This window comes from Bradyrhizobium sp. WSM1743 (assembly GCF_000473065.1).
Lineage (GTDB): Bacteria > Pseudomonadota > Alphaproteobacteria > Rhizobiales > Xanthobacteraceae > Bradyrhizobium.
In genome coordinates, this window is the sequence record NZ_AXAZ01000047.1 from 1 (window position 1) to 56424 (window position 56424).

The following is a 56424-nucleotide window of genomic DNA, read 5'->3' on the forward strand; positions in this document are numbered from 1 at the left end:
CACCTCTTGATCATCCTGCTGCTCGAGCCGCTTGCCCGCGACTTCGAGGACTCTCCCCGCTGGATGCAGGCCGCCTGACGGCACCTGGCGCTTGGCGTGTTTTGCAACAACTCGTTGCATCCTTGCTACAAGCGATCATTCCACAACCAACCATCCGTTGCTTCCGCCGCAGAAAGCGAGCGCTTGGGCGGCACCTGCGCGAGCCTCCTCGAAAACGTCCGTATCAATCGATGCTCGCGCTACCTTAACGCCTATGGGGAAGACCGGGCGCCAGCTGGCACCCATAAGACCCCTGCGCTGAACGAATGCACACGCAATGCACAGGGGAGACACAGGGCAGCCGAAACCAGGCCTTCCCTGCGCGATGGTTTGACGGCCTATGCCGCGCTCTCCCCGGAGCCGAATTCCTTCTGGCCTCCGTCACCTCAGCGAAATGCACGGCACCGCGCCGGTTGACGCGAGTGACGCCTTCGCCAAGGCTTGACCGTAGCAACGACGGCCAGGACCACACGGTTTCGCCGTACGCGGACTGACCCTGCTTCGCCAAGAGGCTTCGCAGGGCACGGCCCTGCTCCGTCGAAGGCTCCGCAAGGATTGAGCGCCGTCCGTCTTCGCGGTCCGCACCATGCTCACGAGGTTCATCTCGCCCTGCACGCGCAAGGACCGCCTTTAACGCCGCCCGCGTCCATCGCAAACCAGCCCGCGTTCGTGACGACGTACGACCGCCCCTTTGGTGGGCTGGGATGGACGACACATACGATAAATCCGAATTTCGGTAAAGTGGAATATTTTTGCGGGATGGGGTTGACAGCGACTTGAGCTGTTTTGCCCAAACGGCATGACCTTACCGCACCAAAAGAAACTCGGGCAAGAGGCGCTGAGGCTTGGCGATCTCCGTGCCCGAACCGCTGATGCCAGCTCATCATCTCGACGAGTTCTCCTGCGGCAAGCCATCGCTCGACCGATGGCTGAAAACACGAGCGCTGTCCAACCAGGAGAAGGGCTTTACCGCTGTCATGGTGGTCCACGAGATGAATCGGGTGGTCGGCTATTACGGCCTCGCGCCGACGGCAATCATCCCCTCGTCTCTGCCGCAGTCGATACGGAAGGGGCAGCCGCCCGACCCCGTGCCCTGCCTGGTGCTGGGACAGCTCGCGACCGATGAGAATTGGATCGGCCAAGGAATCGGCACCGGCCTGGTCAAGCATGCGCTCCAGCGCTGCGTCACGGCCGCAGGCCTGATTGGAGGACGCGCGCTGGTCGTCAACGCGGTCGATGCCGAAGCTGCTGCGTTCTGGGCGCGGCGGGGATTTCTTGCCTCAAAGGACGATCCGTTCGTACTCTTCAGATCGATTGCCGACATTGCCGCATCGCTTTGCTAAACCAAGCTGTTTTGGTGTATTGTGACCCCGATCAAATTCAGTCGCTCGCAATGGTAAATTCGCACAAGGTGGGACGAAACGACCCCTGCCCTTGCGGCAGTGGCAAGAAGTTCAAGAGGTGTTGCCTCGACTCGCAAAGGCTGGTCGAGCCGTCGTCCGGTTTGTCCCAAATCGTGCAGATACCGGACATTGCCCGGTCGGCGCTCGAGGACGAAGAAGCGACCCTGGCGTATGATCCATTGATCGAGCCAGACCCGGATCTGTGGGTTGCGCGCTGGACGAGGAGAGACGGATCGATCTCGTGATGGCGTACCATCGGCGCGCCGGAATCCGCCTTCCGCGGGACAAAGCGCACGCTATCTTTCATGTGATCGTCGAGAACCAAATTGCCGATCCCGAGCTGCCGGTGCGAAGCACGGCGCAGCGGCTGATGTCCGAAGGACTCGATCGTCACGAAGCCATCCATGCGATCGGCTTGGTGCTTGCAGGACACATGAACGAGCTCGTGCGCAAGACCAAATTCGGGCGATGGCAACGTCAACACGAAGCCCAATCAGGACCCGAATGAGGCTTATTTCGCCGAGCTGGAACTATTGACGGCGGATGAATGGCGTTGCTGACCGGCGTGCCCAAGCTCGATATCGACCTTCTCGATGCCTCCGGGCAACCGCTTTGCCTTTGCGGCCAGGGCCGCTGAGAATGCATTGCGCGATTGGTGCAGATTCCATTCGATCGAAATCATCGACTGATGTGGGCACTCGTTCGGACGCCATCGACTTTGAACCCACCGCGAAGCGGCTCCGCCGTCTTCTCGCCTCCATTGTCATTCAGGGAGCTAGGCGGGGCGGCGTTACGGTGGGCAAAGTTCCCGAAGGTTCCGTGTGATCGACCGACGTCCTCTGCAAAACGCCTCCCGTCACTCTGTTTCGCGCCGCGCTCTCCTCGGCGGACTTGTATCGGCAGGGAGTGCGCTCGCGCTCGGCGGATGCGCCGGCCTGGGTGCGACTGGCGCACGCTTCGACGCGTCAACCCTTTCCGTTGACCCCACATTGCTTGTCGTCACCACGCGCAAGCCGGTGAACGGCGGCCGCACCAAACCCTGGTTCGGGCCGGAGCGCGCGACGAGCATGGCGGTCGCGCGGGCCAAGCTGGTGGCCCCGGACGAGAGCCGTCTTTCCCTCGCCTCGGTTGGACTTGATGATTGGCGTCTTGATCGGATCGAACCGGTGTCAGCCGACGCCGGCGATCTTGCTGCGCAGGCCGGCGCAGGGGACGTGCTGATCTATGTGCACGGCTTCAAGCAAACGTTCGAGACGGCGGTGCTGGATGCCGCCCATCTCTCCGATGGGATCAAGTTCCGCGGCCGGACCATGGCGTTCTCCTGGCCGTCCAAGGCCGGACTGTTCGACTATGCCTATGACCGCGACAGCGCGATGTGGTCCCGCGACAATTTCGAGCGCGTGCTGTCTGCGCTCGTGTCGGCACCAAGCGGCGGCCGCGTGCACATCGTTGCGCACAGCATGGGAACCATGCTGACGCTTGAAAGCCTGCGTCAGCTCTATGCGCGATACGGCGACACAGTGACGAGCAAGATCGGCGCCGTGGTGTTTGCCGCACCCGACATCGACATGGACGTGTTCTCGTCGGCGATCCAGCGCATCGGTCCGCTCGCCGGCAAGATCACCGTGATCGCCGCGACGAACGATCGTGCACTGGCGCTGTCGGGCCAAATCGCAGGTGGGATGACCAGGGTCGGTGCCGCCGAGAAGGCCGTCATCGCGCGGCTCGGCGTGCGCGTGGTCGATGCCTCCCAGGAAGGCTGGGGCATCATCAACCACGATCTGTTTCTGTCGAATGCGGAAGTGCAGCGGGTGATCCGCCGCGCGATCGACGGCACGACGGCGTGAGAAAGCGCCTGTGCGGCGTCACGCGATCAAACGCTGCACCAGTGCCGACTCACTTGAATACGTCAGGAGCGCCTCGTGAGTCGCCCGGGTCACCCCTACATACGTCAGCCGGACACATTCCTCGACGGTCTCGCCGTGGCGGCCGAGCGAGCCCAGTCCGGCAATGGCGACGCAGGGAAACTCCAGGCCTTTCGCGGTGTGCATGCTCAGGAACCGCACGGCGACCCGCTTGACCGAAATCCTGTTGCGATTGTCCTTGGCCATATCGATCGGCACGTCATGCCCGGCGAGGATCTGCGCGACCCGCCCGCCGATCCAGTGCTCCGGGTAGAGACACGCCATCTGCGACCACTCGTACCCGGCTTTTTTCCGGTCGAGAAACCACTCGGCGACGCAGTGCGCTTCTGCATCGATGCTCACGCACCGCCGCACGGCCGGCTCCAGCCCCTGCCGGCCCGCATCTTCGGGCAGCAGGATGGCGTGCTCATCGTCGGCCGTGATGCCGGGAGCGCCAATGACGTCTGCGGCGAAGCGTCTCGCGAAGGCAACGATTTGCGCGGTGTTGCGGTAATTGACTTTCAAAACGGTCGTTCTGCCCTTCGCCTCGATCCCGAGCTGACTCCACACCGGGCGTTCACGCCCCTTATAGATGGCCTGGATATCGTCGTAGACGACCATCAGCGCCTTGGTGCGCGGGTTCACCATCTTGGCTGCGAGCGCGAGCCATTGCGGCTCGAAATCGTGCGCCTCGTCGATCAGGACAGCGTCGTACTGCTGCGCTGGGATGTGGCCTTGATCGACCGCCTTCACGACCTCTGAAACGCTCGCGGCCAGTCGCTCTGCATAGTCCGGATAGTCTCGCTCGGATGGGGCGGGAATCCCGTAAGTCCGCAGCATCCGGTAACACCACGAATGAAAGGTGAGAACCTGAACGCGGTCCTCCACGCCCCTGTTCTGCATGGCATCCTCGAGTCGCCCGGCGATGCCGTTGGCGTAACACAGGATGAGCACCGGCTTCGCCGCCGCACGTGCCAGATACTCGGCGCGAAAGGCCAGGATCAGGGTCTTGCCCGATCCGGCGACGCCGCGAATGATTCGATGCCCCTCGCCCAGACTGCGCGCGAACTGCTCCTGATGCAGGTCCATGACCGCAAGCGTCCGGTCCGAAGGATCGGCCCGAGGCGCCTCCTCCAGAGGCAGGGCAATCTGTCGTATGCGGATTTCCGGAAAGAGCAGCGCCCGCAGGCGGTCGAACTGCGGCATGGACAGCGGCTCTCCGAGACGCGGATGAACCATGCGCCACAATCCGGACCGGAATTCTTCGGGATCCGCGCCCTCTGTCATCTCGTCCTTGAACAGACATAGATGCTCGGCCAGCACCTCCTTGAGATTTGTCTGGTCGAACTGCCTGCGCGTGATGTTGGTGAACACGGCTCCGAAGCCGAACGGAACCATGGCCCGGCCCGCGAAGCGATGACCGGGCGGAAACAACAATTGCCCGTCGCGCTCCAGCGTGCGCACGACCTCGAACGTATACCTGCGCGCCTGCTCGAGGGGATTGCTCTCCCGTACGACACCACGATTTGTCAGCAGCTCGACGTTCGTCTTGTCCGCCGAAACGATCGTCTCCAGTCGCCAGTCTTTCACCTCGAGCACGAGCAGGCCGTTCGCGGGATGAACGATAATGAAATCCGGATGCCGGTTGAGAGGGCCAACAGGGAGGTTGTGCCAAACGACAGCGTTGTCTTCGAGGAAGTCCTTGAGTCGTTCCGCGAGGCGCAACTCCCCACGGCTGTCGAAGCGCGCGAAGCCGAGACTGGGGATCAGGATTGCCATGTTGCGACTGCGAGCGCCATTGCGGACCACCTTGTGAGGCTACGTGTGTAGCAGGCGGTCTCTTCAGGCGCACATGGTTGCCTAGAGTGTACAGGATTTCAATGGCTTAGGATTTGTCTGGCGCGCCATTCAGAATAAGACCGAGAACCCTATGTAATCGAAGCTGCAATGCTATTTGACAATGCGCGCCGATCAAGGTTCGATCACCGTGCCTCTGCGAGGGCCCGCGGCTCGACCAGCAGGCCCTGTCTTTCGTAACGGCGGCGAGTTCTGCTGAAGCGTACGACGACGGCATATCGGGCACTGTTCGCCTTCACGCGCCGCGTGAGCAGGGCATCGCCTGCCGACAGAAATTCGAGATCATCGAGGCCGACGCAGCGCAGACACGCCGGGCCGGCAGGCTCCATCATCAGGAGATTACCGGTGCCGCCACAGCGATGGCATGTCCACTCCGTGTTCAATGGCTGGACCACCACCAGTTCCGGGCCGCGGCTTGCCTTCTCCGTCAGGCGTTCGCGCTTCGCCTCGGAGAGTTCCGGCGACACCCAATGTGTCCGGTAAGACGCCTCCATCTTGGCATCCTCGCTTCGACTGAAGCGCAGCTCCCGGCGTTGCGGCGTCCGATCGACATAGGCTGTGGGGCTTGCGATCAGTCCTCTCACGGTTGCCCAGGACTGGAATAGCTGCATGGCTTCCAGGATGCGAGACGGATGGATTTGGACAACCTCCTCCACTCAGAATAAAACTGCGAACTCCTACACGATTGAAATTACTTGTGATTTTTGTCGGCGCCGACTTTGGCCTCACGCGCTGTCGTAGGGGATTTCCGCACGCCTCACGACAGCGTGCGCCTTTCGCTCCGGGATCGTAGTATTGTCGTCGGAAGCCGTCGAAGCTTCGAGACCGAAGATTTCGCGTAGCAATCGATCGCGGCGCTCGAAGAGATGCACTCCAGAATCAAGCTGATGATCGCGGCTGCGGTCAGACGGCGCGGCAAGTGGAGGACGCTATGGCGTGGCGTGACGACAACGCCCGGGCAACCCTGATCCGCGACGCAGCGGGCAACGTGCAACCGGGCAAGAGCCCCCGGGCCTTCGCCGAGCCTCTGTTCGGCTACACCAATGCCGAGGACCTCGCCAATTACGATGCAGCCTCGCTTGCCCTCCTGGCGGAGCAAGCCTGGGAACACGTGCAGCGGCGCACAGCCGGCCGCGCCGATATCCGCGTCTTCAATCCGGTGCTGCCCGACGGGCGTGAGATTTCCGTGCTCGAAATTCTCAACGACAACATGCCCTTCCTGTTCGACTCCACCATGGCGGAGCTCATCGAGCAGGGCATCGAAGTCACCCTTGTCGCTCATCCGATCATCGCGGCGGAGCGTGATGACCAGGGCAAGCTGCTGCGCTTCTACGGCGAATCACTGCCGGAAGGAGCAAAGGGCACGCGCGAAAGCCTGATTCATCTCCACATCACTCGCCTGGACGCCGATGCCGATCGCCAGAAGCTGATCGACGGCCTTATCAGGACGTTGAACGACGTCCGCGCCTGTGTCACCGACTGGCGCGCCATGCGCGACCGCGTCCAGGAAGCGATCAAGACTTACTCTTCTAATCCGCCGCCGCTGCCGATCGACGAGGTCGCCGAAGCAAACCAGTTCCTGCAATGGCTCTGCGCGGACAATTTCACCTTCCTCGGTGTGCGCGAATATCGCTTCTCGCCCGATAGCGATGCGTCCGACGACATTACAACCGGCGAAGGCCTCGGTATCCTGCGCGATCCCGACGTGAAGGTGCTGCGCCGCGGCAGCGAAATGGTTGTGATGACGACCGAAATTCGCGAGTTCATGCGCGAGCCGACCCTGCTGATTGTCATCAAGGCCAATGTCTCCAGCCGCGTCCATCGCCGCATCCGGATGGACTATGTGGGCATCAAGCTCTATACGCCCGACGGCCGGCTTGAGGGCGAACTGCGCGTCGTCGGCCTCTTCACCTCAGGCGCCTATACCCGCTCGGTACGACAGATCCCTTATGTCCGCCACAAGGTTTCGCGGGTGCTCCAGCGCGCCGGCTTCGACCCGAACAGCCATTCCGGCAAGGCGCTCATGCATATTCTCGAGGAATATCCGCGTGACGAACTGTTCCAGGTCGATGTCGACACTCTCTACAATTTCGTCATGGAAATCCTGATCCTCTACGAGCGTCCGCGCGTCCGGGCGCTGGCGCGGGTTGACAAGTTCGATCGCTTCGTCTCCATCCTCACCTTTATTCCACGCGAGAAATTCGACACCGACGTCCGCATGCGTGTCGCTGCCTTCCTGGCGCAGACTTACAACGGGACCTTGGCCGCCTCCTACGTATCATTCCCTGAAGGGGCGCTTGCGCGCGTCCACTACATCATCGGGCGCTATGAAGGCAAAACTCCCGTCGTCGAGCGCACCGCGCTCGAAGCGGGGATCGGCGCCATTGCCGCGACCTGGGCCGACAAGCTGAAGGCCGCACTCACTGCGTCAACCGATGGGATGCGGGCGCGCATGCTCACCAACCGATATGCCCGGGCCTTTAGCGGCGGCTATACCGAGGTGTTCGGCGCGGAACAGGCGATCGCCGATATCACAACCGTCGAAAAGCTCACGCCAGCCCGCCCGGTGACGATTTCGGTTCACCGCGTCGAAGACGAGGACGATCCCAGGCGCTTCGGCCTGAAAGTATTTTCGGACGCCGCACCGCTGTCGCTGTCTTACCGCGTGCCGGTGATCGAAAATCACGGCCTGCGCGTGGTCAACGAACGCACCTATCAGATCGTGCCCGGTAACAGGCCGGAGCCGGTTTGGCTGCACGACATGACGATCGAGACCAGTGACAGCCAGCCCATCGAGATCAACCCGGAATTCAGCCATCGCCTTGAGGCCTCGATCATGGCGGTGGTCACCGATCGCGCCGAATCCGACGGATACAATGCCCTGATCCTGCGCACCGCCCTGGGCTGGCGGGAAGTCTCGACCATCCGGGCACTGTCGCGCTATTTGCACCAGATCCGCGCGCCGTTCACCCAGGATTACATGTGGGAGACCTTGCGCAACAACGCCGCGATCACGGCCACCTTGGTCGCGCTGTTCCAGGCCCGCCTTGATCCGCGCCTCGCCTTGACCGATGCCGAGCGCTCGGCGCGCGAGGCAACTCTCCTTGCCGAGATCGAGGAGCAGCTCAAATCCGTCGCTTCGCTCGACGAAGACCGCATCCTGCGCCGCTTCACCAATCTGGTGCAGGCAACCGTTCGCACCAATCTGTGGCAGATCGGCGAGGATGGACATCCGCGTCCGGTGATCTCCTTCAAGTTCGACGCGCGCAAGATCGAGGACCTGCCCCCTCCACGACCTCTCTACGAGATCTTCGTCTATTCACCTCGTGTCGAAGGTATTCACCTGCGCTTCGGCAAGGTTGCGCGCGGTGGCTTGCGCTGGTCCGATCGGCCGCAGGATTTCCGCACCGAAATCCTCGGTCTGGTGAAAGCGCAGCAGGTCAAGAACGCCGTGATCGTGCCGGTCGGGGCCAAAGGCGGCTTCGTACCCAAGCGCCTGCCACCGCCCTCCGATCGCGAGGCGTGGCTAGCGGAGGGCACAGAAGCCTATCGCATCTTCGTTCGTTCGCTGCTCGAACTCACCGACAATCTCGGCGGCGACATCGTGGTGCCACCCGAACTGACCGTGCGGCATGACGGTGACGACCCCTATCTCGTCGTAGCCGCCGACAAGGGCACCGCCACCTTCTCCGACGTCGCCAACGCGATCTCGGCCGAGAAGAACCATTGGCTCGGCGATGCATTCGCGTCCGGCGGCAGCCAGGGCTACGACCACAAGAAGATGGGGATCACGGCGCGCGGCGCCTGGGAGGCGGTCAAGCGCCACTTCCGCGAGCTCGGCACCGACATTCAGACCACGCCGTTCACCGTTGCCGGCGTCGGCGACATGTCCGGCGACGTCTTCGGCAATGGCATGCTGCTCTCGCCGGCGACGAAGCTCGTCGCCGCTTTCGATCACCGCGACATCTTCATCGATCCCTCGCCCGATCCGGCGATCAGCTTCGCCGAGCGCAAGCGTCTGTTCGACCTGCCGCGATCGAGCTGGCAGGACTACAACAAGTCGCTGATCTCGCAAGGCGGCGGCGTGTTCTCGCGCTTGCTCAAGGCGATTCCGCTCGCACCCGAGGTGCGTGCCCTGCTCGATCTCGACAAGCCGCAGGCGACGCCGTTCGAGGTGATGACGGCGATCCTGAAAGCGCGCGCGGACCTGCTGTGGTTTGGCGGCATCGGCACCTATGTTCGCGCGTCGGCGGAAAGCGACGATCAGGTCGGGGACCGCGCCAATGATCCGATTCGGATCACCGGCGCCGACGTCCGCGCCCGGGTGATCGGCGAAGGCGCCAATCTCGGCGTCACCCAGCGCGGCCGCATTGAAGCGGCGCAGAAGGGTGTCAAGCTCAACACCGACGCGATCGACAATTCGGCCGGCGTGAATACGTCCGACGTCGAGGTCAATATCAAGATCGCGCTGGCGCGCCCCGAGCGCGAGGGACGCCTCAGCCCCACTGACCGCAACAGCCTGCTTGCCGCCATGACCGACGAGGTCGGCGCGCTGGTGCTGCGCAACAACTATCTGCAGTCCCTGGCGCTCTCGCTCGCCGAGCGCAAGGCCGTGGCCGAGGCCGGCTTCCTCGCCCGCCTGATGCAGTCGCTCGAGCAGCGCGGCTTGCTCAGCCGCGCGGTCGAGTACTTGCCCGACGACGCAGCGCTGACCGAGCGCACACGGCGCGGCCAGTCCATGACGCGGCCCGAGCTTGCGGTGCTCCTCGCCTACGCCAAGCTGACCCTCTACGATGACCTGCTCGTCACCAGCGTGCCCGATGACCCCTATCTTGCCCGCGAACTATCTCAGTATTTTCCGCGCGAGGTTCAGCACAAATTCCCGACAGCGGCCGAATTGCATCGCCTGCGGCGGGAGATCATCGCGACCAGCCTCGCCAATGCGGTGATCAACCGCGGCGGCCCGGCCTGTGTCGTGCGCTTGATCGATGAGACGGACGCCGATATCCCGACCATCGTCATGGCCTACGTGGCGGTCGATGAATGCTACGGTCTGAAGGGGCTCAATGACGCGATCGATGCTCTCGACGCCTGCATCGACGGGCAGGTGCAGCTGTCTCTCTACGCTTCCGTGCAGGACCTCCTGCTCTCCCGTATGGTCTGGTACGTGCGCAATGTCGATTTCAAGGATGGATTGGAGGCCGTCATCGCGCGCTTCGGCCCGGCTATCCGCCAGATCGTCGCCGGGCTCGACACCGCCCTGCCGCCGGACTTGCAGGCCGGGCGCGGCAAGCGGCGGCAGGAACTCACTGAGGCTGGTGTCCCGGCCAGCCTCGCCGGCGAACTCGCCGACCTCGACGCTTTGGTCTCGGCACCCGACATCGTGACGGTCGCCGAGCGCACCACGCGCTCCATCGGCGACGCCGCCGCGACCTTCTTCGACGCCGAGGCGAATTTCCGTCTCGACCGCATCATCGCCGCCGCGCGCAGCGTGCCGGCAAACGATTATTTCGAGCGTCTGGCCATCGATCGCGCCGTTGAGCAGATCGCTGGCGCCGAAAGAAGGCTGGCCGCGGACATGCTGGCAACCGGCCAGTCCGGCCACCCGGCCGTCGAGACATGGCTCGCGGCTCACCCCGAAGCGACGCGCATCCGCCGCTCGGTCGAGGAAATTGCCGCCAGCGGCCTGACGCTCGCCAAGCTGACGGTGGCGGCGAATCTGCTGGGGGACCTGGTCAAAGCCTGAGGGCGTGCGGGGCCGCGATGCGAGACGCTAGATGCGCAAGGTGTAGCCGGCAAACGGAGGAATCCCATGATCCACGCCACTTGCCATACCGCTGACAATGTCCGCTGCATCGAGTTCGATGCCACACCGTGGTTCAGCGAAGCTGATGCTCCGAGCATTATCGATTTGGCCCAACGAGGATGGACCAGCACCACGATTGCAGATTCCCTCCAGCACCGACGAGGATACGAAGGCTTGCACGACCTCCTTGAGTATGCAGCCAAGCGACTGCAATCGGAATCCCTGGAGGACCCAACCTGGGAAACCTTCGAGTGTGTCGTCGATGGACCCGAGGCCGTCGCCTGGCTCGAGAAGAACCGGCCCAATGTCGTGGCAAGGATCCCGTAAGCCACGGAAAGCGCAGCAAAGGCCACATCGATTGGCGCGATCTTGAGTTGAGCATCCTCACAAGCGCAAAACTTCACTCATCCAATTTCTTGCTCAGTTCAGGATCGAGCTTGTTCCGGTCGACAGACTGATAGAACGTGATAGGTCTGCATTTTCCGTCGAAATCCGCGAGGACGACGGCCGTCCACGGACTCGTGGTCTCGCCCGAACCGTCGCGGGGGTCCGGCATGACCTTGCGAGCAGCGACCACATACCAAGCGCGACCAGCCGTTGCCGCTTTCGCAGCCGCAGCGAACTCATCCAATATTCCGCGCAGATTTTTGCGCATTTCTTCTTCAGTGTCCCCGCGGAGGTATTTTCGAGAAGACTTTCCTGCCTCCCCGTACTCATGATGAATGTTCAACTGCAATCGGGCATCGTCCACTTCGATCTTCGTCACCCGTGTCACCGCTCCGCCTTCGCGAAGATAATCTCGCACCCGGACATCGCAGGCCAAAAATCTGTCCGTGGGCGGCTGAGCAACGGTAGCTGCAGGGGAGACTGCGGCAAGTTTCTTTTTTCGAGGAGCAGCATCCGCAGGCATCGTGGCGATGGCGGCGCTGAGGAGCGCCACGGCAAGCACGACTGGAAGAGGGGCATTCATGAGTGCGCTGCCAATTCGGTCTTTCTAAAACGCACGGGCCTCGGCATTGGTTCCGCGCCGCGGCCAGGTCGGAGCAATCATGAAGGCTGGAGAAGCGGGTGGCGGCGGCTCAGGAACTTTTTCCTCAACACAGTCTTGTTTGTTATTGTTCGACGACCTTTACGGAGGCGGCTTTTTCGACCGTCGGCCGGTCATGGACTCGATACTCATCAAGATCTTCGCCACGGCGCTTGCCTTCAGCCAGGTCACTACCCGGCCGGATGGAGTCAAGACGGAGTTCGATGCGGTGCGCGACCGCTTCGAGGTGGCGCAGCTTTTGAGTGCCGGCTGCGCCCACATGCGCAAGGCTTTCGACATCGAGGACATCAACCTGGACGATCTGATTGCCACTGCCATGGATGACAAGGAGGCGTTGAACAGCGAGATCAAGGCGCTCAAAGGACTGAATTTGGCCAACCTCCAGGTGGCCTATAGGCAGTTCTGCAACGTCGAAAGCGTGGAAGAATCTCCGGTCGATCTTGGTCAGGTCATCGCCTTCTACAACAGTGCGGTCAAAGATCTGCCCGACGCGGCGGAGCTTAAGCACCTCAGGCTTCCTGGCACCAGCATAGTCCTCGACAACAAGAGCGAGCGCTTTGCCGAGATTTATGTGCCGAACAACCGCCGCATCTGGGTCAAGCTTGCGGATGTCCCGGAAGCGGTGCGCAACGCATTTGTCGCCGCCGAGGACAAGCGCTTCTTCCAACACACCGGCATCGACGAGCGCGGACTGGTCCGCGCCTTCATCGGCAACTTCACGCACCCGGGCCGGCCGCAGGGCGGCTCGACCATTACGCAGCAGGTCGCCAAGAACCTGCTGGTAGGCAACGACATCACTTACGAAAGAAAACTGCGCGAAATGATCGTTGCCTCGCGGATGGAGCGCGCCCTGACCAAGGCGGAAATCCTCGAGCTCTATCTCAACTCGATTTATCTCGGTCGCGGAGCCTGGGGCATCGAGATGGCGGCGCGCAGCTATTTCGGCAAACCGGCCAAGGCGCTCTCCGCTGTCGAGGGCGCCCTCCTCGCCGGGCTCGCCAAGGGACCGAACTACTTCAATCCCGACCACCACCCCGAGCGCGCGCGCGAGCGCCTTGCCTACGTGCTCGGCCGCATGCGGGACGACGCCATGATCGACGCCGCCGCGGCGCAAGCAGTATTGCCGCAGCTGGTCGAGTACCGGCCGACGCGACGGGACTTCGGCTTTCACTTCGTCGATCACATCGCCCGCGAGGCAAAATTGGCCGCGGGCCTTGATACTCTCACCAACTCCTCCTACACGGTGCGCTCGACCGTCAACTCGGCCTTGCAGCGCGTAGTCGAAGCGACATTGCAGGAGGGCCTCGCGCGGTACGAGCTGAACACCGGTCGTTACAAGTTTGAGGGACCCGAGGCGAACATTTCCGATGACGTCCGTCGTATTGCGGCAGACCTGAAGACCACGGAACCGGCTTGGCTCGCGGCGTTGAAGGCGACGCGGCTACCTCTCTACGACGTTCACTGGGAATCGGCGATCGTCCTGGAGAATGCGCGTGGCAAGCGTGGCCACGCGATCAACGTCGGCCTGACCGACGGAAGAATCCTGCCGCTGAACACCTGGAGCGCCGCGATCCAGCGCAGCCTCAAGCCGTACGATGTGGTCTACGTGCAACTGCGTGAAGCCAAGGGCAAGGAAGCGGCGCGTGCCGATCTGCGTATTCGACCGACCGTGCAGGGAGCGGCGCTCGTACTCGGTAACGAAACCGGCCGCATTCTCGCGATGGCGGGCGGCTTTTCGTATCCGGCAAGTCAGCTCAACCGCGTCGTCCAGAGCTTGCGCCAACCCGGCTCCACCTTGAAGCCGCTGACCTATCTCGCCGCCCTTCGCAAGGGATTGCAGCCCAACACGCTGGTGATGGACGAACCCATTACGCTGACACCGATCGGCGCGACGGTCCACGCGCGCCGGGGCGATTTCTGGTCGCCGAAGAACTATGACGGCGGCGCTTTGGGCGCCATTACACTGCGGCGTGCGCTGGAAAACTCCCGCAATCTCGCCACCGTGCAACTGCTCGCGTCCGGCCTCGACGACAGTGCCGAGCGAGGCCTCGACCGGGTCTGCGAGCTCGCGATGGAAGCGCAGCTCTACAAGGACTGCATGCGCTACTACCCATTCGTGCTCGGTGCCCAAACCGTGCGGCTCATCGACCTTGCCGCGTTCTATGCAGCGATCGCCAATGAGGGCGCCCGGCCTCGGCCCCATGCGATCGAAACGATCGAACAGGACGGCCGACCAATCTACCAGCACGATCCGCGTGCCCTGGACTGGATCGGCTCGGCCGACCGCGCATCATTTTACCAGTTGAAATCAATGCTGCAGGGCGTGCTCGCGCGCGGAACCGCGCGCGTGGTGAAGCATCTTTCGCCCTTTGTCGGCGGCAAGACTGGTACCACTGATAATGCGGTCGACGCCTGGTTCGTCGGTTTCACAAATGACGTTACCATCGCCATCTGGGTCGGCTACGACAACAGCGATGGCGGGCGCCGCTCCCTTGGCCCCGGCCAGACCGGATCAAAAGTGGCGCTGCCGATGTTCGAGCCGATCCTGCAGGCAGCCTGGGAGCTGCACGCCCCCAAGACGGCATTGAACGGCCCTTCGCGCGAAGCAATGCATCAGCTCGCTACTCTGTCGATCGATCCCTATACCGGCGATCCTTCACCGGCCGGCTCGGGCCGCGTTTTCACCGAATATCTCAAGAGGGATCCGTCGGGCAGAATCGATGATACGCAATTTCGGATCGTCTCGCGTGCAGAAAGCTACGCCTATCGTGGTGGTCGTGACGAAGACGGGCCATTCCAGCAGTGGTCCTATGAGAACCGCCATTACAGCGATAACCGGTCGCCCTTTCCATTCCCGAACTGGCGTCTTGGTCCGCGCGAATATCCCTCCTGGCGCGGATATCCCGACGACGAGGATCGCCTCCCGCAACCGCCGCGCCGAGTCGATCCCGATTACTTCTGGCGGCGGCTGAACTGAGCATTGATGCCATGAGACCCATCCGTGCCGCTGCCCTCATCGCCGCCTGGGTGGCCACTTGCACGGGCGCGGCCGCGCAGGAATTCCAGCTGGAGGACGTGCCCGCAGTCGCCAGCATTCCGATCGCACAAATCAAACCGCGCACCGTCATCTTCGCCGACCAACGCAACGACAAGCTTGCCGATTCCTCGACCGGGCTCATTCCTTTCGAAGATTGGGCCCGCTCACGTCCCGTTCAGCGGCGCTTCCTCTCGCTCTTCCCGAGCTTCGTTGAGCCCACGCTCAACCAACAAACGAAGCTGAAGCTCTCGATCTACCAGGCGGAGGCGCGGTTTCGACTTCCAAGACCGGCAGCGGCATTGGATCTGTCGCGGTATGCGAATGTCGCGTTCCTCGAGCAGATCGATCCGGCAGTCAAACACCGGCCAATCACGGCGGGCGATGCTGTTCCCGACAAGGACGCGGGCGCCGCGCAAAACCGTCCGCCAAATCGCCACTGGTGCGAGGACGCGAAGGCGATCTGCGTGCAGTCCCGCTACATGTTCGAAGGGAAAATTCCGACGGGCATTCAGCTTGCCAACAAGCTGCGCGAGGAGAGCAAAAAGCCGATTCCGGATTTCATCGAGTTCCAAAGTGAGATCATGTTGGTCACGCAGCCGCACCTTGCCGAGCTGCCGAGCCTGACAGGGCTCGACTCCACAGTCACCAGCGGGCTCGAGCAGAACATCTTTTGGGTCAACCAGGTCATCCAATTCGGCAAGCTGCTTGCGGTTCTGCAACAGCATCCGACTGAGCGGGAAGTCGCGATCGCGACGGTCTACATCCTGATTGCGGTCAGGAACGACGTGCTGAACAAGCAAAGGGAATACATCAATACTCCCATTCTGCGAAACCTCGTGCCCGCGCAACTGCTCATGGGCAACAGCTCCTTCAACAGCGGCGATTCGCTGAGCGCCGGCCTGCCGAAATACGCCAGAAGCCGCATCAAGGCGATCGCCGACATGATGGAGCGGGAATGAGCAGATCGGGTGCAGCGACGAACGAAAGCCGGTAGATGGACAAATCGCGTTTGCAGTCGGAAGGCGCCTAAGGAACCCCGCGAACTGGCAAACAGTCATCGAGCCAGGGGCAACACTTCTGCCCACCACCGCTTGCAAGATCAGTCGATCGAGGGGCTGGCACTCCCGATCGGGAATCCATCGCAAAATATCGCGGAATATCGTGCATTTTGGCGCGCCACCCAGAATAAAACTGCGAACTCTTATGTCATTGAAATCGCGATATGATCTTGAGCAGAGCCCAATCGTGGCGCCGCGTTCGTGATGGGGGTGGGCACTAATGGCCGACGGGACGTCGGTTCATTTCCTCCAAGAGCTCGCGCATTGCGTCGAATTGCGTGCCAAAGCCTTTCCAATCGCCGGAGCGCAATCGTTCAACGGCCTGATTGTAGCGATCGAGCGCCTCCCTTGCCTGACTTGTCGACTGGCCTGTAACGGGTATTTCCTCATTTGTGCTCGAGACCGGCCGCGTCCCGCCAGGCTCGATGAACAACGCGGACAGGGCCTCGCCGAGCGTCTCCTTCATCACCACATGTTCACCATAGGCTGCGATCACACGCTTTAGTTCTGGCAGGTGTCCGTGCTCCGCTCGCAAATAGAGCGGCGATACATATAGGATCGAGTTCTCGATCGGGATCACAAGCAAGTTCGCGCCGCGTATCACCCGCGAACCCATCTGATTCCACAGCGTGATTTGTTGCGATATCTCGGTACTCTGGTTGATCCGCGCCTCGATCTGGAACGGCCCGTAGACGAGCTTCTCCTTGGGAAATTCGTAGACGATCAGCTTGCCGTAGTCGGGCGCGTCACAGCGCGCGGCGAGCCACGCGATCATATTGTCGCGGCGGCTGGGCACCATGGGAAGCATGAGGAAGAACTCGGCCTGCGGCTCTCCGGGCAGCCGCATGACGATGTAGTACGGCGCCATCGTTGCAATGCCGCCGCCGCCTGGCTGGCGCGGGAATTGCCACAGATCCTCGCGGTTATAGAAAACGTCGGCGGCCTCCATATGGTAGGTCTGATAGAGCCGCGCCTGGATCAGGAACAGGTCCTCCGGATATCGAATGTGCTTCTGCAAGTCCGGAGGCATCGCCTCGAACGACTTGAACAAGCTCGGAAAGATACGCTGATAGGTCGCCGCGACCGGGTCGCCGGTGTCAATGAGGTAAAAATCGACGGTCCCATTATAGGCATCGATGATGACCTTCACTGAATTGCGAATGTAGTTGAGATCGAAATCCTGCGCTGGCTGCGAAGAGGGGAAATAGGAACTCACCGTGTAGGCGTCCTGCATCCAGAACATCCGCCCATTGCTGATGACCAGATAAGGATCGTGATCGAGCCTGAGGAACGGAGCGATCGTTTGTACCCTTTCCCCGATATTGCGGCGGATCATGATCCGACTGTCGGTGGTGATGTAGCTTGAGAGCAGCAGGTTCGGGTCATTGAAATAGTAGGCAAACAGGCCTCTCCACACCGCCGCTCCTATCGGAATGCCACCCGTGCCGTCATAAGCCGCGTAGACATTGTCTTTTCCCTTCGGATAGTCGAACTCAGCTGTGCTTCCCTTGACGATGACGTAGTTGTTGCTCTGTTCGCTGTAGTAGATGCGCGGCTCGTGGATTTTGGGGCCTCCATCCGCAACGGGAGGGATATCCCGCAAATAGAGGAGCGGCAGTCCTTCAGTGCTCTTGCGCGTGACCGGGCTCATCACCGCACCATTGCCATGAGTAAACAGCACGTGGCGGTTGACCCATGTCCGGGCGTTCGGCGGCAGCAGGGAGGGCCGCAGTTCGCGTGCCGAGAGCATCACACTTTGGTAGGAGCCGTCGAGCCAGTAGCGATCGACGTCAAGATCATGGAATTTGTAGTAAGTGCGGATCTCTTGCAGCTGCGCGTAGGTGTCCGACAGAGGCAGCCAGTCCCACAGCCTGATATTATCGATTGTCGCCTTGTTGGCGTCGAGCGTCTTGGACGTAAGCTTCTGTTCGGCAGCGAAGGGCCTGGCTGTGATCTTGTCCAGATTGTAGGCCTGCCGGGTGAACGCAATGTTGCGCTCGATGTAGGGCTTCTCCAGATCCAACTCGCTTGGTTTGACGAAGAATTGCCAGACCAGAACGGGGACTCCGCCGGACAGCACGAAAGTGCCGATGGCGACGAGCAGGAACGCGGCGACAGGAAGCCGGTAACTGCGCGTCCGCAAGTTCGCCCACGTGGCGAGAGCCGCGACGATCGAAAGTCCGATCATCAGCCACAGGGCCGGCAGCCCGACATGGACATCGGTGTAACTTGCGCCGACGACCACGCCGTTGTCGCCGTAGAGCAGCAGATAGCGATCGAGACTATAGGACCAGGCCTTCACCGCGAAGAAAAGACCGAGCAGCGCCGAGCCGTGGCCAATCGCTGTCGGCGACATTGAACGGTGTTGAGAATCGTATTCGACATCGCCATGAGCCCAGTAGATCGTTCCGGCGACAAGCGCACTCAGAGCGAGCGTGAGCATCATCCAGTTCTTGAGCAGGATATAGGCGGGCAACGAGAACAGATAGAAGCCGATATCCTTGCCGTAGAGCGGCTCGTCTGCGCCATATGGCACCTGATAGAGAAACCGCAGGAAGGTGCCCCAGTTGCCCACTTCGGTCGCTGCGACGAGAAGGGCGAGCAGGACAGCCCCGCCTGCGATAATCGAGCGCCACGGCAAGCGATCGCGCCACTGTGCAAGCGGATCCGGTGGCGCGCTGCCCGCGGCCTGCCACACCGCAGCCGCCGCAAGCTGTGTTGACCGCTTGCCGGCGACACGCAGCGCGAGCCACCCGTTCACCCAAAGTACGAGAGCAGTTGCTGTCCAGATCGCGACAAAGACGGCGGCTTTGGCGCCGATCGTCATCCAGAAGACCTGCAGATAGCCAACCGACGAAAACCACAGCCAGTCGACCAGGAAATCGCTCGCGAGCCCGAGCAGGATCAGGCAAATCGTAGTGACGACAGCCGCAACGGTCAGCCCGACCACGCCACTTAGCCGTGGTGCCTTGCGTTGGGGTCCGGCAATCCGGATCGTCATGCGCCTGATCATAGCGGAAATGACGGGCGTCCGCCGCTTGATTCGGGTCGGAATTGCACCCGCGGCGAAGGACGCACGTGGGCGAAGCCCCGGCGCGCGCGGAACCGCGCAAAGCGGAAAGCTCGGCGATGCTGCCGACGCAATCAGTCAGTCATCGTCCGAGATAGTGCTGCGGCTGCGGAGCCGTATCCTGCAACGTGGTGGTAATAGCGCAGATTTGCCGCGCCACTCAGAACAAAAATGCGAACTCCTATTCAATTGAAATTGCTGTATAATCCAGACGTAACCGACGGACGGTCAAGGGCGCCGGCTCCTGATTGAAGGCGACCTGAGACCGCTTGCTCAGCTTAAGGGGAGGAGTGAAGGGAGGTTCACATCATGGTTGCCAAGGATCTGAAATTCGCGACGGAAGCGCGCGAACGGATGCTGCGGGGCATTGATGCGCTGGCGAATGCCGTCAAGGTCACGCTCGGTCCCAAGGGGCGCAATGTGGTGATCGAAAGATCGTTCGGCGCGCCGCGTATCACCAAGGACGGTATCACCGTCGCCAAGGAGATCGAGCTTGAGGACAGGTTCGAGAACATGGGCGCCCAGATGGTGCGCGAGGTGGCGTCCAGGACCAGCGATATCGCGGGCGACGGCACCACGACCGCAACCGTGCTCGCAGAAGCCATTGTCAAGGAAGGCGCCAAGTCGGTCGCCGCAGGCATGAATCCGATGGACCTCAAGCGCGGCATCGATCTTGCGGTGGACGCGATCGTGCATGACCTGAAGTCTCATGCCAGGAAGGTGACGGCTAACGAGGAGATCGCTCAGGTCGCCACCATCTCGGCGAATGGCGACGCCGAGATAGGCAAGTTCCTCGCCGACGCCATGAAGAAGGTCGGCAATGAGGGCGTCATTACGGTGGAAGAGGCAAAGAGCCTCAGCACCGAGCTCGAAATCGTCGAAGGCATGCAGTTCGACCGCGGCTACATCTCGCCCTATTTCGCCACCAATGCCGAAAAGATGCGCGTCGAGCTTGAGGACGTCTATCTGCTGATCCACGAGAAGAAGCTGTCTGTGCTGCAAACCCTGCTTCCGCTCCTGGAGGCGGTGGCGCAATCGGGCAAGCCGCTTCTGATCGTCGCGGAGGATGTCGAAGGCGAAGCGCTCGCAACGCTCCTTGTCAACAAGCTGCGTGGCGGCTTGAAGGTCGCCGCGGTGAAGGCGCCGGGTTTTGGCGATCGCCGCAAGGCGATGCTGGAAGACATTGCGATCCTGACCGGCGGCACCGCGATCTCCGAAGATATCGGCATCAAGCTCGAGAATGTCACGCTCGACATGCTGGGGCGCGCCAAGAAGGTCGTGGTCGATAAGGAGAGCACGACCATCGTCGACGGCGCCGGCGCGAAAAAGGACATTGAAGCGCGCACGACGCAGATCAAGATGCAGATCGAGGAGACCACCTCTGACTACGACCGCGAGAAACTCCAGGAGCGTTTGGCGAAGCTTGCCGGCGGGGTCGCGGTGATCCGCGTCGGCGGCGCAACCGAGGTCGAGGTCAAGGAGCGCAAGGACCGCGTCGATGACGCGCATCATGCAACGCGCGCAGCGGTCGAGGAAGGCATCCTTCCCGGCGGCGGCGTCGCCCTGCTGCGAGCGCAGAAGGCGCTCAAGGGCATGAGGACGGCCAATGACGATCAGAAGGCAGGCGTCGAGATCGTGCGTCGCGCGCTGCGGATGCCAGCATGCCAGATCGCGGAGAACGCGGGTGAAGAGGGCTCGCTGGTCGTCAACAAGGTGCTTGAGAACGACAACTACAATTGGGGGTTCAATGCTGCGACCGGCGAATATCAGGACATGGTGAAGGCCGGCGTGATCGACCCCGCCAAGGTCGTGCGTACCGCGTTGCAGGATGCCTCCTCCATCGCCGCGCTCCTTATCACGACGGAAGCGCTGGTCGCCGAAAAGCCGAAGAAGGCCGAGACGCATGCGCCGGGCATGCCGCCAATGGATTTCTGATGGCAACCAGCCGCTCCCTTCCGGGCGCGATCAGGCGTGCATCAGGCTTGCTCTTGCAATACTGCGGCACCGAGTTCGTCGAAACGAAACAGCTGAAAGATCCGCTGCCCATTGAAATCGAGGACCCTCAAGTCGTCTGTTTCGTGCAAATCGCTTTCGACCGCGTGGAAATGCCCGCCATAGCGCTCCTTCGCGAGATCAAGCGGCACATCGAAGGCGACAAACTTGCCGATTCCCTTGGCTTTGAGCCTGCCCAGGAACTTCGGATCGTGCAGCGTTCCGTGGGACGTGAGGACCAGCAGCGGACCACTGGCCGTCAGCAGCAGAAAGGACCTCATCGATCAACTCCCTGGTCGTTGGTTTCACCAGCACCTATGCCGCGATCAAGGCCGCGGCAACCGTCGTGCTGGTGCGTATCGATAGATACATAAGAGCGAGCTGGCTCGACTGCACGGTTGCGATTGTTCAGAGAAAGGGGGCGGCATCGTCTTCGGCACGCTCAATCTGCGACACGACCGCACCTGCGGCGATGACGGCTAGGCCTTTACCGGGCCATTCGCGCTATCGGCCAGTCGAAGTTATTGCGGGGGGCATCAGGCTGGTTGCGGTACCGCAACCTGGTCTTGCCAGCAGAGCAAAGGCAATGGCGCTCCCTAGGGGAATCGAACCCCTGTTTCAGCCTTGAGAGGGCCGCGTCCTAACCGCTAGACGAAGGGAGCGTGAGGGGTACGACATAGCCGCGAATTTGGACGGCGGCAAGGTGAGATTCACGGGTTTCAAACGGCCTCGGCGACGTCGTCCTGGTGAAGCCAAAGCCAGGGACCATTACACCCCGGTTGGTCGTGGCTAAGACAAATCGGAGCTGCCGGCTGGATTTTGTTAACTGAACCCTGTGGTTATGGCGACGAGCGCAAGCGCTCACGCGGGGGTCCCGGATCGGCGCTTCGCTTGTCCGGGACGACGGCGGAGTATGCCTCGCGACTGCGGCCCACCTTACGGCTCATTGGCGAATTTCAACTTGCCGGCCGGCTTCAAGGTGTGGGCATCGAAGGTGCGGATCTCGATGACCCCGCCGACCTCCAGCGTGACTACGAGGCGGTCGCCGGCGACTCCGGTCGAAACGATCCTGGCGCCCTTGGGCAGGGTGGCGGTGACGTCGCCCGCCGGCTCGGGCGCCCTTCCCTCGGACTTGAAAAGGCGGTAGCCCACCGCGATCAGGACGGCGCAGATCGCCAGCGCCGTGGTCAACCCCGCGATCAGCATCATCCGCCGCACCCGCGCGAACAGCGCGGCCTGCTCGGGGGTCGGTTCGGGAACAGCGGTATCAGACGTCGTCATGGAAAGCTCTGGGTCAGCGCAAAGGTTGGAGGTTATCGTCGCCGGCGACGAGGGCTCGGCGCGGCTCGACCGCGTGCTGGCAGCGCGCCTGCCGGAGCTGTCGCGATCGAGGCTGAAAGCCCTGATCCTGGCGGGCGCAGTGCAGCTGAAGGCCGCCGCGGTCCGCGACCCCGCTTATCACGTCGCATCCGGCGATACGATCATAATCGACGTGCCGGAGGCGGCGCCTGCCGAGCCCAAGGGGGAGGAGATCGCCCTCGATATCGTGTTCGAGGACGACGACATCGTCGTCCTCAACAAGCCCAAGGGGCTGGTGGTGCACCCCGCGGCCGGCCACGAGACCGGCACCTTGGTGAACGCGCTGATCGCCCATTGCGGCACCTCGCTGTCGGGCATCGGCGGGGTGCGCCGGCCCGGCATCGTGCACCGGCTCGACAAGGACACGACCGGGCTGATGGTGGTCGCCAAGAACGACCTCGCCCATGCCTCACTGACCGCCCAATTCGCCGACCACGGCCGCACCGGCGCGATGCGGCGCGGTTACATGGCCTTCGCCTGGGGCGTGCCGAACCGGCATCGCGGCACCGTCGATGCGCCGATCGACCGCCATCCGCATGCACGCGAGAAGATGGCGGTGCGCCAGAGCGGACGCGAGGCGGTGACTCATTGGGAGATTCTGGAGAGCTTCAATGGACGCGACGACAAGGGCGTCGCCGCTTTGCTCGCCTGCGAGCTCGAGACCGGCCGCACCCATCAGATCCGCGTCCACCTCGCCCATATCGGCCATCCTCTGATGGGCGATGCCGTCTATGGCCCGCATTTCAAGACCAAGGCCAACCAGCTCGGCCCTGAGTCGCAAGCCGCGTTGGCGGCGCTTGGGCGGCAGGCCTTACATGCTTACCTGCTGGTATTGGAGCACCCGAGGACGGGAGAACTTCTGCACTGGGAGGCGCCTCTGCCGGAGGATTTGCTTCTCCTTCAAAGCGCCCTCAAAGCGGCGCTATGACGCAGGCCGCTTAAGAAAGTCGTTACATTACAAAAAGTTATAGCTGCCACACGGGGACGTGACGTCAGCAATCCTTCCCTTTTTGACCCCCGATGGGGTATATTGCGCCTGCGTTGGAAATGACCAGCGCGGAACATCGCAGCCCGGCCGGCTTTGACACAGCGGTCGTCTGCCTGGCCCGCCGCTATCGGGGGCCTGAACCTTTGGAGGGCGCACTATGGCCCGTACCGCTGCTTTGCCGGTCCTCAATGGAGAATCCGGCCTTTCTCGCTACCTCGCCGAGATCCGCAAATTCCCGATGCTGGAACCCCAGCAGGAATACATGCTCGCCAAGCGTTGGCGCGAGCATGACGATCGCGACGCGGCACACCAACTCGTCACCAGCCACCTCCGCCTCGTGGCCAAGATCGCCATGGGCTATCGCGGCTACGGCCTGCCGATCTCCGAGGTCGTCTCGGAAGGCAATGTCGGCCTGATGCAGGCGGTGAAGCGTTTCGAACCCGAGAAGGGGTTCCGTCTCGCCACCTACGCCATGTGGTGGATCAAGGCGTCGATTCAAGAGTACATCCTGCGTTCCTGGTCGCTCGTGAAGATGGGCACCACCGCGAACCAGAAGAAGCTGTTCTTCAACCTGCGCAAGGCGAAGAGCAAGATCAACGCACTGGACGAAGGCGATCTCCGCCCCGACCAGGTGCAGATGATCGCCAAGCGCCTCGGCGTCACCGATCAGGACGTGATCGACATGAACCGCCGCCTCGGTGGCGACGCGTCGCTCAACGCGCCGATCCGCGACGATGGCGAAGCCGGCGAATGGCAGGACTGGCTGGTCGACAACACGCCCAACCAGGAAGCCATGATGGCGGAGCACGAGGAGTATGATCACCGCCGTGACGCGCTGAACGGCGCCATGGGCGTGCTCAACCCGCGCGAACGCCGCATCTTCGAGGCGCGCCGCCTCGCCGATGAGCCGATGACGTTGGAAGACCTTGCCGCCGAGTTCGGCGTGTCGCGCGAGCGCGTCCGGCAGATCGAGGTCCGCGCCTTCGAGAAGGTGCAGTCCGCGGTCAAGGGCACGATCGCAAGGCAGGAACAGGCTGCACTGGAAGCCGCGCACTAAGCGGGGCGGTTCAGCACAAGAGATTGGCGGATCGAAAGTAGAGAAAAAGCCGGCGGCAACGCCGGCTTTTTTGTTTGCGTGATGCGAAGCGAAGCTCCGCACTCGGTGTCATGCCCCGGCTTGACCGGGGCATCCAGTACGCCGCAGCACCACTGGCAATAGCGAGATCTTCAATGCACGTCTCTGGAATACTGGATCGCCCGGTTAAACCGGCGATGACAGCGGTGAGTGGGACAGCCATCGCATTCCCTCTCGACGATTCTTCGGCTCGGTGGCGCAGGCGGTTTGGCTTGTTCGAGCCGCTGCTCCTCCACCTCTCCCGGCAAGCGGGGCGAGGAAGCAAACCGTCTACTCCCCCCATTCCCTTGCCATCGTCGCAAGCGTGCAGCCTTCGCAATAGCGCGCGTCCTTGTAGTCGATCCAGTTGTGCGCATAGACGCGGTCAGCCGGGATGTCGTAGCGCGCGCGCAGCACCTTGACGAGAATCTTCCACGCCGCGACCTGTGCCTCGGTCGGGCCCGTCGTCACGTCGGGATAGTTGCCGGCGAACTCGACACCGATCGAGTTGTCGCGCACGACCTGGCGATAGGTCGGCCGGTTGTCGATGTATTTGTTGTCGTTGCGGTTGGCACCGTCGCCGTGGGTCGGCACCAGGTTTTCGGCGACCGCCCAATAGACCGTGCCGTCGGTCTCGACCCAGACCGTGACGCCGCGCCGCGTCGGGTTCTTCGCCTGCGCTTGCGCGCCGCCGCGCGCCGAGCCCGCAGGTCCCTCGGTCTGGTGCACGATGACGTTGCGCCAGGGTCTTGCGTTGCGGACATCGCCCCATGGCGCCAGCCAGACGATCTTCAAGCCGGGGATGTCGGGCGTGCCGGAGGCGCGCGCGAGCTCGGCGAGCTCGGCGTCAGTTGCGGCGGCGGGAGCGATCAGAAGGAGAGCGGCCAAAGCGGCCGCTGTCAGGCGAGACAGCATCATGTAAGGTCCAATGCGACCCAAACATACGGCTTTACGCGAATTTTCTCAACGTCTCGACCGTCTCGGGCGAAAGCGGCGGGGCGGGATCATAGACCGCAAAATCGTTCTTGCCGTTCTTCTTGGCGGCATAGAGGGCGTGGTCGGCATTGGCCATCAGGCGGTCCGGGAATTCCCCGATGCCGCGATCCCACTGCGCGACCCCGATCGAGATCGCGATCGGAATGTCGCTGCCGGTGCACCTGGCGGCATCCTGACGGCAGACCTCGAGCACGCGGCGGGCGATCGTGGCAGCCTCGCGCAACGACGAGGACGGCAGCACGATGCAGAACTCGTCGCCGCCGGTGCGGGCGAGCATGTCGCCGGGGCGGAGGCGCGTCTGCGCCATCAGGGTGAAATGCTTGAGGCAGGCATCGCCGGCGGCATGGCCATGGGTGTCGTTGATGGTCTTGAAGCCGTCGAGATCGATCAGCAGCAGCGAGAACGGCGCGCCGCTCCGCCCCGAACGGGCACACTCTTCGGTCAGGCGCTGCAGCAGATGCCGCCGGTTGGCAACACCGGTGAGATCGTCGAGCAGCGCAAGGTCGGCAACCTCGTTGCGCAGCCGCTCGATCGCCATCAGCAGACAGGCGAAATTCCAAGCCATGGCCAGGAACACCAGGAGCAGGATCATCAACGTCTGCAAGCCGTTGTTGATCGCGGTGATGGCGCCGCCATAGCCGAGCAGCGCCGCGCCGGAGCGGACCGCGTGAATGGACAGGAGCAGCAATCCCACGATCGCAGCGAGGCGAGCGCCGGGATTTTCCCGGCCGTTCTGCTTGCCGAGGAGCAGCGGCAGCGTCAGCAGGATCGGAGTCGCTTGTGCCAGCGAGTAGATCACGACCCGCATCGGCATGTTGTCGGTGACGACCAGGAAGAAGGCGAGGCCGGCACCGCAGAGCAGCGAGCTGGCGATCGCCGTCGGCCAGGACACCGGCCGGTGATAGAACCGGGCCACGCCCATGCAGGCGAGCCACGACGAGAAGATCATCAGGCCGCCGCCGCCGACCAGCGAGAAGCGCAGATCCATCACGTCGCGCAGCATCGAAATCGCCGCGCCTGCTGCAGCCAGCACCGCCGCCGCCGTCCAGTACCGCGCTGCCTCGAATTTGGGATAGGCGCGCGCCACATAGGCCCAGACAAGGCCCAGCGCCAGGAAGTTGATGACGATGACGGTCCAGAGTGTCGGCACGCTCAGCATGGCGACTGCGGGACGCGCATGGTCCCGCCCTCTTCGTTTGGCAACTGCCCGTACATACCCGCCCCCGTGTTCTTGCGGGCGATCATGCGCGCGGCGCACTTAATGGAGTCTCACCGCAATCGCGCAAACTCAGGCATTGGTTTTGGATTGATGAATCCGAAAGCGGATTTCCGGAATCGTTAAGCAAGCCCAGCTGCGGACGAGTGGGCCATGCCGCGGGCGCGCGAAGCGGATTCGCGAACCAAAAGCACCCGAAAATGCATCTGAGCTGTGGATAACGCGATGACGGAGATATGACAGTGCGGGGCAGCCGGCTCCGAATCTGCTGAGTTTGTCGTCGAGGATGTTGCGAGGCTGGCCCTCCGCCGAGCATCCCTCGTGTCGCGTTCCACCATTAACCCCTAAGAGGATACTATGGCTAAGAAAGCGAAGAAGGCGGCGAAGAAGAAGGCGAAAAAGGCCAAGAAGGCGAAGAAGAAGTAACGAGGCTTCTGTTTCTTTGCCCGGGTGGACTCAGCTCCGCCCGGGCGTCGGGTAGATCTGGCGGGTTTGACGATGGCGGGCAGCGGGCCCGCTTTTTGATTGGATGAGTGTTCGAGGCGTAGATGCTCCGACAGCGTCATGGCCGGGCTTGTCCCGGCCATCCACGGCTTACGGAGCAGTACGAAGAACGTGGATGCCCGCGACAAGCCGCATGACGATCTTTCAAGAGCTGAAGGAAACTCTACCGCTCCGAAAACGCCAGCTTGGCACCGAGCGCGGCAAAGCCGGCGGCAAAGCTGCGGCGCAGCCAGGCCATGACGCCCGGCCGGGAGATGACGCGCTCGCGCACCGAGGCGGCGGAGAAGCCATAGAGGACGAACACCACAAAGGTCATCGCCATGAAGGCGCCGCTCAATTCCAGCATGCGCGCCAGCACATGGGCCTCGTCCGCCGCGATGAACTGCGGCAGGAAGGCGAGGAAGAAGATCGACAGTTTTGGGTTGAGGATGTTGATCAGGAAGCCGGTGACGATGACGCGGCCACTCGATCGCTCCTTGATCTCGCCGCCAACCGCGAGCGTCCCCGTCTCGCGCAGCGCCTGCCAGGACATGTAGAGCAGATAGGCGACCCCGCACCATTTCAGCGCAGCGAAGGCAAGTGCGCTGGTGTGGAGCACGGCGGCAAGGCCGAGCATCGCCGCCACCATGTGCGGCACGATTCCGAGCGTGCAGCCGAAGGCGGCAGCTATGCTGGCCCGCGAGCCACGGGTCAGCGCCGCGGCCAGCGTGTAAAGCACGCCGGTGCCGGGCGAAGCGACGACGATGAGGGAGGTGAGCAGGAAGGACAAGGTCATGGACGGACCTTATCACCCCCCTCGCGCCGAGAAAGCGAGCCCCGGGTATCCGTCAGGACAGCTGAGCGATCTCGGCCTCGCGCAGCACGTCGAGCGGCGCCCAGGGCTTGGCCCAGAACTTGGCGCCGTCGGGCAAGGGCTGCTTCAAGGGGCGGCCGGAGGTGACGATGACATCGAGCTTCGGATTGCGGTGCTTGGCGATGTGCGCGAGCTCGACGCCATTCATGCGGCCGGCGAGCTGGATGTCGGTCAGCATCAGGCAGAGCGCGCCGGCGCTCTTGTCGAGGACGCGCTCGGCCGCCTCGGCGCTTTCGCACTGGATGACCTGGTAGCCGCTCTCTTCCAGGAGAACGCAAAGCATCTCCCGCTGCATGGCGTCGTCTTCAACGATCAGCGCTGTCGCGCGAAATGGCTTTGCTTGTCCCATCGGCAGCTCCCAATGCATGCCTCCATAACACATGTTAAAAACCGAAGCCGGCAACGGTTCGGTTTCATTTCAAAAAAAGTAATCGATAGTTCCACGATTGGGACTTGACCGGGGGAGTTCGCCGAAAGACGCCGCGCTGAGCATCATCAGGGACATCGAGAAGAACGAGCCGCGCATTCTGATCGGAAACGACGCCCGCTTCATGGACCTGTTGCAGCGCTTCCGCCCGGGAACGTACTGGGCGCCGTTGCAGCGGCGACTGGAGAAGATGGCGAAAGGGGAAGTAGTCGCGCGGCACGACAGCGTCGCCGCTGCGCGTTCCCCTGTCGCCACACGCTCCGCTGTCATGCCCCGGCTTGACCATCCAGTACGCCGCAGCTTCTCGGCTCAATCGCTGCCGTCTCTGGAATACTGGATCGCCCGGTCAAGGCCGGGCGATGACACCGACTATGGGGATCCTCACTGCCCCATCAACCGATCCGCGAAATACCCGATCGTCTTGCGATAGACCACCGCCCTGTTCCACTCGCGCATCGCCTCGAAATTGGCGGTGCCTTCGCCATAGGGCTGGCCCATCTTGAAGCCGTTGGTGCGCAAGAGGTTCGCGGTCGAGGCGAGCACGTCGGGGACGCTGTGGCGGAGGTCGACATGGCCGTCGCCGTCGAAATCGACGCCGTATTTGATGTAGGACGACGGCAGGAACTGGGTCTGGCCGATCTCGCCGGCATAGGCGCCGATGAGATCGCGCAGCGGCAGGTCGCCGCGCTGCACGATCTTGAGCGCCGCGAGCAGTTCGCCCTGGAACAGATCGGTGCGGCGGCAATCATGCGCGAGCGTCGCCAGCGTGCGGATCACCGGCAGCTTGCCGGTGTCGCCCTTGCCGAAATCGCTTTCCAGCCCCCAGATCGCAACCAGGATATAGCGAGGCACGCCGAACTGCTGCTCGATGCGCGACAGCAGCGCGGCATGACGCTGCAGCAGCGCCCGCCCGCCATTGATGCGGCCGGGGCCGACGCGGGTCGAGACGTACTGCTCGAAGGTCTTGTTGAAGGTGTAGCGCTGGCGCCGGTCGAAGGCGAGCACGGCGCCATCAGGCGTCACGCCGCTGAGCGCCGCGCTGGTCACGCTCGCGGAGACGCCGGCGGCCTGCGCCTCCTGGGCCATGCCGGCAATGAAGCTGTTGAAGTCGCCGCCGCAGCGGGCGGCTTGCGCCGACCCGCCGGCCAGAGACACGACCAACGCGGCGGCGAGAAGCAGTCTCAGCATGTGGCGCAATCCCCCAAATCCCAGCGCGAAGCAGCGCGCGATCATGCCCGGGAACGCTGCGAGCGTCAAAGCGCAGGGGCAGCGCGATCATGGCGCAGCGGTGCAAGGCAGACAGCGGCAAAGGCGGCGGACATGGATCGCGGCTCGCCGTGCAGGACGTGGCGCAGCGCACGCGCGCGCGTTGACTTGTTTTTGCACTTGCGATCACACCGGCTGGAAGACGTGCAGGCCAATGCACTTCCCTACAGAGCGCGTCGCTCTAGCTGTGTTGCGAGAGCAAAAGGAAGATGAACAAAATGATTTGGCAATCCAAATAATTGCGTTGATGCGGGACTACATCACACAGGGCAACCCATGCATATCTCATGCGCTCGCTGCGACATCGACGCAACGACGATTTGCCTTGCCATCGCGGGGCGCAGCCTATAGCATTCTATTTTAGGTTGTCGCCCCCACCAGCCCCGGGCGACGCTGAAGACGGAGATAAACGGCGGGCTTCGGCCCGCCGTTTATTTGAGGGTTCGCATCGGGGTCATCCGAAGCGCATCGCGCTTCCTTCCTGCAAACAGATTTTGCCGACCGATGCGCAGAGAGCTCCGCATCACCACGGCTGCATGCTGACAATCGCGAAAGCCATTTGACTGCGGCGCCCTGATCGACGACAAGCCGTCATGGCCAAGAAACCCGGAACCAATCCCAAAGGCGAGTTCGCCTTCTTCAACGTCGTCTACGAAGACGGCTCCCAGCGCTCCAACCGCCGCGTGCCCACCGAGCTGCTCGGCGGCCTCGACGGCGACGAGCCCGCGCGCAGCTACATCATGGAGCAGGACCGCGAGATCGCGGAGAAGAGCGGCCGGCCCACGCTGGAGATCAAGCGGATCGAGCGGGTGGGGGCGAAGAAGAAGTAGGGCTTCGATCTCTCCACGTCATTGCGAGCGCAGCGAAGCAATCCAGAATCCCTCCGCGGAAAGACTCTGGATTGCTTCGCGGAACCTGTCATCGGGCCGCGCTTCGCGCGGACCCGTTGGCTCGCAATGACGAACAAAAAACGGCGGGCTAACGCCCGCCGTTTTGCTTTGGATCGCGGTCTACGATCAATTATCCAGGAAGCTCCGCAGCTTCCTCGACCGCGACGGATGCTTCAGCTTCCTTAGCGCCTTCGCTTCGATCTGGCGGATGCGCTCGCGCGTCACGCTGAACTGCTGGCCGACTTCTTCCAGCGTGTGGTCGGTGTTCATGCCGATACCGAAGCGCATGCGCAGGACGCGCTCTTCGCGCGGCGTCAGGGACGCCAGCACGCGCGTGGTGGTCTCGCGCAGGTTGGACTGGATCGCGGCGTCGATCGGCAGGATCGCGTTCTTGTCCTCGATGAAATCGCCGAGATGTGAATCCTCTTCGTCACCGACCGGCGTCTCCAGCGACAGCGGCTCCTTGGCGATCTTGAGGACTTTTCGCACCTTCTCCAGCGGCATGCCGAGCTTTTCGGCCAATTCCTCAGGAGTCGGCTCGCGGCCGATCTCGTTGAGCATCTGGCGGCTCGTGCGCACGATCTTGTTGATCGTCTCGATCATGTGCACGGGGATGCGAATGGTGCGCGCCTGGTCGGCGATCGAGCGGGTGATCGCCTGCCGGATCCACCACGTGGCGTAGGTCGAGAACTTGTAGCCGCGGCGGTACTCGAACTTGTCGACCGCCTTCATCAGGCCGATGTTGCCTTCCTGGATCAGGTCGAGGAACTGCAGGCCGCGATTGGTGTACTTCTTGGCGATCGAGATCACGAGGCGGAGGTTGGCTTCCACCATCTCCTTCTTGGCCTGGCGTGCCTCGCGCTCGCCCTTCTGCACGGAGTGCACGATCTTGCGGAACTCGACGATCTCGAGACCGGTCAGCGCGGCGAGCTGATGCACCTCGTGGCGGAGGTCCTTGATGCGGTCCTTCTCGTGGTGGACGAAGTTCTTCCAGCCCTTGGCCGAAAGCTTCGAAACGCGATTGAGCCAGCGCGGATCGAGCTCCGAGCCGGTGTAGTTGCGCAAAAAGTCCTCGCGGGCGACGCCGTGGCTGTCGGCAAGGCGCATCAGGCGGCCCTCATGCGAGACGAGGCGCTTGTTGATGTCGTAGAGCTGCTCGACGAGCGAGTCGATGCGCGCCTGGTTCAGGCGCAGCGACTTCACCTCGACGATGATCTCGTCCTTCAGCTTCTTGTACTTGCGCTCCTGGTGCGGCGAGAGCGACTCGTTCTGGAGCTGGTTCTGGATGTCCTGCTCCTGAAGCTTGCGCAGCTTCTTGTAGCTGTCGGCGATCTTGTCGAAGATCTCGACCACCTTCGGCTTGAGCTCGGCCTCGATCGCCGCCAGCGACATCTGGTTCTCGAACTCGTCGTCATCCATGTCGGCTTCGGCCGCGGCTTCGCCGGGATCCTTGTCCTCGCCGGCCTCGGCACCACCGGCGGGCGGCGCGGCACGGAACGGGGTCGGCGCCGGCGGCGCCGCAGGCGGAGCGACATGCGCGGGCGCAGCGGCGGACGCTGCAGCTTCGCCGCCCTCGGCCGGCGCTTCGCCGTTCTCACTTGGACCTGCGATCATCGCGGTGTTCATGCCGCCCTTGGCGTCCGGGCCGGCATAGGTCGCTTCGAGATCGATGATGTCGCGAAGGAAGATCTTGCCTTCGTTGAGCTCGTCGCGCCAGATGATGATGGCCTGGAAGGTCAGCGGGCTTTCGCACAGCCCTGCGATCATCGCCTCGCGGCCGGCCTCGATGCGCTTCGCAATCGCGATTTCGCCTTCGCGGGAGAGCAGCTCGACCGTGCCCATCTCGCGCAGATACATGCGCACGGGATCGTCGGTGCGCTCGCCCGGCTCGCTCTTCTTGACCTCGGTGACAGCCTTCTGGGTGACCTCGACGAGCTCGTTATCGGTCTCGTCGTCGCCCTCGTCCTTCTCCTCCTCGCCTTCGGTGTCGTCGGCTTCGGTGACGTTGATGCCCATGTCCGAGAGCATCGACATGATGTCCTCGATCTGTTCGGGCGAGGTCTGGTCGGACGGCAAGACTTCGTTGAGCTGATCGAAGGTCACGAAGCCGCGCTTCTTGGCCTGCTTGATCATCTTCTTCACGGCGGCGTCGGACAGGTCGAGCAAGGGCGAGGGCGCGTCCTGGGAGTCCTTCTCCGGCGCATCCGCTGCCTTGTCGTCTTTTTCCTTGTCCTTCGCCTGCAGCGTCTTTGCCTTGGTGGCCATCCATTGCTCCTAAACGCGCTTCATGCGAGACGCCCGCCGCGCCCGCGTGAATTCACTTGAACCTGTTGCTCGACGCTCTCGCTTCGGCAGCTCTCGACACGGAAAGGGCGGCGCACAAACCTCTCGCCACCCCCAACTTTCTTTCGCCGGAATTGCCTAACGCTTCGTCAGCCTCTTTGTCGCGGCGGATGCAGGTGTAGTGCCAACAGCGATTGCGCGGATTCATTCCTGACGCGTCTGTTATGCCTGCGGCCGCCTCTGGGCCAAAGTGCTACAAGACCGTTAAGCCTCGATTAACCCTGTTTTTGCCGCCAAACCAAGGATTTGGCGAGTCTTTTAGCGGTTCCGGCCCCGGCCGTCCGCATGATTCTTTCATCACATGCTCTTCTGGAGCCGGCCCGACAGCTCGCCAAAACCCTCGATCAGGGCCTCGGTACCATCGACTTCTCCTATCCGAGCCTTGACGTCACGCAGCCATGCCAAATTGGCCTCACTGGGATCCTCCCCCAAGGCCAGCTCGGCGTCTTTCAGCTCTCTAAGTAGTGAATGCCATTGCCGATGCAAGGCAACCAGCTGGTGCCAAGTGGCAAGAACGTCGTCCCGTGCTGCGCCCTCGCGGGCGGCCCACACCGCCTGGGTCGTGATGACGTTCTCAACCCTTTGAAGAACTTGCGAAAATCCGCCCTTTTCGAGATCGCTGCGCATCTTCTCGGCCTGCTCGCCGGGGTCAGGCGAGTGGTGATGGTCGTTGGCGAAGGCGGCAATGATGCCGGCCCTGAGCTTATGGGCCTCGGGATGGGCCAGCTCCAGGGCGGCGACCTCCTCGAGATGCTCATGCAGCAGCCAGGGGTGGTTGATCAGGCATTGCAGGATCAGGGCCTCCCGGCGGGAAATGGCGCTGCGCTGGCCCCGCATGATCGGGCTTGCCGCCAGCTGCGGGCTCGCCGCTTGGTAGGGGCCGGACGGTAGCAGGGTGGGACCCGGGGCGCCGCGGCGGCCGCCGCCGAATCCCTGGGCGCCGAATCGATTCGGGCCCCCTGCCCTCGGCTGGAACGGCCGGCCGCCGCCCGCCCGGAAATTGCCCCGGCCGCCAAAGCCGCGCCCGCCTTCGGGCGCGAAGGTGCGCTGCAGCCGCTCGACGAACTCGTCGCGATAATAGCGCCGCACCACCTCGTCGCGGATGCCGTTCGTGAGCTCCTTGATGCGCGCCTCCAGCGCGGCGCGGCGTTCGGGCGTGGCGAAATTGCCGCCTTCGAGCTCGCGCGACCAGATCATGTCGGCGAGCGGCCGCGCCGCCGCGATCACCTCCTCGATCGCGCCGCGCCCGCCGGAGCGGACGAGATCGTCGGGGTCTTGCCCCTCCGGCAGCAGCGCAAAGCGCAGGCTCTTGCCCGGCGCGAGGAAAGGCAAGGCAAGATCGGCGGCGCGATAGGCCGCCTTCTGCCCGGCGCGGTCGCCGTCGAAGCAGAGGATCGGCTCGTCCGCCATCTTCCAGAGCAGCGCGAGCTGGCTTTCGGTGAGCGCGGTGCCGAGCGGCGCTACGCTGCCTGCAAAGCCCGCCGTGACCATGGCGATGACGTCGACATAGCCTTCGACCACGATCAGCGCGCTGCCGTCATGCGTGGCTTTGCGCGCGGTCTGGTGATTGTAGAGATTATCGCCCTTGTGGAAGAGCGGTGTCTCCGGCGAGTTCAGATATTTGGCCGGAACGTCCTTCTCCAGCGCGCGCCCGCCGAAGGCGATGACACGGCCGCGCAAATCGGTGATCGGAAACATCACGCGATCGCGGAAGCGGTCGTAAGGAACGGGGATGTCGTTGCCGGCAACCAGCAGCCCGGTCTCGATCATGTCCTCGACAGAGATGCCCTGCTGCCCGAGATGCTCCTTCAGCGCGAAGCGGTCGGGCGGGGCATAGCCGAGGCGGAACTGCAATTGCGTTGCCGGCGAGATGGCGCGGTCGGCAAGATAGCCGCGCGCCTTGGCACCGACGCGCGAGGCCAGTGTCTCGGCGAAGAATTTCGCCGCCAGATCCATGACGTCGTGCAGCGATTTGCGCCGCTGCTCATGCCGCGCGGCATCGGGCGTCACCGCCGGCAGCGGCAGGCCCGCCATGCCCGCGAGCCGCTCCACGGCCTCAGCGAACGGCAGGCCATCGGTCTCCATGATGAAGGTGATGATGTCGCCGTGCTTGCCGGAGGAGAAGTCGTGGTAAAAACCCTTCTGGTCGTTGACGTAGAAGGACGGCGTCTTCTCCTGCTGGAACGGCGACAGCCCCTTCCACTCCCGTCCCGCCTTCTTCAGCTTGACGCGCTTGCCCACGACCTCGGAGACCGAAAGCCGGGCACGAAGCTCATCGAGGAACTGGGGCGTGAAGCGCATGGGATGTGTGTAGCGCGAAACCGGGGTGAGTCGGGCGGAGGATCAGGGATATAGGTGCGGCCGGGCTAGAAGTCAGGTTTAAGCGGGTTATCCGGGATATTCGACCTATTCACAGGGCTTGGTCCCGTCACCCTGAGGTGCTCGCCTCTTCGGCGAGCCTCGAAGGGCGACAGCCCGGCTGCATCCGGGCCGATTCATCCTTCGAGGCTCACACTGCTTTGCAGTGTGAGCACCTCAGGATGACGGGACCAACATCCCGAATGACAACGGAAACTCTTGAACCGCGCCCGGTTCCACGCTTCCATACCCCCATGTTCAGGACCTTTCGAGGCGGCCAGAGCGGGGGCTGGCGTGTGACCTCGATTTCGTCAGTGACGGGCGAGCCCCTGCCCTTCATGCCGGCGCTGTCGGTCACCGACAGCGAGGCCGTCTCGTTGCCACAGATACCCTCGCGCAATGCCTGGCGGCTGGTCGGGGTCGCGAGCAACTTGCGCTACACCGAGCGGCCCGAGAAGCAGCAGCTCGTGGCCGTGCAGGCCGGTCTCGGCCGGTTAGAGGCAACCAGCGCGGCGCTGATCCCGATCCGCAAGTCGCAAGCCTGGTGGGAGCTGACACAGGAAGAGCGCCGCAAGATCTTCGAGGACAAGTCGCACCACATCGCCGGCAGCCTGCGCTTCCTGCCCGCGATTGCGCGCCAGCTCTATCATTGCCGCGACCTCGGCGGCCCTTTCGACTTCCTCACCTGGTTCGAATTCGCCCCCGCACACGCCTCGCTGTTCGAGGAGCTGGTGGCGATGCTCCGGCGGACCGAGGAGTGGAGCTATGTCGAGCGCGAGGTCGACGTGCGCGTGGTGAAGGAAGTGCTGTCGGCCTAGTCTAATGCTCCAGGAACCGACCGGACTCGATGCGCGGCAGACCGGTGACGGGCCAGTTGTAGACGTAGGTCCAGGCCTTCTCGGTGGTGCCGTCGGCGCGCGTCACATCGACCAGCTGCCGCAAATATTCCGTCGGCTCCGGAAAGCCCTCGCCGCAGGCCTCGTACATATCGAGCTCGCGCAGGAGCTCGTCCGGCACGCGCAGGTGAAAGAGCTCGCCATGGACGATGTCCGACGGCGCGTGGGAGAGCAGCAATCCCGGATAGTGCTTCACCAGGACGAGCCGGCCGCGGCAGGTCGCTTCACCCAGAAATTCCGCATGGCCCGCGAGCAGCCGCGCCATCGGATGGTCGAAGCCGCGCATCAGGGTGCCGTAGACGAAAAGTCGATCGGAGCTCATGGTCTTCCAACGTTGCGACGACGGCGCAATGCCGTTACTCCGTTTACACACGTTGTTATTCCATAGGCAAATCAGCATGGATTTGGACATAGCCGGGGCAACCGATCAGCTGCTCGGCGAGGGCGACATTCCGCCCGTGCATGAGGTGAATGCGGCAGGGGCATCGCCCTTCCTGCTCACCGCCGACCATTACGGACGGGTGCTGCCGCATGCGCTCGGCGATCTCGGCGTCGCAGAAAGCGATCTTGTCAGGCACATCGCCTGGGACATCGGCATCGCCGGCGTCGCCGAGCGGCTCGTCAAGATGCTCGACGCGCATCTGATCGCGCAGCGCTATTCGCGGCTCGTGATCGACTGCAATCGTCCACCCGGCGTCGCGAGCTCGATTCCCATAATCTCCGAGGCGACCGCCATCCCCGGAAATGAGAGTCTATCGGCCGCGGCCAAGCAGATGCGCCGGCGCGAGATCTTCGATCCCTATCACGCCCGGATTGGCGCTGTGATCGATGCGCGCGTGCAGGTGGGCAAGCCGACGGTGCTGGTGGCGTTGCACAGCTTCACGCCCGTCTATTACGGCGAACCGCGGCCCTGGCACATCGGCACGCTCTATCACCGCGACACGGTGCTGCCGCGGCTGATGCTGCAGCATCTGCGGGGCGAGAGCGACCTCGTCGTCGGCGACAACCAGCCTTATGCGGTGAGCGACATCACCGACTACACCATCCCGGTCCATGGCGAGGCGCGCGGGCTGATCAACACCGGCATTGAAATCCGCCAGGACCTGATTATGGACGAGAGCGGCCAGCAGCAATGGGCCGAGCGGCTGGCGCGGATCCTTCGCGAGATCGAGGCAACGCTGCACAAGGAAGGGATGGCCTAATGGTCATTTCGCCCGCGTCAGCGCCAGCCAGATGCCGCCGCCGATCATGAAGCCGCCGGAGATGCGCGACATCATGCGCGTGCGGCGCGCCGAGAAAAATTTTCGGGCACGCCCGGCGGCGATCGCGTAGAGCGCATCCGTCATCACCGCGGTGACCATAAAGGTGGCGCCGAGCAGCGCGACTTGCGGAAAGTGCGGCTGGTTCATGTCCATGAACTGCGGGATGAAGGCGCCGAAGAACACCAGCACCTTCGGGTTCGACAGCAGCACCAGGAATCCCTGCAGGAAGAAGCCGCCGCGCGGCGGCGGTGGCGGCGCCTCGAGATCGACGCCCGCGACCGGCGCCCAGATCAGCTTGATGCCGAGCCAGACGAGATAAGCGGCGCCGGCAAAGCGCACCCAGTCGAACCAGTAACCCATCGTCGCCATCAGCGAGGTCAGGCCGACCGCGACGATGCCGATGACGATGGCAAGCCCGGCTTGCGCGCCGGCAACGTTGGTCAGCGCCGCACGCGTGCCGTGGCGCAGGCCATTGGCGATGACGAGGGTGACGATCGGCCCCGGCAGCAGCGCCAGCGCAATGCAGGCGGCGACGAAGGCGAGATAGGCTTGCATGGACATCATGGGGAGGGACTCGCTGCAGTTTGCCGCATTAATGCATGGGAGGACCGGGAACGGAAGCCGGTGCCGCATATGTTGTTCCGGCAAGAACGGCGCTTGACATGCAACCTTTTGGTTGCCTATTATCGCTGCCATGGATGAGGTCTTCAAAGCGCTGGCAGACGCATCGAGACGGTCGCTGCTGGACAGACTTCACGCCAGGAACGGTCAGACCCTGAACGAACTTTGCGAGGGGCTCGCGATGACACGGCAGGCCGTGACCAAGCACCTTGTGATTCTGGAAGAGGCCAACCTGGTGACAACCATCAGGCAGGGCCGCGAGAAACTGCACTACCTCAACCCGGTGCCGATCCATCAGATCGGCGAACGCTGGATCAGGAAATTCGAGCGCGGCAAGTTAGCTGCGCTCAACGAGCTGAAACGCCAGTTGGAGAAGCGCGATGAGTAAGCCGGAGTTCGTCTACGTGACCTACATCGAGACCACGCCCGAGAAGCTGTGGGAGGCGCTGACGTCGAGCGAGTTCACCAGGCAGTACTGGTTCGGCGCCGAGGTCAAATCGGACTGGAAGGTCGGCTCTCCCTTCGCGCTCACACTTGACGGCGAGGTCACCGATTCCGGCGAGATCCTCGAGTCCGATCCGCCGCGGCGCCTGTCCTACAGCTTCAAGCACCACAAGTACGAGGAGCTTCGCGGCGAGCCGACCTCACGCGTCGTCTTCACCATCGAACCGTTCGGCTCGCTCGTGCGTTTGACCGTGCTGCATGACGGCTTCGTCGAGGGCGGCAAATATCTCGGCGCCGTCTCCAACGGCTGGCCGGCGATCCTGTCCCAGCTCAAGAGCCTGCTCGAGACCGGCAAGCTGCTCGGCATTCCACGCGCAGCCCTGAACAAGGGATTCGATGCAAAATGAACCTCGATCAATTCAAGCCGCTCACGGTCTACACCATCTACATCGCTTCGACGCCGGAGAAGGTGTGGGAAGCGCTGACCTCGGCCGAGTTCAGCAAGCAGTACTTCTTCGGCAACGAAGTTGAGGTCGAGCCGCGCCTTGGCGGCTCGTTCGCCGTGCGCACGCCTGACGGCGCGCTGCACATCAGCGGCGAGGTTCTCGCCTACGATCCGCCGCGAAAGCTCTCGGTCACGTTCAACGTCAACTGGCCCGAGCTGATCGAAAAGCTCGGCCCCACGCTTGTCACCTACGAGATCGAACAAGTCGGCGACGCGGTCCGGCTCACCATGAGCGAAGGCCATGACCGCCCGCTCAGCGACGACATCCTTGCCGGCGGGCGCTCCGGCTGGCCGGCGATCCTGTCCAGCCTCAAGAGCCTGCTCGAGACCGGCAAGCCACTGGCCGTGAAAATGGGCCCGCCGCAGCGGATGCTCGACGCGCTGAAGGCGATGGGGATCAAGACGCCGTAGGCGCGGCAACCTCCGCCGTCGCCCTGGGATCATGGGTCCCGGATCAGCGCTTCCCTTCGCACGCTTGTCCGGGACGACACCTAAATAGCCGGCGCCACCATATCGTGATCCTTGCACGCATGAATTGGGCCGTCGGCAAACACCGTTCCTGCTTGGCCTGACGCGCCGCTTATCAGGCGCGCGACGTTAGCAGAAGCGCCACGCCGAGATTGGCCGCGAACAGAGCCGCGTCGATGACGAAGATCCGGAGCATCGGGCCTTTCAGCACCGGCCAGTAAGCCACCCCGACGCGGCCTCCGCGCAACAGCACCGGAACGTTATAGGCGAACTGGCCGAAATGGCAGGCGGCGAAGAACAGGAACAGCGCCAGCTGCGCTTCGGGCGGCTGGAAGAAGGATGGACGAGCGGCCAGAAGATAGAGCGACAGCAGCCCGATCGGCAGATTCATCGCGCCCAGGAATGCGACGCTGGCCGCCAGGGTCGGCGCGATTGGATTGCTGCGCTCTTCCCGCGGCAGCAGGATCTTCAGCGTATTGGCTTGGGCGATGCTGAACTGGATGAAGGCACCGACGAACCAGAGCGTGTTGAGAAGCAGGACGAAATCCGAAAGGCGCATGGCTATTTTCCGTAAAAGGCTTCACTGCGCACGATGCGGCCCGCACCGTCGAAGTCCATGAACTCGCTGGCGCGGGTGTCGCCCAGCTGCCACCACACCGTCAGTCGCGCGATCGCCTCGTCCCAGCTCCAGCTCAGGATCTTCAGGTCGGCACTTTCGATGTGGCCATAGGCTTTCCGCCAGTAGGCGCGGATGTTCTCAGCGCCGGTGACGGTCGGAGAACCCGTCAGGGTGAGAGCGAGCGGGCTGCGCATCTGCGCATCGTCGGCGAAGTGCGCGACCACCGCGTCGATATCGACCCTGCACCAATTCGCGCACCATGCCGCGACAAAGCGTTCGGCGGCTGCGCGGTTCATTGCCTGCCCGCTCATGACAAGAATCCTCCCCCGGCTCGTGGCCGGGAAAGTGGCAAACCCCGCTCCTCATGTCAACTATGTTGACTTGAGGTTTCGGTCAGTTGTTGTCGGCGATCGCCTCCATCACGCCCACCCACCCAGCCGCACCGGTCGCCCCGACGCGATCGAACGCCGCGCGCAGGACCTTGCGCTCGTGGTCCGAGGCCCGCTGCTCGATGCGGCGTCCCGCTTCCGTCAGGCGCAGCAGTTTCGAGCGGTGCTGCTCCGGCGAGCGCTTCGACGTCAGGAGCTTGCGCTCCAGGAGCAGATTGAGCGGCCGGTTCAGGGCCTGCTTGGAAATGCCAAGAATCTCGATCAGCGCGCCGATCGCGATGTCGGGCCGGCGCGCCACCACATAGAGGATACGATGATGCGGGCGCGACAGGCCCTGCTTGGCGAGATAGCCGTCGGCCTCCAGCGTCATCCCGCGCCAGCCGTAATACATCAGCTCCAGCGCCGCATCGAGCTCGTGCAGCTTTGCAAGCGAGGCGCGGTGAAGCCCCGCGGTTTGAGACGTCTTGGCCATTGTCGGAAGCTAGCCCCTCGCCCGCAGCTCGCGCCGCAGCACCTTGCCGGTCGCCGTCATCGGCAGCGTCTCCGCGAATTCCACGAAGCGCGGATATTCGTGCGCGGCGAGCTGCACCTTGACGAATTCCTGGATCTCGCGCGCGAGCGCATCGGTGCCGGTAAAGCCCGGACGCAGCACGATCCAGGCCTTGATCGATTCGGTCCGGATCGGATCGGGAATGCCGACCACGGCGGCCATCGCCACCGACGGATGCTTCATCAGCGTGTGCTCGATCTCCGACGGGCCGACGCGATAGCCGGCGGTGGTGATGACGTCGTCCTCGCGGCTGACATACCAGAAATAGCCGTCCTCATCCTGCACGCCGAGATCACCGGTGAGCAGGAACTCGCCGGCATATTTCTTCGCGGTCGCTTCGGGATTGCGCCAATATTCGAGCATGGTGACCGGGCACGGCTGACGCACGCCGATGATGCCGCGCTGGCCGCGCGGCAATTCCTCGCCCTTGTCGTTGACGATGCGGACGTCGAAGCCCGGCGTCGCCTTGCCCATCGCGCCGGGGCGGATCGGGAACAGGTTGGAGTTGCTACCGATCACGAGATTGCACTCGGTCTGGCCGAACACCTCGTGTGCGTCGATACCGAAAGTCTCGCGCACCCAGCCGAGCAATTCGCCGCCGAGCGATTCACCGCCGGTGAAAATGCTGCGCAGCTTGACACCCGGATGCTTCACCCCGGCCTGCCGCATCAGCTTCAGGGCCGTCGGCGGCAGGAAGACGTTGCGCACGGACAGATCGGCCATCATTTGCATCGCCGCCTGCGGCTCGAACTTTCGCGCGCGATGGCCGACCAGGGGAATGCCGTGATACCAGAACGCCAGCAGGCCGTTGACGAGGCCGCCGATCCACGCCCAGTCCGCCGGCGTCCACATGAGATCGCCGGGCTTGGGTAAGAAGTTGTGGCACATCTCCACATTGGGCAGATGACCGAGCACGACGCGGTGCGCATGCAGCGCGCCCTTCGGGTTGCCGGTCGTGCCGGAGGTGTAGATGATCAGCGCGGGATCGTCGCATGAGGTGTCGACGTTTGCAAAATCTTCGGACGCGGATTCGATCGCTGACCAGAACGGCTTTGCACCGGCGTGGACGGCGCTGCTCGTGACATAGATGTCCTGCAAATAGGGCAGCCGGTCGCGGATCTTGGTGAGCTTCTCCCAGCCCGCCTCGTCGGTGATGATGGCTCTTGCCTGCGAATTCGACAGGCGGAATTCCAGCGCGTCCTCGCCGAACAGCGCAAACAGCGGGATCGAGATCATGCCGGAGCGGAACGCCGCCATGTGCGCGATCGGCAGCTCCAGCGACTGCGACAGGAACACTGCGACGCGGTCGCTTCGGACAAGCCCATCCGCCTTCAGCACATTGGCGAAACGGCGCGACATCTCCGCGACCTCGTCGAATGTGGTGCGCGTGGTGGTGCCGTTCTCGTCGACATAGATCAGTGCAAGCCGGCCGGTGCCGTCGGCATGGCGGTCGCAGCACGCCTCCGCCATGTTGAAGCGTGCGGGGATATCCCAGCGGAAGTTGCGGGTGAGCTCGTCATAGCTCTTGGCTTCGGTGAGCATGGGCCTGGTCGTCTTCCCCGTGTCTTGTTGTTATCGCCCACTCTAGATCCACGTACGCTCGGAACAAGTCCCGAGACGTCATTCCGGGGCGACGCGCCAGCGTCGAACCCGGAATCTCGAGATTCCGGGTTCGCCCTACGGGCACCCCGGAATGACGGCGAGAGCTACCGCAGCGTCGCGAAGAACATTCTGACATCCCGCACGAGCAGCTCCGGCCCGCCAATCGTGGTCGTTCGCCGAATAGGTGCAGATCTCCTGGATCCACTTCAGCGGCGCGCCCCGGCTCCAGTCGTCGACGAGCTCCGCATCCGGCCAACGCGTTGCGGACGAGGCGCGCGTGGAGAGATACCCCTCACCCGCCTCGCTTCGCGAGGCACCTCCCACAAGAGGAGAGGGTAAGAACGGCCTAGCCCGACAGCGCCGCCTTCACCAAGCCGGACGCCTTGCCGAAGTCCATCTGGCCGGCGTATTTCGCGCGCAGCACGGCGATCACCTTGCCCATGTCCTTCATGCCGGCGGCGCCGGTCTCGGCGATCGCGCCTGCGATCGCCTTTTTCACGTCCTCCTCCGACATCTGCTTCGGCAAATACGCCGAGATCACCGCGATCTCCTCGCGCTCCTGCGCGGCAAGCTCGGCACGGCCGCCCTTATCGTAGAGCTCGACCGCTTCCTGGCGCTGCTTGATCATCTTCTGCAGCACGGCGAGGATGTCGGCGTCCGACAACGGCGGCTTGCCGCTGCCGCGGGCATCGATGTCGGCGTTCTTGATGGTCGAATTGACCATGCGCAGCGTGGACAGCTTGCGCTCGTCCTTGGCCTTCATGGCCTCCTTGACCGCATTGTTGATGTCGTCGCGCAGCATGTCCGGTCCTCTCAATCGTTCGCGCATGATCTAAGCCGTTCGCGCGTAAGAGGCCATACCGGACCGGCGGCCGGCGCATTGTTTCCTCGCGGAGGCTCGAAATGGCTCAAAATTGCCAGTTCCGACCTAAGTGCCTGAAGCCGCCCGTCAAATATGCAAAAACGCATGTGAATCGGCCTGTTCCCGCTTTGACGGGCACGCGCGGGGGGCTTATGAAGCGGGCTCATGACACAACATGACAACGATCCCGCTTGGCCGGACCACAAACCGACCGCGCTCCTCGTGCTTGCCGACGGCACGGTGCTCGAGGGCTTTGGTCTCGGCGCCGAAGGCCATGCCGTCGGTGAGGTCTGCTTCAACACCGCGATGACCGGCTATGAGGAGATCCTGACCGATCCCTCCTATGCCGGCCAGCTCATCACCTTCACCTTCCCGCATATCGGCAATGTCGGCACCAACGAGGACGACATCGAGACGGTGAACATGGCCGCGACGCCGGGCGCGCGCGGCGTGATCCTGCGCACCGCAATCACCGATCCCTCGAACTACCGCGCCACCAAGCATCTCGACCAATGGCTGAAGGCACGCGGCATCATCGGCCTCTCCGGCATCGACACCCGCGCGCTGACCGCGCTGATCCGCTCCAAGGGCATGCCCAATGCCGTGATCGCGCATTCCAGGACCGGCGAGTTCGACCTGCACGGCCTCAAGGAAGAAGCACGCGAATGGCCCGGCCTCGAGGGCATGGACCTCGTGCCGATGGTCACAAGCGGCCAGCGCTTCACCTGGGACGAGACGCCTTGGCTGTGGGACAAAGGCTTCGGCCGGCAGGAGAAGCCGGAGTTCAACGTCGTCGCCATCGACTACGGCATCAAGCGCAACATCCTGCGCCTGCTCGCCGGCGTCGGCTGCAAGGTGACGGTGGTGCCGGCAACGACGTCGTCCGAGGACATCCTGGCGATGAAGCCGGATGGCGTATTCCTGTCCAACGGTCCGGGCGATCCGGCTGCGACCGGCAAATATGCCGTGCCTGTGATCCGGGACGTGATCAAGTCGGGCACGCCGACATTCGGCATTTGCCTCGGTCACCAGATGCTCGGCCTTGCCGTCGGCGCCAGGACGAAGAAGATGCATCAGGGCCATCACGGTGCCAATCACCCGGTGAAGGACGAGACCACCGGCAAGGTCGAGATCACCTCGATGAATCACGGCTTTGCCGTCGACGAGACGACGCTGCCGAAGGGCGCGACGCAAACCCACATCTCGCTGTTCGACGGCTCCAATTGCGGCATCCAGCTCGACGGCAAGCCGGTGTTCTCGGTGCAGTACCACCCCGAGGCCTCGCCCGGCCCGCGCGACTCGCATTATCTGTTCCAGCGCTTTGCCGACCTGATGCGGCAGAAGAGGAGCGCGTAAGGCGCTCTTGCGTGCCCAGGGCGCAGCACAGCACGCCGACCTTCGCGGCGTGATGCGCTGCTGAACCGGGGCCCATAGCAGCGACATGCTGGGTCCCGGCTCAGCGACGCATCGCTTTCGCGCTGCATCGCGTCCGGGACACGAGACCTCCGCAGGAACGCCTCCTCCTTCTTCGATGTTGTCTTGGCATCTTCGTGTAGTCGGAGCCTGCTATGTCCGTCGTCCGCGACAATGCCGAGCCGCTCGCCATCGTCTTCGAAGACGATGGCCTCGTGCCGAACAACATCCTTCCGTTCCTGGTCTACCAGGGCGCGGTGAAGCTCGATCCCAAGCGTCCGGAAGAGACCATCGAAAACCTGTTCGAAGCGAACGGCTGGGGCGGGACGTGGCGCAACGGCGTCTACGACTATCTGCATTATCATGCGACGGTGCACGAAGTGCTCGGGGTTGCGCGCGGCAGCGCCCGCGTCCGCTTCGGCGGCGATCATGGCCAGGAGCTTCAGATCAAGGCGGGCGACGTCGCGATCCTGCCGGCCGGCACCGGTCATCAATGCATCCAGGCGAGCGATGATTTCTGCGTGATCGGCGCCTATCCGCCGGGCGCAAAGATGGAGATCACACGGGCGACGCCGGAGAACCACGCCGAAGCGCTGAAGACGATTCCGAAGGTGGCGCTGCCGCCGGCCGATCCCGTGACGGGCCAGGATGGGGCGTTGATGCGGTTGTGGCGATAGCCACAAGGCCGGTGCGTAGGGTGGGTTAGCCGCCGTAACCCACCACCTCTTTCACCGCGGAAGCAGAAGAGGTGGGTTACGCCGAGCAGTGCGCGCTTCGCGCAGTCCGCACGGCTAACCCACCTACGCATCCCTGTTACGCCGCGTTGCTGCCCTCCTGGCGGGTGGCCTCGAACAGGAACCAGGTGCGGCGCTCGGTCTCGTCGATGAAGACCTCGAGGATGCTGGCGCTGGCGACGTCGCCGGCCTCGTCGCAGACCTCGTGCGCCTTGCGCATCGCAGCTGCGACGTGCTTGTTGTCCTGCATCAGCTCGCGCAGCATCTCCCGCGGCGGGACATAGTCCTCGTTGTTGTCCTTGATGGTCTGGAGCTTTGCGACCTGGCCGATCGATTTCAGCGTGGTGCCGCCGATCTTGCGGACGCGCTCGGCAAGCTGGTCGGTGGTGGCGAAGATCTGGTCGGACTGCTCGTCGAGCAGCAAATGATAATCGCGGAAATGCCGGCCGCTGGTGTGCCAGTGGAAATTCTTGGTCTTGAGATAAAGCGCGAACGCGTCGGCCAGCAGCACGTTGAGCGCTTCCGAGACCTTCTTGACTCCGTCGGACGGCAGATCAGTGGGGGTGTCGAGATCGGGCGAGATCTTGTTGTTGGTTTTGCTCACGGGAGACCTTCCTGTTAGGACGCGGACATTGACGGCGCGCCGTCGCACCCCTAACGCAAGGCGGGCAGCGCCGGTTCCTGAGCAGGAACCATTTGGCCGGGACCTTCGAATACCATGGACGATTGGATCGATTATTACGACTCGACGCATACGATCTATGTCAGCAAGCTGCATCGCGACTTGCACTTCCAGATCATCGCGCGGGACATCATCGGCTACATCCCCTCGCCCGATGCGACGGTGCTGGACTATGCCTGCGGGGAAGCGCTGTCGGCGAGCCAGGTGGCCGTCGCCTGCGGCAAGCTGATCCTCGCCGAACCGGCGCCGGGCGTGCGCGGCCGGCTGATCGCGCGGTTCGCCCCGAACACCAAGATCCGCGTCCGCTCGCTCGATGACGTCCGCAAGATGCAGGACCAGTCGATCGATCTCGCCGTGATGAACTCGGTCGCGCAATACATGACGCCTGAGGAGCTCGATGCCGCCCTCCTCAACATCCGCCGCATCCTAAAACCCTCCGGCAAGCTGGTGCTTGGCGATATCCTCCAGCCCAATGTCGGCATGGTCAGGGACGTGATGGCGCTGCTCGGCTTCGGTCTGCGCCACGGCTTCCTGAAGGACGCGCTGCTCGGGCTGATCAGCACCGCACTGTCTGATTACCGTCATCTGCGCACGCGCATCGGGCTTCAGCGCTACAGCGAGGACGAGATCACCGCCAAGCTGAAGGCGGCGGGCTTCGCGGTCCAGCGCGCCCACAGCAACATCGGCCATAATCGCTGGCGCATGACCTTCATCGCGCGGCCGCCTTTGGTTCGTTAAGCATAACAATTAGCCGTTGTAGCCTTATCGCACTGCGACCGCTAATGATCGCGCCGGCCCGGTGGCGGAAGCGTCTACGCGGGAGCGGTGCATCGCTCTTCATCCTGGTTCAAATCCAGGCCGGGTCTCCAGCCTTCGCTGGCTCCGCCAGCTTCGGCTAGGCAAGCCCTATCGTAGCGTGTCCGGCGTAGCTGGAGCGAAGCGGAAGCGTAGACGGACTGCCACCCAGAACGCCGGATATCGCGACGCGCCGGGCTCATCAGCGGCCCACGCACAACCGCCTCATTTTCGGTCAACCTCGACCAATTCGCAGCCGGACACGAGCGGGAGCCTGTCCGCATCCTTGGCTGCAGAGCCGAGCACGGCATCGAGCAGGCCGGGAAAACGCGCCTCCAGGTCCTCACGTCGCAGCCGCATGAAGCGGTTGGTGCCCGCCACGCGAGTGCGCATCAGGCCGCAGTCGCGCAGCTTGGCGAAGTGATAGGCGAGGTTCGACTTGCCGCTCAGCGCGCTGAAGTCGCTGCAGCGGAGTTCGCTGCTGACACGTTCCTGCTGGGCGAGCTGGTAGACGATCGCCAGACGGATCGGATCACTCAGGCAATCCAGGACCATCGGCAGCTCGATCTGCTCGCGGGTGGGATGGTGCGGCGTGCGACTCATGGTCCCAGAATCATAGCGATGCGACGACAATGTTCAATAGTTCTTGAACCAATTGACACCGAGACCGCTTCGTTCGATAGTTCAATAAACGTTGAACATAAGGGATTACCGATGAGCGTCTTCTGGCTGGCCCTGGGGGCCTTTGCGATCGGCACCGAAGGGTTTGTGATTGCTGGCCTTTTGCCTGCGATTGCGAGCGATCTGTCAATTTCGGTCTCGGCCGCGGGCCAATTGGTGACCGCCTACGCTCTCACCTATGCCGTGGGCTCGCCGGTCCTGGCGGTGGCGCTGAACAATGTCGATCGCCGCACCGTGCTGGCTTTGGCGCTGACGACCTTCATTGCCGGAAATATCGCGGCCATGGCGGCTCCCAACTACGCCCTGCTGCTGGCCTCGCGGATGCTGATGGCACTGGGTTCCGGGCTTTGCATGCCGACGGCGCTCGCGGTGTCGGTCGCCGTCGCCTCCCCAGAACGGCGCGGCCGCGCGGTGGCGCTGGTCACCGCGGGGCTCACGGTTGCGACCGTGGTCGGCGTTCCCTTCGGCAATCTCGTCGGGAGCCTGCTCGGTTGGCGCGCGACCTTTGCCATGGTCGCCCTGATCGGCGCCGTCGCGCTCGCCGGCCTGCTGCTCGGCCTGCCCAAAGGCCTGCCGCGCAACACGGCCTCGCTCAGCGAACGGCTGGCGGTGGCGCGCCACGGCCACGTTGTGGTCGCGCTTCTGATCACGATGTTATGGGCGCTGGGCGGCTTCACGGTGTTCACCTATTTCGCAGTCCCGCTGCGCGGCCTCGGCTTCGACCCCTCACAAATCAGCCTTGCTCTGCTGGTGTTTGGCGGCGCGGCGGCGATCGGGAACATGCTTGGTGGCGTCCTGGCCGACCGGCTCGGCACGCTAGCGACCGCAGGCCTCGGGCTCGCCGGCATGGCGGGCGCCCTGATCCTGCATTCGCTGGTCCTGAAGCTGATGCCCGGCCAGGCGCATTACGCGGTGCTCGGCGCGATCTTCCTCTGGGGCCTCTCGGGCTGGGCGTTCTATCCGGCCCAGCTCGCCAGCATCATCCGGATCGAGCCGCAGGCCTCGATGATCGCGCTCTCGCTCAACGCCTCATCGATGTATCTCGGCTTTGCCATCGGCGGGGCACTGGGCGGCGCGGTGCTCGCCACCCTCTCGCCAAACGACCTCGGCTGGATCGGCGGATCGAGCGTTGCGGCCTCGCTTGTGGTGCACCTCGCCCGTGGCTGGCAGGCCCGGCCAAAACCCGTCAAAATTGCCGGTTGATGGGCATTTTTCGGGGTTTCGCCGCCCCGAAAACTGGTCTAAGACCCACCCGCGCGCGAGGGAAGACCCCGCGCTCTCGCACAAGGGGACGCGCGGCAAGCGCGCCCTTTTTTTGTGCCCAAATTCCACTTCGGCGAGAGTTGATGCCCAAACGTACAGACATCACCACCATCCTGATCATCGGCGCCGGCCCCATCGTGATCGGCCAGGCCTGCGAGTTCGACTATTCGGGCACTCAGGCGGTGAAGACGCTGAAGGAAGAGGGCTATCGCATCGTCCTCGTCAATTCCAACCCGGCCACCATCATGACCGATCCGGAACTGGCCGATGCGACCTATATCGAGCCGATCACGCCCGAGATCGTCGCCAAGATCATCGAGAAGGAACGTTACATCATTCCCGGCGGCTTCGCGCTGTTGCCGACCATGGGCGGCCAGACCGCGCTGAACTGCGCACTATCGCTGCGCCGGCAAGGCACGCTGGAGAAGTTCGACGTCGAGATGATCGGCGCCACCGCTGACGCCATCGACAAGGCCGAAGACCGCCAGCTATTCCGCAACGCCATGGAGAAGATCGGGCTGCAGACGCCGAAGTCGCGGCTCGCCAACGCCTCCGAGCTGAAGAAGTCGTTCCGCGACAAGTACCACGCCGAACGCGAGAAGCTGTCGGGCGCGGCGCTCGAAGAGCTCGACCGGCAATGGACACTCGGCGAAGGCGACCGCCGCAAGCGCTATCAGGAATATGCGCTGGGCCAGGCGATGATGGCGCTGTCCGAGATCGGCCTGCCCGCGATCATCCGCCCCTCCTTCACCATGGGCGGCACCGGCGGCGGCATCGCCTACAACAAGGAAGAGTTTCTCGACATCATCGAGCGCGGCCTGGACGCGTCTCCCACCAACGAAGTGCTGATCGAGGAATCCGTGCTCGGCTGGAAAGAGTACGAGATGGAGGTGGTGCGCGACAAGAACGACAATTGCATCATCGTCTGCTCGATCGAGAACCTCGATCCGATGGGCGTGCACACCGGCGATTCCATCACGGTGGCCCCGGCGCTGACGCTGACCGACAAGGAATACCAGATCATGCGCGACGCCTCGCTGGCGGTGCTGCGCGAGATCGGGGTCGAGACCGGCGGCTCCAACGTGCAGTTCGGCGTCAATCCCGAAGACGGCCGCATGGTCGTCATCGAGATGAATCCGCGCGTGTCGCGCTCCTCCGCGCTGGCCTCGAAAGCCACCGGCTTTCCGATCGCAAAGGTCGCCGCCAAGCTCGCGGTCGGCTACACGCTCGACGAGATCGCCAACGACATCACCGGCGGCGCCACGCCGGCCTCGTTCGAGCCGACCATCGACTATGTCGTCACCAAGGTGCCGCGTTTTGCCTTCGAGAAATTCCCGGGCGCCTCGACCACGCTGACCACGTCGATGAAGTCGGTCGGCGAAGTCATGGCGATCGGCCGCACCTTCCAGGAAAGCCTGCAAAAGGCACTGCGCGGGCTCGAGACCGGATTAACCGGCCTCGACGAGATCGAGATCGAGGGTCTCGGCCGCGACGACGACAAGAATGCGATCCGCGCCGCGCTCGGCACGCCGACGCCGAACCGCATCCTTCAGGTCGCCCAGGCCATGCGGCTCGGCTGGTCGAACGAAGACATCTTCAACTCCTGCAAGATCGATCCGTGGTTCCTCGGCGAGATGCGCGGCATCGTCGACATGGAGGAGAAGGTCAGGAAGAACGGCCTGCCCGGCAACGCCTTCGGCATGCGCACCCTGAAGGCCATGGGCTTCTCCGACGCGCGGCTCGCCGTGCTCGCCGAGACGACAGAGGCCGAGGTCAAGGCGAAGCGCCACGCGCTCGGCGTTCGCCCGGTCTACAAGCGCATCGACACCTGCGCGGCCGAGTTCGCCTCGCCGACCGCCTACATGTATTCGACCTACGAGGCGCCGTTTGCAGGCGCACCGGCGGACGAGAGCACGCCATCCGACAAGAAGAAGGTCATCATTCTCGGCGGCGGCCCCAACCGCATCGGTCAGGGCATCGAGTTCGACTATTGCTGCTGCCATGCCTGCTTCGCGCTGCACGATGCCGGCTACGAATCCATCATGGTCAACTGCAATCCGGAGACGGTGTCGACTGACTACGACACCGCCGACCGGCTCTATTTCGAGCCGCTTACCGCCGAGGACGTGCTGGAGATCATCGCGACGGAGCGCAGCAAGGGCACGCTGCACGGGGTGATCGTGCAGTTCGGCGGCCAGACGCCGCTGAAGCTGGCGCGTGCGCTGGAAGCCGCCGAAGTGCCGATCCTCGGCACCTCGCCCGACGCCATCGACCTCGCCGAGGACCGCGACCGCTTCAAGCGCGTGCTCGACAAGCTCAGGCTCAAGCAGCCGAAGAACGGCATCGCCTACTCGGTCGAGCAGGCTCGCCTCGTCTCCGCCGATCTCGGCCTGCCGCTGGTGGTGCGCCCGTCCTACGTGCTCGGCGGCCGCGCCATGCAGATCATCCGCGAAGAGAACCAGCTCAACGACTATCTGCTCGGCACGCTGCCGGAGCTGGTGCCTGCCGACGTCAAGGCGCGCTATCCGAACGACAAGACCGGGCAGATCAACACCGTGCTCGGCAAGAACCCGCTGCTGTTCGACCGTTATCTGTCTGATGCCACCGAAGTCGACGTCGACTGCCTCTGCGACGGCAAGGACACCTTCATCGTCGGCATCATGGAGCACATCGAGGAAGCCGGCATCCACTCGGGCGATAGCGCGTGCTCGCTTCCGCCGCACTCGCTCGATGCGAAGATGATCGAGGAGCTGGAGCGGCAGACCCGCGAGCTCGCGCTCGGCCTCGACGTCATTGGCCTGATGAACGTGCAATACGCCATCAAGGACGGCGAGATCTACGTGCTCGAGGTCAATCCGCGCGCTTCGCGCACCGTGCCGTTCGTGGCCAAGGTGATCGGCACGCCGGTCGCCAAGATCGCCGCGCGCATCATGGCGGGCGAGAAGCTCGCCGATTTCAAGCTGAAGAGGGCGGCGCTCAAGCACGTCGGCGTCAAGGAATCGGTGTTTCCGTTCGCGCGCTTCCCCGGCGTCGACACGGTGCTTGGCCCCGAGATGCGCTCGACCGGCGAGGTCATGGGCATCGACCGCAACTTCGAGGTCGCCTTCGCCAAGAGCCAGCTCGGCGGCGGCACGCGGGTACCACGCAAAGGCACGGTGTTCGTCTCGGTGCGCGAAAGCGACAAGACGCGCATCGCCGATGCCGTTCGCGAACTGCATTCGCTCGGCTTCAAGGTGCTGGCGACGTCGGGCACCGCGCGCTTCCTGACCGACCAGGGCGTCCCGACCGAGAAGGTGAACAAGGTGCTGGAGGGCCGGCCGCACATCGTCGATGCCATCACCAATGGCGACGTCCAGCTCGTCTTCAACACCACCGAAGGCCCGCAGGCGCTGGCGGATAGCCGTTCGCTGCGGCGCGCGGCCCTCTTGCATAAAGTGCCGTATTACACCACTCTTTCCGGGGCCGTGGCGGCCGCGCAGGGCATCCGCGCCTATCTGGGCGGGGACCTTGAGGTTCGTACCCTGCAGAGCTACTTTTCGGAAACCTGATCGCTAGCGGCGGCGAAGCTTCCGCTAAGTGATTGGCAATGAAGCCACAATGGCCGCAGGAACTGTCCGGCCGGGTGGTGGTTCTGTTCCGGCGCTAAGCCCATATCTGTCAACGTTCCGAGCGTCCTTCGCGCTGGACTCCGGAAACACTGACGAATCAAGGTTGCGGCGCCCATCCGCGTTTGGGGCGCACGATCGAAGGACGAGAGAGACGATGGAAAAGGTTCCGATGACCCAGGCCGGCTTTGTTGCGCTCGGGGAAGAATTGAAGCAGCGCCAGTCCGTGGACCGTCCGCGGATCATCGAGCATATCGCAGAGGCGCGCTCGCACGGAGACCTGTCGGAAAACGCGGAATATCACGCCGCAAAGGAAGAGCAGTCCCACAATGAGGGCCGCATCGCCGAGCTCGAGGACAAGCTCGCGCGCGCCGACATCATCGATATCTCGAAACTGTCCGGCGACACCATCAAGTTCGGCGCCACGGTGACGCTGGTCGACGAGGACACCGAGAAGAAGACGGTGTGGCAGATCGTCGGCGAGGTCGAGGCCGACGCCAAGAAGGGCCGCATTTCCATCACCTCGCCACTCGCGCGCGCGCTGATCGGCAAGAAGAAGGGCGCTTCCGTCGAAGTCAACACGCCCGGCGGCGCCAAGGCGTACGAGATCACCAAGGTGGAGTGGCGGTAGGGATTTGCCGCTGCACATGGTGGCGAATTGGAAAAGGCCGCGCAACGCGCGGCCTTTTTGCTTTCGCGTGTTGTGAAAGCGCTCACACTCTCGCCACACGTCATTGCGAGCGCAGCGAAGCAATCCAAACTGCCACTGCGGAAAGACTCTGGATTGCTTCGCTACGCTCGCAATGACGATGTTGATGCAGCGAGCACAACTCCATCACCGTCACCCTGAGTTGGCCGCTTCTTCAGCGGCCCTCGAAGGGCAACGGCCCGGCTGTTGCCGCGCGCTGCTGCAAGCGGGCCGTGCATCCTTCGAGGCTCCCCATGGGACGCATTGCGCCCCATGCCTCGCGCCTCAGGATGACGGATTGGAAGCCCGCTTGGCGCCGGCTACCTTCTCCCCTTCACCTCCAGCGGCACCGCCGCCTCGTATTTCGAATTGTGCAGCACCAATGACGTCCGCACGTTGCGGACATGGGGCGCCGCGGTGAGGTGCGTGACGAAATCCTGGAAAGTCGCCATGTCGGGGGCGACGCATTTCAGGATGAAATCGACTTCGCCCGACAGCATCCAGCATTCCCGCACCAACGGCTCGGCGCGGACGAATTCCTCGAAGGCGCGCAAATCCGCCTCGGCCTGGCTGGACAGGTGCACGACGGCGAACACGGTAACGTCGAAACCGAGCTTGCGCGCGTCCAGGAGGCCCCGATAGCCATGGATATAGCCCTCCTCCTCCAGCGCGCGGACGCGACGCAGGCAGGGGGGCGGCGAGATGCCGACGCGCTTGGCCAGCTCGACATTGGTGATTCGACCGTCGGCCTGAATCTCGGCGAGAATTTTCAGGTCGATCTCGTCCAGGTTCCGCGACACGTGATTGGAACTCCTGCCCTTTGCGGACGGTATGGGTGATTTGTCGAAATCCTCATAGCCCAGTCCACACGGGCGGCGCAATTTTATTGCGCGCGCAGCGCAAATCGACTTTTGTTCCCTGTTGGAAAAATCCGCCGAGAGGGAATGCAATTCTTGCATGGCTCACCAGAACGCTTAGATTGGCTCTGATATTTCAGCGCCTCCGCGAGGCCTCCCGGCATGTTCCGCGCCCGCGCTGCAAATCCCCCGTGAAAGGCGTCCATCGAAATGTCCGCTCCTGTTCATGCAAAGGTCGTCATTATCGGCTCCGGCCCCGCCGGCTACACGGCGGCGATCTACGCCGCGCGCGCGATGCTCGAGCCGATCCTGATCCAGGGCATCCAGCCCGGTGGCCAGCTCACCATCACCACCGACGTCGAGAACTATCCGGGCTTCGCCGACGTGATCCAGGGCCCCTGGCTGATGGAGCAGATGGAGAAGCAGGCGGTCCATGTCGGCACCAGGGTCGTCACTGACCTGGTCATCAAGCTTGACACTAAGCAGCGGCCCTTCCGCCTCACCTGCGACAGCGGCGACGTCTATCTCGCCGACGCCGTGATCCTCGCCACGGGCGCGCAGGCGCGCTGGCTTGGGTTGCCGTCCGAGGCGAAGTTCCAGGGCGGCGGGGTGTCGGCCTGCGCCACCTGCGACGGCTTCTTCTACCGCGGCAAGGAAGTCATCGTGGTTGGCGGCGGCAACTCCGCGGTCGAGGAAGCCCTGTACCTCACCAACCATGCCTCGCAGGTCACCATCGTGCATCGTCGCGATCACTTCCGCGCCGAGCGCATCCTGCAGGAACGCCTGTTCAAGCATCCGAAGATCAAGGTGATCTGGGACTCCGCCGTCGACGAGATCTGCGGCACCGAGAACCCCAACAAGGTCACCCATGTCCGGCTCAGGAACGTCAGGTCCGGCGCACTGAAGGACGTGAAGGCCGACGGCGTCTTCATCGCCATCGGCCATGCGCCGGCGACCGAACTCGTCAAGGATCAGGTCAAGCTGAAACCGTCGGGCTATGTCGAGGTCGCCCCGAACTCGACCGCCACCTCGGTGCCCGGCCTGTTCGCCGCCGGCGACGTCGCCGACGAGACCTATCGCCAGGCCGTGACGGCCGCCGGCCTCGGCTGCATGGCCGCACTCGAAGCCGAACGTTTCTTGGCCCTTCGCGCCAGCGAGCGCGCGGCAGCGGAATAGAATCATGCCTCGAACACGCGACGGATTTACGGATATGGACTGGGACAAGCTGAAGGTGTTTCACGCGGCGGCGGAAGCGGGCAGCTTCACGCATGCGGGCGAGCAGCTCGGCCTGTCGCAATCGGCGGTGTCGCGCCAGGTCTCGGCGCTGGAGCAGGAGCTCTCGGTCTCGCTGTTCCACCGCCACGCCCGCGGCCTGATCCTCACCGAGCAGGGCGACCTGTTGTTCCGCACTGCGCATGACGTGTTCATGCAGCTTCAGGCGGCGCGCGCCAAGCTGACCGACAGCCGCGAGCGGCCGAGCGGCGACCTCAAGATCACCACCACGCCTGGCGTCGGCATCAACTGGCTGATCCCGCGGCTCGGCGAGTTCACCGCGCTCTATCCGGAGATCCGGATCTCGCTGATCGTCACCGACGAGGAGCTCGATCTGTCGATGCGCGAGGCGGACGTCGCGATCCGCACCCGCAAGCCGACGCAGCCGGATCTGATCCAGCGCAAGCTGTTCGCGATGGGCTTCCACGCCTATTGCTCACCGGAATACATCAAGCGCTTCGGCACGCCGCGCACGCTGGAGGAGCTCGACTCGCACCGCATCATCACGCTTGCCGATGGCAACTTCGCGCCGCACTTACAGAACCGCAACTGGCTGGTCGAAGCCGGTCGCAACGGATCGGGTCCGCGCGAAGCCTATTTCAAGGTCAACAACATCCTGGGACTCGTGCGCGCCTGTCAGCAGGGGCTCGGCATCGCTGCCCTGCCCGACTACCTCGTCGAGGAGCAG

At 63.4% G+C, this 56424-nt stretch carries 50 protein-coding genes, 1 tRNA gene and 2 pseudogenes (1 of these 53 only partly in view); 26 read left to right on the top strand and 27 right to left on the bottom strand.

Annotation, left to right across the window (positions count from 1 at the left end; genetic code table 11):
* Window positions 1-884: 884 nt before the first annotated feature.
* From YU9_RS0124850 to YU9_RS42420, 3 genes are read left to right on the top strand one after another with little or no spacing between them, the layout of a single operon-like run.
* Window positions 885-1382, top strand: coding sequence for a GNAT family N-acetyltransferase (locus YU9_RS0124850; RefSeq protein WP_027575239.1), 498 nt, complete (start codon window positions 885-887; stop codon window positions 1380-1382).
* 50 nt (window positions 1383-1432) lie between these two features.
* Complete coding sequence (locus YU9_RS50130; protein WP_156952102.1) at window positions 1433-1687, top strand: SEC-C metal-binding domain-containing protein; 255 nt, start codon at window positions 1433-1435, stop codon at window positions 1685-1687.
* Window positions 1687-1950, top strand: coding sequence for a hypothetical protein (locus tag YU9_RS42420; protein WP_051380503.1), 264 nt, complete (start codon window positions 1687-1689; stop codon window positions 1948-1950). Before YU9_RS50130 ends, YU9_RS42420 begins: the two co-directional genes overlap by 1 nt.
* Before the next feature lie 3 nt (window positions 1951-1953).
* On the opposite strand, the gene YU9_RS48090 is transcribed toward YU9_RS42420, so the two are convergent.
* Window positions 1954-2124 (bottom strand): hypothetical protein, encoded by a 171-nt coding sequence (locus YU9_RS48090; protein ID WP_156952103.1) that lies wholly within the window; start codon window positions 2122-2124, stop codon window positions 1954-1956.
* 139 nt (window positions 2125-2263) lie between these two features.
* Here YU9_RS48090 and YU9_RS0124870 point away from each other — a divergent pair, with 139 nt between their 5' ends.
* A complete protein-coding gene (locus YU9_RS0124870; RefSeq protein ID WP_027575240.1) occupies window positions 2264-3289 on the top strand; it encodes an alpha/beta hydrolase in 1026 nt (341 codons plus the stop codon).
* 18 nt (window positions 3290-3307) lie between these two features.
* On the opposite strand, the gene YU9_RS0124875 is transcribed toward YU9_RS0124870, so the two are convergent.
* Window positions 3308-5125 (bottom strand): DEAD/DEAH box helicase, encoded by a 1818-nt coding sequence (locus YU9_RS0124875; protein ID WP_051380504.1) that lies wholly within the window; start codon window positions 5123-5125, stop codon window positions 3308-3310.
* A 203-nt stretch (window positions 5126-5328) separates the two neighbouring features.
* The gene (locus tag YU9_RS49185; protein ID WP_198028295.1) at window positions 5329-5697 is read right to left on the bottom strand and encodes a hypothetical protein; all 369 of its coding nucleotides are present in this window, start codon (window positions 5695-5697) and stop codon (window positions 5329-5331) included.
* A gap of 425 nt (window positions 5698-6122) precedes the next feature.
* Here YU9_RS49185 and YU9_RS0124885 point away from each other — a divergent pair, with 425 nt between their 5' ends.
* Window positions 6123-10949 carry an NAD-glutamate dehydrogenase gene (locus tag YU9_RS0124885; RefSeq protein WP_027575242.1) on the top strand — a complete coding sequence of 1609 codons (4827 nt, stop codon included), beginning with the start codon at window positions 6123-6125 and terminating at the stop codon, window positions 10947-10949.
* A gap of 66 nt (window positions 10950-11015) precedes the next feature.
* Window positions 11016-11336 (top strand): hypothetical protein, encoded by a 321-nt coding sequence (locus tag YU9_RS0124890; RefSeq protein WP_027575243.1) that lies wholly within the window; start codon window positions 11016-11018, stop codon window positions 11334-11336.
* A 73-nt stretch (window positions 11337-11409) separates the two neighbouring features.
* On the opposite strand, the gene YU9_RS0124895 is transcribed toward YU9_RS0124890, so the two are convergent.
* Complete coding sequence (locus YU9_RS0124895; RefSeq protein ID WP_027575244.1) at window positions 11410-11979, bottom strand: hypothetical protein; 570 nt, start codon at window positions 11977-11979, stop codon at window positions 11410-11412.
* 79 nt (window positions 11980-12058) lie between these two features.
* Here YU9_RS0124895 and YU9_RS0124900 point away from each other — a divergent pair, with 79 nt between their 5' ends.
* On the top strand, window positions 12059-15034 hold the full coding sequence (locus tag YU9_RS0124900) for a penicillin-binding protein 1A (RefSeq protein ID WP_245266519.1): 2976 nt from the start codon (window positions 12059-12061) through the stop codon (window positions 15032-15034).
* Window positions 15035-15132: 98 nt separating this feature from the next.
* A complete protein-coding gene (locus tag YU9_RS0124905) occupies window positions 15133-16053 on the top strand; it encodes a hypothetical protein (RefSeq protein ID WP_198028296.1) in 921 nt (306 codons plus the stop codon).
* Window positions 16054-16369: 316 nt separating this feature from the next.
* On the opposite strand, the gene YU9_RS0124910 is transcribed toward YU9_RS0124905, so the two are convergent.
* Window positions 16370-19153 (bottom strand): UPF0182 family protein, encoded by a 2784-nt coding sequence (locus YU9_RS0124910; RefSeq protein WP_027575247.1) that lies wholly within the window; start codon window positions 19151-19153, stop codon window positions 16370-16372.
* A gap of 378 nt (window positions 19154-19531) precedes the next feature.
* Between YU9_RS0124910 and groL the strand changes: the two genes are divergently transcribed.
* Entirely contained in the window at window positions 19532-21157 is a 1626-nt protein-coding gene (groL, locus tag YU9_RS0124915; protein ID WP_027575248.1) for a chaperonin GroEL, read from the top strand.
* A 41-nt stretch (window positions 21158-21198) separates the two neighbouring features.
* Here groL and YU9_RS0124920 read toward each other — a convergent pair whose 3' ends face one another.
* The 3 genes from YU9_RS0124920 to YU9_RS0124930 all read right to left on the bottom strand — a co-directional run bounded on the left by YU9_RS0124920 (window position 21199) and on the right by YU9_RS0124930 (window position 22495).
* Window positions 21199-21495: a hypothetical protein gene (locus tag YU9_RS0124920; protein WP_027575249.1), complete on the bottom strand. Its 297-nt coding sequence runs from the start codon at window positions 21493-21495 to the stop codon at window positions 21199-21201.
* 306 nt (window positions 21496-21801) lie between these two features.
* Window positions 21802-21876 (bottom strand) — tRNA-Glu (locus YU9_RS0124925).
* A 274-nt stretch (window positions 21877-22150) separates the two neighbouring features.
* Window positions 22151-22495: a hypothetical protein gene (locus tag YU9_RS0124930; protein ID WP_027575250.1), complete on the bottom strand. Its 345-nt coding sequence runs from the start codon at window positions 22493-22495 to the stop codon at window positions 22151-22153.
* On the opposite strand from YU9_RS0124930, the gene YU9_RS0124935 reads away from it, so the two are divergent.
* On the top strand, window positions 22494-23501 hold the full coding sequence (locus YU9_RS0124935) for an RluA family pseudouridine synthase (protein ID WP_027575251.1): 1008 nt from the start codon (window positions 22494-22496) through the stop codon (window positions 23499-23501). The genes YU9_RS0124930 and YU9_RS0124935 overlap by 2 nt on opposite strands.
* Before the next feature lie 217 nt (window positions 23502-23718).
* A complete protein-coding gene (rpoH, locus tag YU9_RS0124940) occupies window positions 23719-24618 on the top strand; it encodes an RNA polymerase sigma factor RpoH (protein WP_027575252.1) in 900 nt (299 codons plus the stop codon).
* A 348-nt stretch (window positions 24619-24966) separates the two neighbouring features.
* Here rpoH and YU9_RS0124945 read toward each other — a convergent pair whose 3' ends face one another.
* From YU9_RS0124945 to YU9_RS0124965, 5 genes are all read right to left on the bottom strand, one after another.
* Complete coding sequence (locus YU9_RS0124945; RefSeq protein WP_027575253.1) at window positions 24967-25593, bottom strand: N-acetylmuramoyl-L-alanine amidase; 627 nt, start codon at window positions 25591-25593, stop codon at window positions 24967-24969.
* A 31-nt stretch (window positions 25594-25624) separates the two neighbouring features.
* Window positions 25625-26830 (bottom strand): GGDEF domain-containing protein, encoded by a 1206-nt coding sequence (locus YU9_RS0124950; protein ID WP_027575254.1) that lies wholly within the window; start codon window positions 26828-26830, stop codon window positions 25625-25627.
* Between the two features lie 401 nt (window positions 26831-27231).
* On the bottom strand, window positions 27232-27453 hold the full coding sequence (locus YU9_RS0124955) for a hypothetical protein (protein WP_156952104.1): 222 nt from the start codon (window positions 27451-27453) through the stop codon (window positions 27232-27234).
* Window positions 27454-27554: 101 nt separating this feature from the next.
* Window positions 27555-28166 (bottom strand): LysE family translocator, encoded by a 612-nt coding sequence (locus YU9_RS0124960; RefSeq protein WP_027575256.1) that lies wholly within the window; start codon window positions 28164-28166, stop codon window positions 27555-27557.
* Between the two features lie 52 nt (window positions 28167-28218).
* Complete coding sequence (locus YU9_RS0124965; protein WP_027575257.1) at window positions 28219-28593, bottom strand: response regulator; 375 nt, start codon at window positions 28591-28593, stop codon at window positions 28219-28221.
* 115 nt (window positions 28594-28708) lie between these two features.
* Between YU9_RS0124965 and YU9_RS50135 the strand changes: the two are divergent.
* A pseudogene (locus YU9_RS50135) lies at window positions 28709-28876 on the top strand (acetoin dehydrogenase); the annotation flags it as partial.
* 176 nt (window positions 28877-29052) lie between these two features.
* On the opposite strand, the gene YU9_RS0124975 reads toward YU9_RS50135, so the two are convergent.
* Entirely contained in the window at window positions 29053-29859 is an 807-nt protein-coding gene (locus YU9_RS0124975; protein ID WP_027575259.1) for a lytic murein transglycosylase, read from the bottom strand.
* A gap of 671 nt (window positions 29860-30530) precedes the next feature.
* Between YU9_RS0124975 and YU9_RS0124985 the strand changes: the two genes are divergently transcribed.
* Window positions 30531-30767 carry a hypothetical protein gene (locus tag YU9_RS0124985; protein WP_027575260.1) on the top strand — a complete coding sequence of 79 codons (237 nt, stop codon included), beginning with the start codon at window positions 30531-30533 and terminating at the stop codon, window positions 30765-30767.
* A gap of 186 nt (window positions 30768-30953) precedes the next feature.
* On the opposite strand, the gene rpoD is transcribed toward YU9_RS0124985, so the two are convergent.
* Both rpoD and dnaG read right to left on the bottom strand, forming a co-directional pair.
* Window positions 30954-33092, bottom strand: a complete 2139-nt coding sequence (gene rpoD, locus YU9_RS0124990) for an RNA polymerase sigma factor RpoD (RefSeq protein ID WP_027575261.1) — start codon at window positions 33090-33092, stop codon at window positions 30954-30956.
* Window positions 33093-33467: 375 nt separating this feature from the next.
* A complete protein-coding gene (gene dnaG, locus YU9_RS0124995; protein ID WP_027575262.1) occupies window positions 33468-35471 on the bottom strand; it encodes a DNA primase in 2004 nt (667 codons plus the stop codon).
* Window positions 35472-35782: 311 nt separating this feature from the next.
* Here dnaG and YU9_RS0125000 point away from each other — a divergent pair, with 311 nt between their 5' ends.
* Window positions 35783-36346 carry a chlorite dismutase family protein gene (locus tag YU9_RS0125000; protein ID WP_027575263.1) on the top strand — a complete coding sequence of 188 codons (564 nt, stop codon included), beginning with the start codon at window positions 35783-35785 and terminating at the stop codon, window positions 36344-36346.
* A gap of 1 nt (window position 36347) precedes the next feature.
* Here YU9_RS0125000 and YU9_RS0125005 read toward each other — a convergent pair whose 3' ends face one another.
* Window positions 36348-36746, bottom strand: a complete 399-nt coding sequence (locus tag YU9_RS0125005; RefSeq protein WP_027575264.1) for a gamma-glutamylcyclotransferase — start codon at window positions 36744-36746, stop codon at window positions 36348-36350.
* A gap of 76 nt (window positions 36747-36822) precedes the next feature.
* Between YU9_RS0125005 and YU9_RS0125010 the strand changes: the two genes are divergently transcribed.
* The gene (locus tag YU9_RS0125010) at window positions 36823-37626 is read left to right on the top strand and encodes an N-formylglutamate amidohydrolase (protein WP_027575265.1); all 804 of its coding nucleotides are present in this window, start codon (window positions 36823-36825) and stop codon (window positions 37624-37626) included.
* Between the two features lie 3 nt (window positions 37627-37629).
* On the opposite strand, the gene YU9_RS0125015 is transcribed toward YU9_RS0125010, so the two are convergent.
* Window positions 37630-38250: a LysE family translocator gene (locus YU9_RS0125015; protein ID WP_084299052.1), complete on the bottom strand. Its 621-nt coding sequence runs from the start codon at window positions 38248-38250 to the stop codon at window positions 37630-37632.
* A 130-nt stretch (window positions 38251-38380) separates the two neighbouring features.
* On the opposite strand from YU9_RS0125015, the gene YU9_RS0125020 reads away from it, so the two are divergent.
* Genes YU9_RS0125020 through YU9_RS0125030 form a run of 3 tightly spaced genes read left to right on the top strand, consistent with a single transcriptional unit; the run spans window position 38381 to window position 39667 of the window.
* Window positions 38381-38695 carry a helix-turn-helix transcriptional regulator gene (locus YU9_RS0125020; RefSeq protein WP_027575267.1) on the top strand — a complete coding sequence of 105 codons (315 nt, stop codon included), beginning with the start codon at window positions 38381-38383 and terminating at the stop codon, window positions 38693-38695.
* Window positions 38688-39158, top strand: coding sequence for an SRPBCC family protein (locus YU9_RS0125025; protein WP_027575268.1), 471 nt, complete (start codon window positions 38688-38690; stop codon window positions 39156-39158). The genes YU9_RS0125020 and YU9_RS0125025 overlap by 8 nt, the downstream gene beginning before the upstream one ends.
* Window positions 39155-39667, top strand: a complete 513-nt coding sequence (locus YU9_RS0125030) for an SRPBCC family protein (RefSeq protein WP_027575269.1) — start codon at window positions 39155-39157, stop codon at window positions 39665-39667. The genes YU9_RS0125025 and YU9_RS0125030 overlap by 4 nt, the downstream gene beginning before the upstream one ends.
* A 172-nt stretch (window positions 39668-39839) precedes the next feature.
* Here YU9_RS0125030 and YU9_RS0125035 read toward each other — a convergent pair whose 3' ends face one another.
* From YU9_RS0125035 to YU9_RS0125055, 6 genes and pseudogenes are all read right to left on the bottom strand, one after another.
* Window positions 39840-40283, bottom strand: a complete 444-nt coding sequence (locus tag YU9_RS0125035) for a hypothetical protein (protein ID WP_027575270.1) — start codon at window positions 40281-40283, stop codon at window positions 39840-39842.
* Between the two features lie 2 nt (window positions 40284-40285).
* Window positions 40286-40654 (bottom strand): nuclear transport factor 2 family protein, encoded by a 369-nt coding sequence (locus tag YU9_RS0125040; RefSeq protein ID WP_027575271.1) that lies wholly within the window; start codon window positions 40652-40654, stop codon window positions 40286-40288.
* A gap of 82 nt (window positions 40655-40736) precedes the next feature.
* Window positions 40737-41204, bottom strand: coding sequence for a MarR family winged helix-turn-helix transcriptional regulator (locus YU9_RS0125045; RefSeq protein ID WP_027575272.1), 468 nt, complete (start codon window positions 41202-41204; stop codon window positions 40737-40739).
* 9 nt (window positions 41205-41213) lie between these two features.
* Window positions 41214-42824: an acyl-CoA synthetase gene (locus tag YU9_RS0125050; RefSeq protein ID WP_027575273.1), complete on the bottom strand. Its 1611-nt coding sequence runs from the start codon at window positions 42822-42824 to the stop codon at window positions 41214-41216.
* Between the two features lie 192 nt (window positions 42825-43016).
* Window positions 43017-43145 (bottom strand): annotated as a pseudogene (locus YU9_RS50140) (epoxide hydrolase N-terminal domain-containing protein); the annotation flags it as partial.
* Window positions 43146-43230: 85 nt separating this feature from the next.
* Window positions 43231-43686, bottom strand: coding sequence for a GatB/YqeY domain-containing protein (locus YU9_RS0125055; protein ID WP_027575274.1), 456 nt, complete (start codon window positions 43684-43686; stop codon window positions 43231-43233).
* Between the two features lie 225 nt (window positions 43687-43911).
* On the opposite strand from YU9_RS0125055, the gene carA reads away from it, so the two are divergent.
* Together carA and YU9_RS0125065 are read left to right on the top strand one after the other, a co-directional pair.
* Window positions 43912-45102 (top strand): glutamine-hydrolyzing carbamoyl-phosphate synthase small subunit, encoded by a 1191-nt coding sequence (carA, locus tag YU9_RS0125060; protein WP_027575275.1) that lies wholly within the window; start codon window positions 43912-43914, stop codon window positions 45100-45102.
* A 212-nt stretch (window positions 45103-45314) separates the two neighbouring features.
* On the top strand, window positions 45315-45836 hold the full coding sequence (locus YU9_RS0125065) for a cupin domain-containing protein (RefSeq protein WP_027575276.1): 522 nt from the start codon (window positions 45315-45317) through the stop codon (window positions 45834-45836).
* A gap of 136 nt (window positions 45837-45972) precedes the next feature.
* Here the strand turns inward: YU9_RS0125065 and YU9_RS0125070 are convergent, their stop codons facing one another.
* Window positions 45973-46497 carry a Dps family protein gene (locus YU9_RS0125070; protein ID WP_027575277.1) on the bottom strand — a complete coding sequence of 175 codons (525 nt, stop codon included), beginning with the start codon at window positions 46495-46497 and terminating at the stop codon, window positions 45973-45975.
* 114 nt (window positions 46498-46611) lie between these two features.
* Here YU9_RS0125070 and YU9_RS0125075 point away from each other — a divergent pair, with 114 nt between their 5' ends.
* The gene (locus tag YU9_RS0125075) at window positions 46612-47313 is read left to right on the top strand and encodes a class I SAM-dependent methyltransferase (protein WP_027575278.1); all 702 of its coding nucleotides are present in this window, start codon (window positions 46612-46614) and stop codon (window positions 47311-47313) included.
* 282 nt (window positions 47314-47595) lie between these two features.
* On the opposite strand, the gene YU9_RS0125080 is transcribed toward YU9_RS0125075, so the two are convergent.
* Window positions 47596-47973: a helix-turn-helix transcriptional regulator gene (locus YU9_RS0125080; RefSeq protein WP_027575279.1), complete on the bottom strand. Its 378-nt coding sequence runs from the start codon at window positions 47971-47973 to the stop codon at window positions 47596-47598.
* Window positions 47974-48084: 111 nt separating this feature from the next.
* Here YU9_RS0125080 and YU9_RS0125085 point away from each other — a divergent pair, with 111 nt between their 5' ends.
* The 3 genes from YU9_RS0125085 to greA all read left to right on the top strand — a co-directional run bounded on the left by YU9_RS0125085 (window position 48085) and on the right by greA (window position 53550).
* Entirely contained in the window at window positions 48085-49254 is a 1170-nt protein-coding gene (locus YU9_RS0125085) for an MFS transporter (RefSeq protein ID WP_027575280.1), read from the top strand.
* A 143-nt stretch (window positions 49255-49397) separates the two neighbouring features.
* Entirely contained in the window at window positions 49398-52862 is a 3465-nt protein-coding gene (gene carB, locus YU9_RS0125090; RefSeq protein ID WP_027575281.1) for a carbamoyl-phosphate synthase large subunit, read from the top strand.
* 214 nt (window positions 52863-53076) lie between these two features.
* Entirely contained in the window at window positions 53077-53550 is a 474-nt protein-coding gene (greA, locus tag YU9_RS0125095) for a transcription elongation factor GreA (protein ID WP_027563740.1), read from the top strand.
* A 377-nt stretch (window positions 53551-53927) separates the two neighbouring features.
* Here greA and YU9_RS0125100 read toward each other — a convergent pair whose 3' ends face one another.
* Window positions 53928-54407, bottom strand: a complete 480-nt coding sequence (locus tag YU9_RS0125100; protein WP_027575282.1) for an Lrp/AsnC family transcriptional regulator — start codon at window positions 54405-54407, stop codon at window positions 53928-53930.
* Window positions 54408-54674: 267 nt separating this feature from the next.
* Here YU9_RS0125100 and trxB point away from each other — a divergent pair, with 267 nt between their 5' ends.
* Window positions 54675-55640, top strand: a complete 966-nt coding sequence (gene trxB, locus YU9_RS0125105; protein WP_027575283.1) for a thioredoxin-disulfide reductase — start codon at window positions 54675-54677, stop codon at window positions 55638-55640.
* 4 nt (window positions 55641-55644) lie between these two features.
* Window positions 55645-56424 carry the 5' portion of a LysR family transcriptional regulator gene (locus YU9_RS0125110; RefSeq protein ID WP_027575284.1) on the top strand. Its footprint extends 144 nt past the window's final position, so 780 of the gene's 924 nt are visible here — the first part of the coding sequence; its start codon is at window positions 55645-55647; its stop codon lies beyond the right edge, outside the window.

Excerpts from the sequence above, each read along its gene's own strand:
- YU9_RS50130 (WP_156952102.1), top strand. The coding sequence starts at position 1,433 with ATGGTAAATTCGCACAAGGTGGGACGAAACGACCCCTGCCCTTGCGGC.
- YU9_RS42420 (WP_051380503.1), top strand. The coding sequence starts at position 1,687 with ATGGCGTACCATCGGCGCGCCGGAATCCGCCTTCCGCGGGACAAAGCG.
- YU9_RS48090 (WP_156952103.1), bottom strand. The coding sequence starts at position 2,124 with ATGATTTCGATCGAATGGAATCTGCACCAATCGCGCAATGCATTCTCA.
- YU9_RS0124875 (WP_051380504.1), bottom strand. The coding sequence starts at position 5,125 with ATGGCAATCCTGATCCCCAGTCTCGGCTTCGCGCGCTTCGACAGCCGT.
- YU9_RS49185 (WP_198028295.1), bottom strand. The coding sequence starts at position 5,697 with ATGGAGGCGTCTTACCGGACACATTGGGTGTCGCCGGAACTCTCCGAG.
- YU9_RS0124890 (WP_027575243.1), top strand. The coding sequence starts at position 11,016 with ATGATCCACGCCACTTGCCATACCGCTGACAATGTCCGCTGCATCGAG.
- YU9_RS0124895 (WP_027575244.1), bottom strand. The coding sequence starts at position 11,979 with ATGAATGCCCCTCTTCCAGTCGTGCTTGCCGTGGCGCTCCTCAGCGCC.
- YU9_RS0124900 (WP_245266519.1), top strand. The coding sequence starts at position 12,059 with ATGAAGGCTGGAGAAGCGGGTGGCGGCGGCTCAGGAACTTTTTCCTCA.
- YU9_RS0124910 (WP_027575247.1), bottom strand. The coding sequence starts at position 19,153 with ATGACGATCCGGATTGCCGGACCCCAACGCAAGGCACCACGGCTAAGT.
- groL (WP_027575248.1), top strand. The coding sequence starts at position 19,532 with ATGGTTGCCAAGGATCTGAAATTCGCGACGGAAGCGCGCGAACGGATG.
- YU9_RS0124920 (WP_027575249.1), bottom strand. The coding sequence starts at position 21,495 with ATGAGGTCCTTTCTGCTGCTGACGGCCAGTGGTCCGCTGCTGGTCCTC.
- YU9_RS0124935 (WP_027575251.1), top strand. The coding sequence starts at position 22,494 with ATGGAAAGCTCTGGGTCAGCGCAAAGGTTGGAGGTTATCGTCGCCGGC.
- YU9_RS0124930 (WP_027575250.1), bottom strand. The coding sequence starts at position 22,495 with ATGACGACGTCTGATACCGCTGTTCCCGAACCGACCCCCGAGCAGGCC.
- rpoH (WP_027575252.1), top strand. The coding sequence starts at position 23,719 with ATGGCCCGTACCGCTGCTTTGCCGGTCCTCAATGGAGAATCCGGCCTT.
- YU9_RS0124945 (WP_027575253.1), bottom strand. The coding sequence starts at position 25,593 with ATGATGCTGTCTCGCCTGACAGCGGCCGCTTTGGCCGCTCTCCTTCTG.
- YU9_RS0124950 (WP_027575254.1), bottom strand. The coding sequence starts at position 26,830 with ATGCTGAGCGTGCCGACACTCTGGACCGTCATCGTCATCAACTTCCTG.
- YU9_RS0124955 (WP_156952104.1), bottom strand. The coding sequence starts at position 27,453 with ATGACGCTGTCGGAGCATCTACGCCTCGAACACTCATCCAATCAAAAA.
- YU9_RS0124960 (WP_027575256.1), bottom strand. The coding sequence starts at position 28,166 with ATGACCTTGTCCTTCCTGCTCACCTCCCTCATCGTCGTCGCTTCGCCC.
- YU9_RS0124965 (WP_027575257.1), bottom strand. The coding sequence starts at position 28,593 with ATGGGACAAGCAAAGCCATTTCGCGCGACAGCGCTGATCGTTGAAGAC.
- YU9_RS0124975 (WP_027575259.1), bottom strand. The coding sequence starts at position 29,859 with ATGCTGAGACTGCTTCTCGCCGCCGCGTTGGTCGTGTCTCTGGCCGGC.
- YU9_RS0124985 (WP_027575260.1), top strand. The coding sequence starts at position 30,531 with ATGGCCAAGAAACCCGGAACCAATCCCAAAGGCGAGTTCGCCTTCTTC.
- rpoD (WP_027575261.1), bottom strand. The coding sequence starts at position 33,092 with ATGGCCACCAAGGCAAAGACGCTGCAGGCGAAGGACAAGGAAAAAGAC.
- dnaG (WP_027575262.1), bottom strand. The coding sequence starts at position 35,471 with ATGCGCTTCACGCCCCAGTTCCTCGATGAGCTTCGTGCCCGGCTTTCG.
- YU9_RS0125000 (WP_027575263.1), top strand. The coding sequence starts at position 35,783 with ATGTTCAGGACCTTTCGAGGCGGCCAGAGCGGGGGCTGGCGTGTGACC.
- YU9_RS0125005 (WP_027575264.1), bottom strand. The coding sequence starts at position 36,746 with ATGAGCTCCGATCGACTTTTCGTCTACGGCACCCTGATGCGCGGCTTC.
- YU9_RS0125010 (WP_027575265.1), top strand. The coding sequence starts at position 36,823 with ATGGATTTGGACATAGCCGGGGCAACCGATCAGCTGCTCGGCGAGGGC.
- YU9_RS0125015 (WP_084299052.1), bottom strand. The coding sequence starts at position 38,250 with ATGATGTCCATGCAAGCCTATCTCGCCTTCGTCGCCGCCTGCATTGCG.
- YU9_RS0125020 (WP_027575267.1), top strand. The coding sequence starts at position 38,381 with ATGGATGAGGTCTTCAAAGCGCTGGCAGACGCATCGAGACGGTCGCTG.
- YU9_RS0125025 (WP_027575268.1), top strand. The coding sequence starts at position 38,688 with ATGAGTAAGCCGGAGTTCGTCTACGTGACCTACATCGAGACCACGCCC.
- YU9_RS0125030 (WP_027575269.1), top strand. The coding sequence starts at position 39,155 with ATGAACCTCGATCAATTCAAGCCGCTCACGGTCTACACCATCTACATC.
- YU9_RS0125035 (WP_027575270.1), bottom strand. The coding sequence starts at position 40,283 with ATGCGCCTTTCGGATTTCGTCCTGCTTCTCAACACGCTCTGGTTCGTC.
- YU9_RS0125040 (WP_027575271.1), bottom strand. The coding sequence starts at position 40,654 with ATGAGCGGGCAGGCAATGAACCGCGCAGCCGCCGAACGCTTTGTCGCG.
- YU9_RS0125045 (WP_027575272.1), bottom strand. The coding sequence starts at position 41,204 with ATGGCCAAGACGTCTCAAACCGCGGGGCTTCACCGCGCCTCGCTTGCA.
- YU9_RS0125050 (WP_027575273.1), bottom strand. The coding sequence starts at position 42,824 with ATGCTCACCGAAGCCAAGAGCTATGACGAGCTCACCCGCAACTTCCGC.
- YU9_RS0125055 (WP_027575274.1), bottom strand. The coding sequence starts at position 43,686 with ATGCTGCGCGACGACATCAACAATGCGGTCAAGGAGGCCATGAAGGCC.
- carA (WP_027575275.1), top strand. The coding sequence starts at position 43,912 with ATGACACAACATGACAACGATCCCGCTTGGCCGGACCACAAACCGACC.
- YU9_RS0125065 (WP_027575276.1), top strand. The coding sequence starts at position 45,315 with ATGTCCGTCGTCCGCGACAATGCCGAGCCGCTCGCCATCGTCTTCGAA.
- YU9_RS0125075 (WP_027575278.1), top strand. The coding sequence starts at position 46,612 with ATGGACGATTGGATCGATTATTACGACTCGACGCATACGATCTATGTC.
- YU9_RS0125080 (WP_027575279.1), bottom strand. The coding sequence starts at position 47,973 with ATGAGTCGCACGCCGCACCATCCCACCCGCGAGCAGATCGAGCTGCCG.
- YU9_RS0125085 (WP_027575280.1), top strand. The coding sequence starts at position 48,085 with ATGAGCGTCTTCTGGCTGGCCCTGGGGGCCTTTGCGATCGGCACCGAA.
- carB (WP_027575281.1), top strand. The coding sequence starts at position 49,398 with ATGCCCAAACGTACAGACATCACCACCATCCTGATCATCGGCGCCGGC.
- greA (WP_027563740.1), top strand. The coding sequence starts at position 53,077 with ATGGAAAAGGTTCCGATGACCCAGGCCGGCTTTGTTGCGCTCGGGGAA.
- trxB (WP_027575283.1), top strand. The coding sequence starts at position 54,675 with ATGTCCGCTCCTGTTCATGCAAAGGTCGTCATTATCGGCTCCGGCCCC.